General features: G+C 71.8%; 53 protein-coding genes and 1 pseudogene (1 of these 54 cut by a window edge). 27 read left to right on the top strand and 27 right to left on the bottom strand.

Going from position 1 to position 55,741, the window contains the following annotated elements:
* The 6 genes from mftE to ACZ7L7_RS31985 all read left to right on the top strand — a co-directional run.
* On the top strand, nt 1–483 hold the 3' portion of the coding sequence (mftE, locus tag ACZ7L7_RS32010; protein ID WP_285516260.1) for a mycofactocin biosynthesis peptidyl-dipeptidase MftE. 264 nt of this gene lie to the left of the window's left edge; only the last 483 of its 747 coding nucleotides appear in the window; its start codon lies off the left edge, out of view; it ends in the stop codon at nt 481–483.
* Nucleotides 480–1,265 carry a mycofactocin-coupled SDR family oxidoreductase gene (locus ACZ7L7_RS32005; RefSeq protein WP_453600613.1) on the top strand — a complete coding sequence of 262 codons (786 nt, stop codon included), beginning with the start codon at nt 480–482 and terminating at the stop codon, nt 1,263–1,265. The genes mftE and ACZ7L7_RS32005 overlap by 4 nt, the downstream gene beginning before the upstream one ends.
* On the top strand, nt 1,262–2,740 hold the full coding sequence (mftF, locus tag ACZ7L7_RS32000) for a mycofactocin biosynthesis glycosyltransferase MftF (protein WP_472077755.1): 1,479 nt from the start codon (nt 1,262–1,264) through the stop codon (nt 2,738–2,740). The genes ACZ7L7_RS32005 and mftF overlap by 4 nt, the downstream gene beginning before the upstream one ends.
* Before the next feature lie 109 nt (nt 2,741–2,849).
* Entirely contained in the window at nt 2,850–4,754 is a 1,905-nt protein-coding gene (gene acs, locus ACZ7L7_RS31995) for an acetate--CoA ligase (RefSeq protein WP_285516263.1), read from the top strand.
* A gap of 19 nt (nt 4,755–4,773) precedes the next feature.
* The gene (locus ACZ7L7_RS31990; RefSeq protein WP_285516264.1) at nt 4,774–5,427 is read left to right on the top strand and encodes an SDR family NAD(P)-dependent oxidoreductase; all 654 of its coding nucleotides are present in this window, start codon (nt 4,774–4,776) and stop codon (nt 5,425–5,427) included.
* Nucleotides 5,428–5,545: 118 nt separating this feature from the next.
* Nucleotides 5,546–6,121 carry an adenylate kinase gene (locus ACZ7L7_RS31985; RefSeq protein WP_472077754.1) on the top strand — a complete coding sequence of 192 codons (576 nt, stop codon included), beginning with the start codon at nt 5,546–5,548 and terminating at the stop codon, nt 6,119–6,121.
* A gap of 36 nt (nt 6,122–6,157) precedes the next feature.
* Here the strand turns inward: ACZ7L7_RS31985 and ACZ7L7_RS31980 are convergent, their stop codons facing one another.
* The 8 genes from ACZ7L7_RS31980 to ACZ7L7_RS31945 form a co-directional block, all read right to left on the bottom strand.
* Nucleotides 6,158–6,997, bottom strand: coding sequence for an SDR family oxidoreductase (locus tag ACZ7L7_RS31980; RefSeq protein ID WP_285516266.1), 840 nt, complete (start codon nt 6,995–6,997; stop codon nt 6,158–6,160).
* Between the two features lie 70 nt (nt 6,998–7,067).
* Complete coding sequence (locus ACZ7L7_RS31975) at nt 7,068–8,489, bottom strand: aminobutyraldehyde dehydrogenase (RefSeq protein WP_472077753.1); 1,422 nt, start codon at nt 8,487–8,489, stop codon at nt 7,068–7,070.
* Complete coding sequence (locus ACZ7L7_RS31970) at nt 8,482–9,801, bottom strand: flavin monoamine oxidase family protein (protein WP_472077752.1); 1,320 nt, start codon at nt 9,799–9,801, stop codon at nt 8,482–8,484. Before ACZ7L7_RS31970 ends, ACZ7L7_RS31975 begins: the two co-directional genes overlap by 8 nt.
* 101 nt (nt 9,802–9,902) lie before the next feature.
* A complete protein-coding gene (locus tag ACZ7L7_RS31965) occupies nt 9,903–10,973 on the bottom strand; it encodes an ABC transporter ATP-binding protein (RefSeq protein ID WP_472077751.1) in 1,071 nt (356 codons plus the stop codon).
* 5 nt (nt 10,974–10,978) lie between these two features.
* Complete coding sequence (locus ACZ7L7_RS31960; RefSeq protein ID WP_285516270.1) at nt 10,979–11,857, bottom strand: ABC transporter permease; 879 nt, start codon at nt 11,855–11,857, stop codon at nt 10,979–10,981.
* A complete protein-coding gene (locus ACZ7L7_RS31955) occupies nt 11,854–12,747 on the bottom strand; it encodes an ABC transporter permease (protein WP_285516271.1) in 894 nt (297 codons plus the stop codon). The genes ACZ7L7_RS31960 and ACZ7L7_RS31955 overlap by 4 nt, the downstream gene beginning before the upstream one ends.
* Nucleotides 12,748–12,750: 3 nt before the next feature.
* Nucleotides 12,751–13,875: a polyamine ABC transporter substrate-binding protein gene (locus ACZ7L7_RS31950; RefSeq protein ID WP_471431687.1), complete on the bottom strand. Its 1,125-nt coding sequence runs from the start codon at nt 13,873–13,875 to the stop codon at nt 12,751–12,753.
* Nucleotides 13,876–14,052: 177 nt separating this feature from the next.
* Entirely contained in the window at nt 14,053–15,234 is a 1,182-nt protein-coding gene (locus tag ACZ7L7_RS31945) for an aromatic ring-hydroxylating oxygenase subunit alpha (protein WP_472077750.1), read from the bottom strand.
* 384 nt (nt 15,235–15,618) lie between these two features.
* Between ACZ7L7_RS31945 and ACZ7L7_RS31940 the strand changes: the two genes are divergently transcribed.
* The 9 genes from ACZ7L7_RS31940 to ACZ7L7_RS31900 all read left to right on the top strand — a co-directional run bounded on the left by ACZ7L7_RS31940 (nt 15,619) and on the right by ACZ7L7_RS31900 (nt 25,256).
* The gene (locus tag ACZ7L7_RS31940; RefSeq protein WP_285516274.1) at nt 15,619–16,020 is read left to right on the top strand and encodes a hypothetical protein; all 402 of its coding nucleotides are present in this window, start codon (nt 15,619–15,621) and stop codon (nt 16,018–16,020) included.
* Nucleotides 16,017–17,309 (top strand): NADH-ubiquinone oxidoreductase-F iron-sulfur binding region domain-containing protein, encoded by a 1,293-nt coding sequence (locus tag ACZ7L7_RS31935; RefSeq protein WP_472077749.1) that lies wholly within the window; start codon nt 16,017–16,019, stop codon nt 17,307–17,309. Before ACZ7L7_RS31940 ends, ACZ7L7_RS31935 begins: the two co-directional genes overlap by 4 nt.
* A 31-nt stretch (nt 17,310–17,340) precedes the next feature.
* Nucleotides 17,341–17,532 (top strand): ferredoxin, encoded by a 192-nt coding sequence (locus tag ACZ7L7_RS31930; protein ID WP_093720033.1) that lies wholly within the window; start codon nt 17,341–17,343, stop codon nt 17,530–17,532.
* 1 nt (nt 17,533) lies between these two features.
* Nucleotides 17,534–19,597 carry an acetate--CoA ligase family protein gene (locus ACZ7L7_RS31925; protein ID WP_471593390.1) on the top strand — a complete coding sequence of 688 codons (2,064 nt, stop codon included), beginning with the start codon at nt 17,534–17,536 and terminating at the stop codon, nt 19,595–19,597.
* A gap of 25 nt (nt 19,598–19,622) precedes the next feature.
* Nucleotides 19,623–20,795 (top strand): acyl-CoA dehydrogenase family protein, encoded by a 1,173-nt coding sequence (locus tag ACZ7L7_RS31920; protein WP_472077748.1) that lies wholly within the window; start codon nt 19,623–19,625, stop codon nt 20,793–20,795.
* Between the two features lie 53 nt (nt 20,796–20,848).
* On the top strand, nt 20,849–22,021 hold the full coding sequence (locus tag ACZ7L7_RS31915; protein ID WP_471593389.1) for an acyl-CoA dehydrogenase family protein: 1,173 nt from the start codon (nt 20,849–20,851) through the stop codon (nt 22,019–22,021).
* A gap of 15 nt (nt 22,022–22,036) precedes the next feature.
* On the top strand, nt 22,037–22,927 hold the full coding sequence (locus ACZ7L7_RS31910) for a 3-hydroxybutyryl-CoA dehydrogenase (RefSeq protein ID WP_471593388.1): 891 nt from the start codon (nt 22,037–22,039) through the stop codon (nt 22,925–22,927).
* Nucleotides 22,928–22,983: 56 nt separating this feature from the next.
* Nucleotides 22,984–23,592: a TetR/AcrR family transcriptional regulator gene (locus ACZ7L7_RS31905; protein ID WP_471593387.1), complete on the top strand. Its 609-nt coding sequence runs from the start codon at nt 22,984–22,986 to the stop codon at nt 23,590–23,592.
* Between the two features lie 125 nt (nt 23,593–23,717).
* A complete protein-coding gene (locus tag ACZ7L7_RS31900; protein ID WP_285516310.1) occupies nt 23,718–25,256 on the top strand; it encodes an MFS transporter in 1,539 nt (512 codons plus the stop codon).
* A gap of 12 nt (nt 25,257–25,268) precedes the next feature.
* Here the strand turns inward: ACZ7L7_RS31900 and ACZ7L7_RS31895 are convergent, their stop codons facing one another.
* Nucleotides 25,269–27,443 carry an FUSC family protein gene (locus ACZ7L7_RS31895; protein ID WP_471593386.1) on the bottom strand — a complete coding sequence of 725 codons (2,175 nt, stop codon included), beginning with the start codon at nt 27,441–27,443 and terminating at the stop codon, nt 25,269–25,271.
* 176 nt (nt 27,444–27,619) lie between these two features.
* Here ACZ7L7_RS31895 and ACZ7L7_RS31890 point away from each other — a divergent pair, with 176 nt between their 5' ends.
* Entirely contained in the window at nt 27,620–28,492 is an 873-nt protein-coding gene (locus tag ACZ7L7_RS31890) for a hypothetical protein (RefSeq protein ID WP_285516282.1), read from the top strand.
* A 411-nt stretch (nt 28,493–28,903) separates the two neighbouring features.
* On the opposite strand, the gene ACZ7L7_RS31885 is transcribed toward ACZ7L7_RS31890, so the two are convergent.
* The 3 genes from ACZ7L7_RS31885 to ACZ7L7_RS31875 form a co-directional block, all read right to left on the bottom strand.
* Nucleotides 28,904–29,986, bottom strand: coding sequence for a CU044_5270 family protein (locus ACZ7L7_RS31885; protein ID WP_285516283.1), 1,083 nt, complete (start codon nt 29,984–29,986; stop codon nt 28,904–28,906).
* Entirely contained in the window at nt 29,983–30,531 is a 549-nt protein-coding gene (locus ACZ7L7_RS31880; protein ID WP_285516284.1) for an RNA polymerase sigma factor, read from the bottom strand. The genes ACZ7L7_RS31885 and ACZ7L7_RS31880 overlap by 4 nt, the downstream gene beginning before the upstream one ends.
* Nucleotides 30,532–30,646: 115 nt before the next feature.
* Nucleotides 30,647–31,123, bottom strand: coding sequence for a hypothetical protein (locus ACZ7L7_RS31875; protein WP_285516285.1), 477 nt, complete (start codon nt 31,121–31,123; stop codon nt 30,647–30,649).
* Between the two features lie 54 nt (nt 31,124–31,177).
* On the opposite strand from ACZ7L7_RS31875, the gene ACZ7L7_RS31870 reads away from it, so the two are divergent.
* Nucleotides 31,178–31,999 (top strand): phosphotransferase family protein, encoded by an 822-nt coding sequence (locus ACZ7L7_RS31870; RefSeq protein ID WP_285516286.1) that lies wholly within the window; start codon nt 31,178–31,180, stop codon nt 31,997–31,999.
* A gap of 11 nt (nt 32,000–32,010) precedes the next feature.
* Here ACZ7L7_RS31870 and ACZ7L7_RS31865 read toward each other — a convergent pair whose 3' ends face one another.
* The gene (locus ACZ7L7_RS31865) at nt 32,011–32,433 is read right to left on the bottom strand and encodes a hypothetical protein (protein WP_285516287.1); all 423 of its coding nucleotides are present in this window, start codon (nt 32,431–32,433) and stop codon (nt 32,011–32,013) included.
* Between the two features lie 32 nt (nt 32,434–32,465).
* Nucleotides 32,466–33,710 (bottom strand): DUF6745 domain-containing protein, encoded by a 1,245-nt coding sequence (locus tag ACZ7L7_RS31860; protein WP_472077747.1) that lies wholly within the window; start codon nt 33,708–33,710, stop codon nt 32,466–32,468.
* A gap of 390 nt (nt 33,711–34,100) precedes the next feature.
* Here ACZ7L7_RS31860 and ACZ7L7_RS31855 point away from each other — a divergent pair, with 390 nt between their 5' ends.
* The gene (locus tag ACZ7L7_RS31855; RefSeq protein WP_285516289.1) at nt 34,101–34,988 is read left to right on the top strand and encodes a bile acid:sodium symporter family protein; all 888 of its coding nucleotides are present in this window, start codon (nt 34,101–34,103) and stop codon (nt 34,986–34,988) included.
* Between the two features lie 89 nt (nt 34,989–35,077).
* Nucleotides 35,078–36,304: a metallophosphoesterase gene (locus tag ACZ7L7_RS31850; RefSeq protein WP_472077746.1), complete on the top strand. Its 1,227-nt coding sequence runs from the start codon at nt 35,078–35,080 to the stop codon at nt 36,302–36,304.
* Between the two features lie 8 nt (nt 36,305–36,312).
* Here the strand turns inward: ACZ7L7_RS31850 and ACZ7L7_RS31845 are convergent, their stop codons facing one another.
* On the bottom strand, nt 36,313–37,431 hold the full coding sequence (locus tag ACZ7L7_RS31845; protein ID WP_285516291.1) for an AI-2E family transporter: 1,119 nt from the start codon (nt 37,429–37,431) through the stop codon (nt 36,313–36,315).
* Nucleotides 37,432–37,517: 86 nt separating this feature from the next.
* Nucleotides 37,518–39,275 carry an immunity 49 family protein gene (locus ACZ7L7_RS31840; RefSeq protein ID WP_472077745.1) on the bottom strand — a complete coding sequence of 586 codons (1,758 nt, stop codon included), beginning with the start codon at nt 39,273–39,275 and terminating at the stop codon, nt 37,518–37,520.
* 157 nt (nt 39,276–39,432) lie between these two features.
* Between ACZ7L7_RS31840 and ACZ7L7_RS31835 the strand changes: the two genes are divergently transcribed.
* Both ACZ7L7_RS31835 and ACZ7L7_RS31830 read left to right on the top strand, forming a co-directional pair.
* The gene (locus ACZ7L7_RS31835) at nt 39,433–39,927 is read left to right on the top strand and encodes a hypothetical protein (RefSeq protein WP_472077744.1); all 495 of its coding nucleotides are present in this window, start codon (nt 39,433–39,435) and stop codon (nt 39,925–39,927) included.
* 79 nt (nt 39,928–40,006) lie between these two features.
* Nucleotides 40,007–40,656: pseudogene (locus ACZ7L7_RS31830) on the top strand (MFS transporter); the annotation flags it as partial.
* 19 nt (nt 40,657–40,675) lie between these two features.
* On the opposite strand, the gene ACZ7L7_RS31825 reads toward ACZ7L7_RS31830, so the two are convergent.
* The 5 genes from ACZ7L7_RS31825 to ACZ7L7_RS31805 all read right to left on the bottom strand — a co-directional run bounded on the left by ACZ7L7_RS31825 (nt 40,676) and on the right by ACZ7L7_RS31805 (nt 44,226).
* Nucleotides 40,676–41,092 carry a contact-dependent growth inhibition system immunity protein gene (locus ACZ7L7_RS31825; protein WP_471431701.1) on the bottom strand — a complete coding sequence of 139 codons (417 nt, stop codon included), beginning with the start codon at nt 41,090–41,092 and terminating at the stop codon, nt 40,676–40,678.
* Nucleotides 41,093–41,295: 203 nt separating this feature from the next.
* On the bottom strand, nt 41,296–41,778 hold the full coding sequence (locus ACZ7L7_RS31820; RefSeq protein WP_453600550.1) for an NUDIX domain-containing protein: 483 nt from the start codon (nt 41,776–41,778) through the stop codon (nt 41,296–41,298).
* A 44-nt stretch (nt 41,779–41,822) separates the two neighbouring features.
* Nucleotides 41,823–42,125 (bottom strand): hypothetical protein, encoded by a 303-nt coding sequence (locus tag ACZ7L7_RS31815; protein ID WP_453600547.1) that lies wholly within the window; start codon nt 42,123–42,125, stop codon nt 41,823–41,825.
* Complete coding sequence (locus ACZ7L7_RS31810; RefSeq protein ID WP_285516296.1) at nt 42,122–42,691, bottom strand: sigma-70 family RNA polymerase sigma factor; 570 nt, start codon at nt 42,689–42,691, stop codon at nt 42,122–42,124. The genes ACZ7L7_RS31815 and ACZ7L7_RS31810 overlap by 4 nt, the downstream gene beginning before the upstream one ends.
* On the bottom strand, nt 42,688–44,226 hold the full coding sequence (locus ACZ7L7_RS31805; RefSeq protein ID WP_285516297.1) for a sodium:solute symporter family protein: 1,539 nt from the start codon (nt 44,224–44,226) through the stop codon (nt 42,688–42,690). Before ACZ7L7_RS31805 ends, ACZ7L7_RS31810 begins: the two co-directional genes overlap by 4 nt.
* Nucleotides 44,227–44,405: 179 nt before the next feature.
* Between ACZ7L7_RS31805 and ACZ7L7_RS31800 the strand changes: the two genes are divergently transcribed.
* From ACZ7L7_RS31800 to ACZ7L7_RS31785, 4 genes are all read left to right on the top strand, one after another.
* Nucleotides 44,406–44,618: a DUF3311 domain-containing protein gene (locus ACZ7L7_RS31800; RefSeq protein ID WP_285516298.1), complete on the top strand. Its 213-nt coding sequence runs from the start codon at nt 44,406–44,408 to the stop codon at nt 44,616–44,618.
* A gap of 58 nt (nt 44,619–44,676) precedes the next feature.
* Entirely contained in the window at nt 44,677–46,830 is a 2,154-nt protein-coding gene (locus ACZ7L7_RS31795; RefSeq protein WP_453600544.1) for a carbon starvation CstA family protein, read from the top strand.
* Nucleotides 46,827–47,021 carry a CstA-like transporter-associated (seleno)protein gene (locus ACZ7L7_RS31790; protein WP_472077743.1) on the top strand — a complete coding sequence of 65 codons (195 nt, stop codon included), beginning with the start codon at nt 46,827–46,829 and terminating at the stop codon, nt 47,019–47,021. Before ACZ7L7_RS31795 ends, ACZ7L7_RS31790 begins: the two co-directional genes overlap by 4 nt.
* Before the next feature lie 119 nt (nt 47,022–47,140).
* On the top strand, nt 47,141–47,965 hold the full coding sequence (locus ACZ7L7_RS31785; RefSeq protein WP_472077742.1) for an MBL fold metallo-hydrolase: 825 nt from the start codon (nt 47,141–47,143) through the stop codon (nt 47,963–47,965).
* Between the two features lie 120 nt (nt 47,966–48,085).
* Here ACZ7L7_RS31785 and ACZ7L7_RS31780 read toward each other — a convergent pair whose 3' ends face one another.
* The 3 genes from ACZ7L7_RS31780 to ACZ7L7_RS31770 all read right to left on the bottom strand — a co-directional run bounded on the left by ACZ7L7_RS31780 (nt 48,086) and on the right by ACZ7L7_RS31770 (nt 51,080).
* Nucleotides 48,086–49,153: a hypothetical protein gene (locus tag ACZ7L7_RS31780; RefSeq protein ID WP_453600536.1), complete on the bottom strand. Its 1,068-nt coding sequence runs from the start codon at nt 49,151–49,153 to the stop codon at nt 48,086–48,088.
* Between the two features lie 80 nt (nt 49,154–49,233).
* Nucleotides 49,234–49,902, bottom strand: coding sequence for a response regulator transcription factor (locus tag ACZ7L7_RS31775; protein WP_453600533.1), 669 nt, complete (start codon nt 49,900–49,902; stop codon nt 49,234–49,236).
* Nucleotides 49,899–51,080, bottom strand: coding sequence for a sensor histidine kinase (locus tag ACZ7L7_RS31770; RefSeq protein WP_472077741.1), 1,182 nt, complete (start codon nt 51,078–51,080; stop codon nt 49,899–49,901). Before ACZ7L7_RS31770 ends, ACZ7L7_RS31775 begins: the two co-directional genes overlap by 4 nt.
* A 128-nt stretch (nt 51,081–51,208) precedes the next feature.
* Here ACZ7L7_RS31770 and ACZ7L7_RS31765 point away from each other — a divergent pair, with 128 nt between their 5' ends.
* Nucleotides 51,209–51,811 (top strand): DUF308 domain-containing protein, encoded by a 603-nt coding sequence (locus tag ACZ7L7_RS31765; protein ID WP_471431712.1) that lies wholly within the window; start codon nt 51,209–51,211, stop codon nt 51,809–51,811.
* 110 nt (nt 51,812–51,921) lie between these two features.
* Here the strand turns inward: ACZ7L7_RS31765 and ACZ7L7_RS31760 are convergent, their stop codons facing one another.
* A complete protein-coding gene (locus ACZ7L7_RS31760) occupies nt 51,922–52,812 on the bottom strand; it encodes a glycoside hydrolase family 19 protein (protein WP_471431714.1) in 891 nt (296 codons plus the stop codon).
* A 284-nt stretch (nt 52,813–53,096) separates the two neighbouring features.
* Here ACZ7L7_RS31760 and ACZ7L7_RS31755 point away from each other — a divergent pair, with 284 nt between their 5' ends.
* The gene (locus tag ACZ7L7_RS31755) at nt 53,097–54,830 is read left to right on the top strand and encodes a serine/threonine-protein kinase (RefSeq protein ID WP_471431716.1); all 1,734 of its coding nucleotides are present in this window, start codon (nt 53,097–53,099) and stop codon (nt 54,828–54,830) included.
* An 89-nt stretch (nt 54,831–54,919) separates the two neighbouring features.
* Here ACZ7L7_RS31755 and ACZ7L7_RS31750 read toward each other — a convergent pair whose 3' ends face one another.
* Both ACZ7L7_RS31750 and ACZ7L7_RS31745 read right to left on the bottom strand, forming a co-directional pair.
* Nucleotides 54,920–55,051: a hypothetical protein gene (locus tag ACZ7L7_RS31750; RefSeq protein WP_285516308.1), complete on the bottom strand. Its 132-nt coding sequence runs from the start codon at nt 55,049–55,051 to the stop codon at nt 54,920–54,922.
* Between the two features lie 98 nt (nt 55,052–55,149).
* Entirely contained in the window at nt 55,150–55,641 is a 492-nt protein-coding gene (locus tag ACZ7L7_RS31745) for an SRPBCC family protein (protein WP_285516309.1), read from the bottom strand.
* Between the last annotated feature and the right edge of the window lie 100 nt (nt 55,642–55,741).

Here is a 55,741-nt window from a genome sequence, read left to right as displayed (position 1 = left end):
GTCGGCCATGACGCGCTGCGGCTGCTGATCACGGAGATCGGCCGCTCGATGCTGCGCTGGGCGGGCCGCCTGCTCGTGGTCAACGGGCACGGCGGCAATCTGGTGAGCCTGTCCGACGCGGTGCGCGGGCTGCGCGGCGAGAGCCGGGACGTGGCCTGGTGGCCGTGTCTGCCGCCGGGGTCGGACGCGCACGCGGGCCACGCCGAGACATCGATGATGCTGCGGCTGCGGTCGTCGGCGGTGCGCAAGGAGCGGGCGGTGGCCGGACCGACCGAGCCCGTCCATCTGCTGATGGACCGGCTGGTCACCGAGTCGGTGCGCGGGGTGAGCCCGTCCGGCGTCCTCGGCGACCCCGCCGGGGCCCGCGCGAGCGAGGGCGAACGGCTCCTCGACGGCATGGCGGACCGGCTCGCCACCGACATCCGCGCCTGGCGGGTTTCGGGGCGGGGCCGGCTCGGGCAGTCCGTGAGGGCGGAGCGATGACCGGCCCCAGGGTCGCCGTGGTCACCGGCGCCGCGCGTGGCATCGGGGCGGCGACCGTACGGCGGCTCGCCGGGGACGGCTGGGCGGTGGTCGCCGTGGACCGCTGCGCGGACGACCCCGAGGTGCCGTACCCGCTGGCCGGCCCCGGCCAACTCGACGCATTCGTCGAGGAGTTCGAGCTGGTACGCGCAGTGCGGGCGGACGTGCGCGACGAGCAGGCGCTGGGCGTCGCCGTCGACCTCGCCGAGCGCGAGTTCGGCGGCCTCGACGCCGCCGTCGCCGGGGCCGCCGTCATCCTCGGCGGTGCCCCCGTGTGGGAGCAGACCGACGCCCAGTGGCGGACCCTGCTCGACGTGGACGTCATGGGTGTCACCCGGCTCGCCCGTGCCGCCGTACCCGCCCTGCTGCGCCGCCCGGAGCCCCGCAGCGGACGGTTCGTGGCGCTCGCCTCGGCCGCCGCGCACCGCGGGCTGTGGCGGCTCGGCGCGTACTGCGCCGCCAAGCACGCCGTGGTCGGCCTGGTCCGCGCCCTCGCCTGCGACCTGCGCGGCACCGGCGTGAACGCCCTCGCCGTGTCCCCCGGCTCCACCCGCACCGCCATGCTCCGGGCCACCGCCGACCTCTACGGCCTGGCCGATGTCGACGACCTCGCCGACCGACAGCTCACCGAACGCCCCCTGGAACCGGAGGAGGTGGCCGCCGTGGTCGCCTGGGCCTGCTCGGCCGACTCGGTCCCCGTCACCGGATCCGTACTGCACGCGGACGGAGGATTCACGTCATGACCCTGGCACCCGCCCCGCCGGGCATCCTCGCTCCCCCGGCCGGTGACCGGCTTCCCGACGGTTTCACCGTCGAACTCGCCCCCGGCACCCACCGGTCCACGGACGGACGGCTGATGATGGGCGGCTCACCCCTGCGGCTGGTCCGGCTCACCAAGGCTGCGGTACGGCGGCTCGGTGACGGCCGTTTCTCCGTCACCGACGCCCCGAGTGCGACGCTCGCCCGGCGACTGCTGGACGCCGGGATCGTGCACCCGCGCCCCGCACCTGTGCCGGTGCGGGACACGACTGTCGTCATCCCCGTCCGCGACCGCGCCGACCAGCTCGACCGGCTGCTGGGCGCCCTGCGCGGCGATCCGGCCACCGCCGCGCTGCCGGTGCTGGTCGTCGACGACGCCTCCCACGCCCCCGCCGCCGTGGCGGACGTGGCCGAGAGGCACGGCGCCCGGCTCCTGACGCACCCGTACAACCAGGGCCCGGCGGCCGCCCGCAACACCGGGCTGCGGCACTGCCGTACCGAGTTCGTGGCGTTCTGCGACTCCGACGTGGTGCCCGAACCCGGCTGGCTGGCGCCACTGTTGGCGCAGTTCACCGATCCGGCGGTGGCGCTCGTCGCACCGCGCATCACGGCGCTGCCAGTGCCCTCTCCGGGGCTGCTGGACCGGTACGAGAAGCTCCGCTCGCCACTGGACATGGGGGCGGCGGAGGGGCCGGTGGTGCCGGTGTCGGCACTGTCGTACGTGCCGAGCGCGACGATCGTGGTGCGCAGAGCCGCTGTCGGCGCCGGGTTCGACACGGCGCTGCGGGTCGGGGAGGACGTCGACCTGTGCATGCGGCTGCACGAGGCGGGCTGGCGTGTGCGGTACGTGCCCTCGGCGAAGGTCGGCCACCGCCACCGCACCGATCTGCGCGACTGGCTGGCGCAGCGGGCGAGTTACGGCACCGGCGCCGCCGCCCTGGCGTTGCGGCACCCCGGGCACGTGCCACCGCTGTACGCCGCGCCCTGGTCACTGACCACCTGTGCCCTGCTGCTGCGGGGCCGGCCCGCGTCGGTGGCCGCCGCCGCGGTACTGACCGGGGCGACGGCCGTACGCGTGGCACGCCGGATGCCCGACGCCGATCACCCGGCCCGTGCCGGCGCCCTGTTGTCGCTCGCCGCCGTGCGGGGCACCGCGGAACAGTTGCTGCGCTGCGCCACCCGCCACCACTGGCCGGTCGCCCTGGCAGCCGCTGCCGTGGACCGCCGCGCGCGTTGGGTGCTGCTCACCGCCGCCGTCGCCGACGGACTGCTCGACCACCGCCGCTCCGGCAGCCCGCTCCCCCCGCTCACCCACCTGGCACTGCGCCGCCTGGACGACCTGGCCTACGGCTGGGGCGTCTGGCAGGGCGCCGTGCGCCACGGCACCACCGCCCCGCTGCGGCCCCGGCTCGCCCTGCGGATGGTGAGCCGCTGGACCGGCGCACGACCTCAGCCGTGAGGCCCACCAACCTGCTGCCAACCCTGTCCGCCCACTGTGGCCCTCGGAGACGGTCCCGCCGCCCTCAGCGGGGCCGTCCGCCGCACCCGCACCTCACTGGAGGAACCGTATGTCGCCCCGTTCCGACCACCACAGCCGTCACGGCCACACCGCGCCGCCCGTGGACGACCGCCTCGCCTTCTGGGCGCGGCAGGCGGGCGAACTGGACTGGGACACCGAGTGGAGCGAGGTCCTGGACTGGTCGGACGCCCCCTTCGCCCGCTGGTTCACCGGCGGGAAGCTGAACGTGGCGTACAACTGCGTCGACCGGCATGTGGCGGCCGGCCACGGGGACCAGGTGGCCTTCCACTGGGAGGGCGAGCCCGGCGACACCCGCACGATCACGTACGCGGAGCTGCGGCGTGAGGTGTGCCGTACGGCGAACGCGCTGCTGTCGCTGGGGCTGCGGGCCGGGGACCGGGTGGCGATCCAGTTGCCGATGATCCCGGAGGCGGTGTTCGCGATGCTGGCGTGCGCCCGGCTGGGGCTGCCGCACAGCGTGGTCTTCGGCGGGTTCTCCCCGGCCGCGCTGCAGTCCCGGATCGAGGACGCGGGGGCGCGGCTGCTGATCACCTCGGACGGCCAGTACCGCCGGGGCCGGGCCGAGCCGATGAAGGCGAACACCGACGAGGCGACCCGCTGCACGCCGAGCGTGGAGCACGTCCTGGTGGTCCGGCGCACCGGCACCGACGTGCCGTGGACCGAGGGCCGGGACCTGTGGTGGCACGAGCTGGTGGAGGCCCAGTCCGACCGGCACGAGCCGGAGGCGTTCGACGCCGAGCACCCGCTGTTCATCCTGTACACCTCGGGCACGACGGGTAGGCCGAAGGGCATCCTGCACACCTCCGGCGGCTACCTCACCCAGGCCGCCTACACGCACCGCACGGTGTTCGGGCTGGACCCGGACAGCGACGTGTACTGGTGCACCGCCGACATCGGCTGGATCACCGGGCACTCGTACATCGTCTACGGGCCACTCGCCAACCGCACGACGTCGGTGCTGTACGAGGGCACACCCAACACCCCGCACGAGGGGCGGCACTTCGAGATCATCGAGAAGTACGGGGTGTCCGTGTACTACACGGCGCCCACGCTCATCCGGACGTTCATGAAGTGGGGCGAGGACGTACCGGCCCGCCACGACCTGTCCTCGATCCGGGTGCTCGGAAGCGTCGGCGAGCCGATCAATCCGGAGGCGTGGCGGTGGTACCGCGAGCACATCGGGGCCGGTCGTGCGCCGGTCGTGGACACCTGGTGGCAGACGGAGACGGGTGCGGTGATGATCGCGCCGTCGCCCGACTCCCCTTCGCTCAAGCCCGGTTCGGCGCAGACGCCGGTGCCGGGGATCTCCGCGAAGGTGGTCGACGACCAGGGCGTGGAGGTCGCGAAGGGCGAGAGCGGCTGTCTGGTGCTGGACCAGCCGTGGCCGTCGATGCTGCGCGGGGTGTGGGGCGACGACGACCGCTACCGGCAGACGTACTGGGCGAGGTTCGCGGCGCAGCGCTACTACTTCGCCGGGGACGGCGCCCGCTACGACGACGACGGCGACATCTGGCTGCTGGGCCGGGTGGACGACGTGATGAACGTGTCGGGGCACCGGATCTCCACCTCCGAGGTCGAGTCGGCGCTCGTCTCCCACCCGGCGGTGGCCGAGGCGGCCGTGGTGGGTGCCTCGGACCCGACGACGGGGCAGGCGATCGTGGCCTTCGTCATCCTGCGCGCGGACGCCGGGGGCGAGGTGGCGGTGGACGCCCTGCGCGAGCACGTGGCGCGGGAGATCGGTCCCATCGCCAAGCCGCGGCGGATCCTGGTCGTCCCGGAGCTGCCCAAGACCCGCTCCGGGAAGATCATGCGGCGGCTGCTGCGGGACGTCGCGGAGAACCGCGAGGTCGGCGATGTTTCCACGCTCGCGGACGCCGCCGTCATGGACCTCATCCACGCCGGTCTGGCCGACGCGTCCAAGCCGTCCGACTGATCACGAAGGGCACGCGGACATGGGACACATCAGCACGCTGACCGGCCGGGTCGTCCTCGTCACCGGGGAGGGCGAGCTCGCCCCGGCGGTGACGGCGGGCCTCCTGGCGCGCGGGGCCCGGGTGGCGGTCGCCGGCGCCGCGGTCGCGCGGGGTTCCTCCGTGCTCGCGCTGCCCTTCACCGCGGCGGACACCGCCGGGCCCGGCCGGGCCGTCGACACGGTGGTGGAGCGGCTCGGCCGCCTGGACCACGTGGTGAACCTGGTCTCGGGCCGCCCCCGCACGGGTCCGCTGATGGAACTGGATCCGCTGGATCTGCGCGAGGTGTTCCAGCGGGACCTGGTGGTGCCGCTGAGCTTCGTCCAGCGCGCGTACCGGCGGTGGATGGCGGCGCACGGCGGCTCGGTGGTCAACGTGGTCGCGGCGGCGGGGCGCGGCGGCGCCCGGGACGCCACGCTGGCCGGGCTGACCGAACTCACCGAGTCGCTGGCCGCCGAGCTGGCACCCCGGGTGGACGTGCATACCCTGATTCCCAGTCCGTCGCTGGACGCGGGGGCGCACCTTGTCGGCCTGGCCGAAGTATTGTGCGATCTGCTCACCCACCGGATGGATCCGACCCAGGGCCCGGTGCTGGTCCTCAGCGCCGAACCCGACTGCGCCTCCCGGGCCGCCTGATCACCGTGCTGCCAGACGGAACCGACCGAACCGCGAGTCCGACAGCGGATATTGCGATCAAGCAATCGGCCGAACGGGCCACCGACGAACAGCTCTCACGGAAAGGTGCGCATCGCTGATGCGAATCATCCTCATCGGGCCTCCCGGAGCGGGCAAGGGCACCCAGGCCGTCGCCCTGAGCGAGCGGCTCGGCGTCCCACACATCTCCACCGGAGACCTGTTCCGGGACCATGTCGCACGCCGGACCCCGCTCGGCCAGGAAGCCCAGCGCTACCTCGACACCGGGGAACTCGTCCCCGACCACATCACCGCCGGCATGGTGCGCGAACGCCTCGCACAGCCGGACGCCCGCGACGGCTACCTCCTCGACGGCTTCCCCCGTACGGTGCCGCAGGCGCGGGAGCTCGCCGCGGTGCTCGCGGCCACCGGCACGGCGCTGGACGCGGTACTGGAGCTGTCGGTCCCCGAAGAGGTCGTCGTGGCACGGCTGTTGGGGCGCGGCCGGGCGGACGACACCGAGGAGGTCATCCGCAACCGGCAGCGGGTGTACGAGAAGCAGACGGCGCCGCTGCTGGCGCACTATGCGGACATCCTCGTGACGATTTCCGCCGAGGGGCCGGTGTCCGACATCACCGCGCGGGCGCTGGAGGCCCTGTCCGCCTCGCGCGTCCGAGGAGCCGTCGGCACGAGGTGACCGGGCGGGACAGTGGGTCCCGTCCGGTCGTTCCCGTCACGTCGTCACAAAGGCCTCCCTGTGCTCCTGTGCCCACTGCCGGAAGGCCCGCGCGGGGCGGCCCGTGACCTTCTCGACGGTGTCGGTGACCGTGCGGCCGATCTCCGGGGTGTTTCCGTAGGCCTGGAGCAGGAAGCCGATCACCTCGTCGGTGTGGCCGGCGGCCCGCCACTGCTCGACGGCCTGCTCCTCGGTCAGCTCGACAAGGGAGACGGCCCGGCCGCGCGCGGTCGCGAGCGCGGCCACCTTGTCGCCGACGGTCAGCACCTCGGGCCCGGTGACCACGTACTCCTGGCCGCCGTGGCCCTCCTCGGTGAGCGCGACCGCGGCCACGGCGCCGATGTCGCCCTCGTGCACCATGGCGCTGAGGCGGGAGACGAACGGCTCCCGGACCTCGTCCCGGGTGACGATGCCGTCCGCCCAGGCCAACGCGTTGGCCATGAACTCCACCGGCATGACCACGGTCCAGTCGATCCCGTCGTCCGCCCGTACGGCGTCCTCCAGCGGGGTTCCCTCGCCGCCGTGCAGCACGGTGACCCGGCGTACTCCGGCCGCGCGGGCCAGTTCCAGGATGCGCGGGCCCGTCTGCAGGGGTGCGAAGTAGGCGCCGCCGAAGGTGATGAGGTGCAGGCCGGTGACGCCTTCCAGGGCCGGGGTCAAGGTGTCCGGGTCCGTCAGGTCGCCCTCGACGACCTCGACGCCGGCCGGGAAGTCGGCCTTCGCCGTGTCCCGGGTCAGGGCGCGGACCCGGTGGCCGCGGGTGAGGAGTTCGGCGACGACCTGACGGCCGACGGTTCCGGTGGCGCCGGTGACAAGGAGGTTCTGCTGCTGAGTCATGGGACGACCGTAGGAGGAGTTGCGGACAGGTTCGGTCCGCGATTCCCACGGTCGCCGCACTCGATTCGTGTTACAGCATGACGTGCTTGACCTGGGTGTAGTCGAGCAGCCCGGTCAGGGAGAGGTCGCTGCCGTAGCCGGAGTGGCCCACCCCGCCGTGCGGCATCTCCGAGACCGTCGTGCCGTGGGTGTTGACCCAGACGATGCCGGTGCGCAGGGCGCGTGAGGCGCGCATCGCGCGGTCGTGGTCGCGGGTCCACACGCTGGCGGCGAGTCCTTGCGGGACGCCGTTGGCCAGCCGTATCGCCTCGGTCTCGTCGGTGAAGGGCTGGACGGTGACGACCGGACCGAACACCTCGCGCTGCACGATCTCGTCCTGCTGCCGTACTCCGGCGACCACGGTGGCCTGGTGGAAGTAGCCGGGCCGGTCCAGGGCGGCACCGCCCGCCACGACCTCGGTGTGCGACGGCAGACGCTCCAGCAGGCCCCGTACGGAGGCGAGTTGGGCGGCGTTGGCCAGCGGACCGAAGTCCGTGTGCTCGTCGTCCGGGGCCCCGGGGCGCAGGCGTGCCGCCCGCTGCGTGAACCGGGTCAGGAAGGTGTCGTGGACGCGCCGGTCGACCAGGATTCTTGTCGCGGCCGTGCAGTCCTGCCCGGCGTTGTAGAACGACAGCGACGCCAACTGCTCGACCGCGTCGTCCAGATCGGCGTCCGCGTGGATCAACACGGGCGCGTTGCCGCCGAGTTCCAGGTGCAGGCGCTTGAGGTCGGCCGCTGCCGCCGCGGCGATCTCCTGCCCCGCGCGCACACTTCCCGTGACGGCGACGAGGCGCACACCCGGGTGGGCGACCAGGGCCCGCCCGGTGTCACGGTCGCCGCACACCACATTCAGCACGCCCGGCGGCAGGTGTTCTGCGGCGAGTCGGGCCAGGAGCACGGCCGAGGACGGTGTGGTGTCGGAGGGTTTGAGGACGACCGTGTTGCCGGCCGCGAGTGCCGGGGCGATCTTCCAGACGGCCATCATCAGCGGGTAGTTCCACGGGGTGATCTGCGCGCAGACGCCGACGGGTTCGCGCCGCAGCACCGAGGTGCGGCCCGGTGTGTACTCGGCGGCGGCCGCGCCGGGCAGATTGCGGGCGGCTCCGGCGTAGTACCGCAACACGTCGACGATCGCGGGCAGTTCGTCCGCCAGGAACAAGGCCCGCGGTTTGCCCGTGTCGGCCACTTCGGCGTCCGCGAGCCGGTCAGCCGCCCGCTCAAGGCTGTCGGCGATCCTGAGCAGTGCCGTCTGCCGCTCGCCCGGAGTGGCCGACGCCCAGTTCTCGAAGGCCTCCTCCGCGGCCCGGCAGGCCGCGTCCACGTCCTCGGGGCCGGACAGCGGGGCCGTGGCGTGCGGCAGCCCGGTGGCCGGGTCGATCAGCGGCAGGGTGGCGCCGGACGCGGCCGGCACGTCCTTGCCGCCGATGTGGTTCAGCCGGTCGCTGTCAGCCACGGCGCAGCGCCTCCTCGGCGGCGGCGCGGCCGGTGCGGACGGCGCCCTCCATGTATCCGGCGACCCACTGGTCGGAGCCGCAGACGTAGAACGGCGGCTCGTGGGTGCCGTGCAGCGGGCCGACGGCCATGACCTCGCCGGGCGTCCACTGGGTGACGTAGCCCTGGGTCCACGGGTCGGTGCCCCACAGCCGCAGATGGCAGGAGGCCGGGCGCAGCGCCTCGTCGCCGAACATGGCGGCGACCTCGGCGAGGAGTTCGGGGGTGCGCAGGTGGGGTGGCGTGCCGAGCAGGACGCCGTAGCGCTCGGGTGGGACCAGGGCCGACAGGACGCCCTGGTTCTGCGGCCAGGTGCTGCCCAGGACGCCCTCCGTCTCGGACAGGCCGTTCAGTCCCGCGTCCCGCCAGAAGGGGCGGTCGTACACGGCGGCGAACTTCGCTGCTACGGCCTGGCGTTGGCGGTGCAGGGAGGCGAGGCGTTCGTCGCTCACCCCGCTGACGGCGACGTCCCTCAGCGGTCCGACGGGCAGGGCGCTCACCACGGCGCCCGCGGTGAGGACTTCGCCGGTGCGCAGGCGCACGGTGCTGCGGCCGGGGCGGATGTCCACGGCCGCGACGGGTGAGCCGAGGCGGATGCGCGGGCCGAGGACCCGGCCCAGGACCTCGGCGAGTGTCGCCGAGCCCTCCGCGAGGCGCAGGCCCTCCCAGTCCTCGTAGTCGTAGTCGCCGGTGCCCGCGCCGGGGACTGCCGCGCTCTTGCGCAGTGCGGCGAGCAGGGAGATGCGCTCGTAGGAGCCGCCGGCCAGGGCGAGTTGGCCGATGTCCCAGAGCCGGACCACGTTGGAGCCCGCTCCGCCGGCGCGCAGCCAGTCGGCGACGGAGATCCGGTCGAGGGCCATGGCGTCGGGGTGGGCCCAGGGGTCGTCCGGGTCGACGGTGGCGGCGAGGGCGGCGAACTCCTTGCTCAGCCTCTCGTGCGTGGCCGCGTCGCCGGGGCCGAACCAGTGCGGGGGTTCGCCCGTCGAGCGGCCTTCGGGGGTCGCGCGGGTCATACGGCCCGATTCCTCGACGTAGCTGGGGACCAGCTTCAGGCCGAGTTCCGCGGCGAGTCGGAGGTAGGCGGTGTGGGCGTGGCCGACGACCTCGCCGCCGAGCTGGACGGTGCGGCCGTCGGGGGTGCGGGTCTGTTCGACCCGGCCGCCGACGCGGTCCCGGGCCTCCAGGACGAGGACGTCGGTTCCGGCCGCCGCGAGGTCTCGGGCGGCGCTGAGTCCGGCGAGACCGGCGCCGAGCACGATCACGTCGTGGTGCATGGGTGGGGCTCTCTTCTGTCAGGGGGCGCGCAGGGCCAGGGAGCGCGGGCCCGCAGCCGCGGGATCAAGGAGCCCGCCCCCGCGGGGCTCGCGCTCGGGTCTCAGGCCAGGACCAGGCAGTGCTCGGGCCGCCAGGCGAACTCGACCGTCTCGCCGCCGCTCCAGCGGTCCTCCATGCGGGCGCGGGCGGTGTTCTGCTCCAGCACCGACAGGGTGACGCCCGGGGCGAGTTCGATCAGGTAGGTCGTGGTGGGCCCGCTGTAGACGGTCTCGCGGATGACTCCGCTGAGCTTGGCCATGCCGGGTTCGAAGTCGGACAGCCAGATCTTCTCGGGGCGCACGGAGACGCTGACGGCGGTGCCGTCCGCGATGCCGGTGCGGTCGCCGACGGGCAGGTCGGGGCCCTTCTCCAGCGCGACCTTGCCTTCACGGTACGTGCCGGTCATCAGGTTGGAGGTGCCCATGAAGGACGCGACGAAGCCGGTCGAGGGGTGTTCGTAGATGTCCTCGGGGGTGCCGCACTGTTCGACCCGTCCGGCGTTCATCACCGCGATCCGGTCGGACATGGTCAGCGCCTCGTCCTGGTCGTGGGTGACGAAGACGAAGGTGATGCCGACCTCGCGCTGGATCTGCTTCAGCTCCACCTGCATCTGTCGGCGCAGCTTCAGGTCGAGGGCGGCGAGGGGTTCGTCGAGCAGCAGTACGGCCGGGCGGTTGACGAGCGCGCGGGCCAGGGCGACGCGCTGGCGCTGGCCGCCGGAGAGGGTGCGGGGCCTGCGGTCGGCGAACGCGCCGAGCTGGACGAGGTCGAGCATCTCGCCGACCCGTTTGCGTATCTCGGTCTTGGGCACGCCCTTGCGCTTGAGGCCGAAGCCGACGTTGTCGGCGACGCTGAGGTGGTCGAAGAGGGCGTAGCTCTGGAAGACGGTGTTCACATTGCGCTTGTTGGGGGGCAGGTCGGTGACGTCCTCCCCGGCCAGCAGCACGGAGCCGTCGGTGGGGTCGCTGAAGCCGCCGATCATGCGCAGGGTTGTGGTCTTGCCGCAGCCGGAGGGGCCGAGCAGGGAGAAGAAGTGGCCGGACTCGATGTCGAGGTCCAGGTGGTGGACGGCGTAGGAGTCCGCGTACTGCTTGGAGACACCGTCGAGCCGGACGGCGGGGGTCGCGTCCATGGGGATCACTCTCCGGAGAGGATGTCGAGGCCGCCGCGGCGGCCGAAGAGGCGCGGGATGAACAGGGCCAGGGCGATCAGGGCGATGGATCCCGCGAGCATGAGCGTGCCGACCGCGTTGATGGTGGGCTGGACGCCGAAGCGGATCGCCGAGTAGATGCGCACCGACAGGGGCTGGGGGTCGACGCCGGTGGTGAAGTAGGCGAGCACGAAGTCGTCGAAGACCAGGGCGAAGATCAGTACCGCGCTGGCCAGGACGGCGGGGAGCAGGGCCGGGAGGGTGACCAGGCGGACGGCCTGCCAGCGGGTGGCGCCGAGGTCCATGGCGGCCTCCTCCACCTCGGGGTTGAGGGCGGCGACCCGGGAGCGCAGCACGACGGTGACGTAGGAGATGGAGAAGGTGATCTCGGCGAGCATCACCGTGAGCGTGGACAGGGGGATGCCGAGGCCCTTGAACAGCAGCATCGAGGCGACGCCGGTGACGATCTCGGGGGTGATCAGCGGGACCAGCATGATCAGTCCGGCCAGTGAGCCGAGCCGGGTGCGGCAGCGGACCAGGCCGAGGGCGAGGGCGACGCCGAGGAGTACCGAGCCGGCCATCGCCACCAGGGAGATGCGCAGGCTGGTTCCCAGGGAGGCGATCAGGACCTCGTCGTGGGCGAAGGCGCGGTACCAGCGCAGGCTGAACCCGTCGAAGACGGTCAGGGACTTCTGCGAGTTGAAGGAGAACAGGGCCACGACCGCGATGGGCAGGTACAGCAGCGCGAAGAACAGCGTGGTGATCGCGATGAGGACGCGGGGCCTGCGGCGGCCTCGGCGGCGCTTGGCCGTGCGCGCGGAGGCGCGGGCCGGGGCGGTGGCGGTGGGGGTGCTGACGAGGGTCATCGCAGGGCCTCCGCCTCGTCCTTGCGGGTGCGCCGCAGATAGCCGAGCATCCCGATCAGCAGGACCAGCATCAGCAGCATGGTGAGGGCCGAGCCGAGCGGCCAGTTCTGGCCCTGGAAGAACTTGTCCTGGATGAGGTTGCCGATCATGATCTGGTCCGGTCCTCCCATGAGCTGTGCGCTGACGAAGTCGCCCATAGCGGGCAGGAAGACCAGGACGAGTCCGGCCGCCGCGCCCTGCCGGGTGGCGGGCAGGGTGACGAAGAAGAAGGTGCGGACGGGACCGCCGTACAGGTCGCGGCCGGCCTCGATGAGCGAGACGTCGAGGCGTTCCAGGGCCGCGTACAGCGGGATGATCATGAAGACGACGAAGCCGTAGACCAGTCCCGCGATGACACCGAAGGAACTGTTGAGGATCTTCGTGCCCCCGTCGGCCAGGCCGACCGCGCGCAGGGCGCGCAGCAGCGGTCCGTCGTCGGAGAGGACCACCGACCAGCCGTACATCCGCACCAGGTAGTTGGCGAAGAAGGGGACGACGATCGCGGCGATCAGCGCGTGCTTGTAGCGGCCTCCGTACAGGGCGATCGTGTACGCCACCGGGTAGGCGATCACCAGGCAGATCAGGCAGGTGAGCAGGGCGTAGCCCAGGGAGCGGGCGAGGACCTCGGTGTAGGCGGGGTCGGCGAGGGCGCGTACGGCGGACAGGTCGAAGCCGAAGCGGGGGTTGCCGAGTTCGTCGGTGGTACCGACGGCGAGGACGGCGACCAGGATCAGCGAGGCGACCAGGAATCCGGCCATCCACAGGGTGCCGGGGAGCATGAACCAGACCCAGATCCGGTTCCCGGAGCTGTCCCGGCGCCGGACGCGGGAGGAGTTGCGCAGCAGTGCCATGGCTCAGCCCGCCTTCACATGGGTCCAGGCGGTGTCACGCGCCTCTTCGGCGGCGCGGTCGCCGTTGCGGAAGAACGCGTCGGCCGTCAGGTCCTGCTGGGTGACCAGGCACTCGGGGAACGGCTCGACGAGGTCGGCGTAGATCTTCTCGGAGCCCGCGACCGGCATCGGGTAGCCGATGTACTCGATGTTCTTCTTCACGTTCTCCGGCCGCAGCATGTAGTCGATGAACAGCATCGCCGTGCCGGGGTGGGGCGCGTTCCAGGGGATGGCGTAGCAGTCGGAGTTGATCGGGGTGCCCTCCTTGGGCGCCTGGAACCCGAACACCGAGGGGTCCTCGGCCTGGTTGAGCATGGCGGCCATGTCGCCGCTCCACGCCTGCTGGATGAAGGCGTTGCCGTTGAGGAGGTTGTTGTAGCTGTCGCTGGAGAAGCCGCGCAGCCGGGGCCGCAGATCGCCCAGCAGGTCGGTGATGCGGTCGAGGTCGCCCGGGTCGCCGGTGCTGACGTCGAGGCCGAGCGTGAGGGCGGCCATGCCGAGCACCTCGTCACGGTCGTCGAGCAGGAAGACCTTGCCACGTGCGCGGTCGTTCCACAGGTCCCGCCAGGAGTCGGTGAGCTCACCGATCTTGTCGCGCCGCCAGCCGATGCCGGTCTTGTACGCGGTGAAGGGGACGGTGTGCGCGGAGCCGGGGTCGTACCAGGGATCGGCGAAGTAGGTGTACGTGCCGAACACGGACCGGGCGTTGCCGAGCCGGGAGTGGTCGATACGGCGCAGTCGGCCCCCGCGGGCCAGGCGCTGGGCCCACTTGGCGGTGGGGAAGATGATGTCGTAGCGGTTGCCGGCGTTGAGCTTGGCGACCATGCCTTCCATCGAGTCGAAGTTCGACTGGATGACCTTGACGCCGTACTCCTTCTCGAAGCCTTCGAACACGGCCGGGTCGACGAAGTCGGCCCAGTTGAAGTAGACGAGATCGCCGTCGACGCGCGGCTCGGGCGGAGCGAGCTGGTCGGCGGTGGGTCGGTCGGCGGGCATGAACCCGCAGCCGCCGACCGCTGCGCCCAGCAGGCCGCAGGCGCCCGCCCGCAGCACGGCGCGTCGGGACGGCGGTGGTACCTCGGGGGACATGAATCGTCCTCTCCGTCGAGGAACGGCACAAGTCCAGGGCTGGACCGGCTGGTCGTTTCGCTTCGGGCCCTGAATTCCGAAGGCGTAACCGGTCTGGGGAGGGTGTGGGTGCGGCTCAGCGGGCGTGGGATAAGGCGATGGCCGACGTCAGGGGCGCGGGTGCGGCGGGCTGGGGCGTCACTGGTCGCCCCCTTCCAGGTCCTGGCGGACGCGGCGGGCGAACCAGCCGACGGCGATCTCGCGCTGCGAGAGCGGTCCGGGCTCGAACCCCGGGGTGGCCATGCCGGCCTGGACGCGCTCCACCAGCTCGGCGTCCTCGTCGTTGGTGATCCAGCCGATGTGGATGTTCAGGCGCCGGGCCAGCCGGGTGCGGACGTCCTCGCCGTGCTTGGTGTAGAAGGCGCCGGGGATCGCCGCCCGGTCCTGGGCGGTGGGCAGGGCGGTCCACGCGAGCACGTGGTCAGGGTAGAAGTCGATGAGCGTGTTCGGGTAGATCACGGCGTACCGCCAGACCCGCCGGTCGGCCTCGGTGAGGCCGGGCATCGGGGTGGCGAGACGCTGGTAGAGCCGCTCGGTCCAGTTCGAGGAGGGCTTGTCCCGCAGCGGTGACTCGAACAGGACGTAGTTCTCCTGTACGTCCGCCTTGTACGCGGCGTAGTCGAGCAGGCGCATCAGGGCGGGGTGGGCGACCGGGACGTGGTAGCCCTCCAGATAGTTGTCGACGATCACCTTCCAGTTGGCGTTCTGGTGCTCGCCGCCCGCCTGGTCGTGGATGCGGTGCTTGCCGACCGGTACGAGGTCGGGGCCGGCGTAGCGGCCGACGGCCTCGGCGAGTCCGGCGCAGCTCTCGGCGAGCGGGGTCGCCTCCATGTCGAGGTTGACGAAGACGAAGCCGAGGAAGGACTCGACGTTGACCGGGTGCAGTCCCAGCTTGGGCTTGTCCAGGCAGGGGATGCGGCGGGCCTCTGGGGCGCCGACCAGGCGTCCGTCGAGCTTGTAGGTCCAGCCGTGGTAGGGGCAGCGAATGGCCTTGCCGGACGGCTCCGGGTCGGTGACCAGGCGGGTTCCGCGGTGCCGGCACACATTGAGGTGGGCGGCGAGGCCGCCGTCCTCGGTACGGACGACCAGTACTTCCCGGCCGGCCACGGGGGCGGTCAGACGGGCGCCGGTTTCGACGAGGTCGGACTCGTGGCAGACGAGCTGCCAGGACCTGGCGAAGATGCGGTCGGTCTCGGCCTTCGCGATGGCCGGATCGGTGTAGTAGCGGGCCGCCAGGGCCTGTCCCGGGTGCTCGGGGGGCGGGACCGGCGGAGTGGGAGCGGCGTCGACATCGGCTGGGCGAGTCGCCGAGGGGTGCATGGGGTCCTCCTCCGCGCCGCGTGGGCGGCGATGGGCGGTGAGGGGCGGCCGGGAGGCAGATGCAGGTCGTTTCCGGTGCCCTGCCGTGCGAAGGCAGGCTTCGGAGCTGCCTCGACCGGGCTGACTGATTGATTAGTCAGAGTGAGGTCGACGGCGGGGCAAGTCAAGACTTGTGGCCTGACTAATTAGTTAGTTAGTGTCGTGGCAGGCGGACGGCCCCGGGAATCGGACGTACTTCCCCGAAGCCCTCCGCAGAGCAGCCCGCGGACCCGGTCCGCGCCACGGCTCCCACCTGCTTCTCAGTGGCAGCGGAGCCCCCTCCCCCGTCATCGCCGCGCCGCCCCCGCTCCCGCGCCCCGGGAGCGGAGCATCCCGGAGGCACGCATGAGCGCTCGCCGAAGTCTCGTCTGGCTCGGTCTCACGCCCGAGCCCGAACAGGAGCTGCCCGCAGCGGTGGCCGCCCTGCGCTCCCCGCCGGACGGCCGCCCGCCCTCGGTCCTGGTCGCCGCCGAGCGCCGCCGCGTCCAGCGGCTGGTGCTGCGCGGCACCCAGCGGGCCTGGCTGCGCTATCTGCACGAGGTCACCGAACTGGTCGTCGAGGCGGCCCGGTCCCGGACCGCCGACGGCGGCGCCGCCCTGCTGGCCGGCGAGGTCGTCCTCGACCACCACCGCATGCTGATCGGCCTGCCCGGACGCGGCTACGACCGCACCGCCGCCCAGCGGCGGGACCTGGAGGGGGCGCTGGCCCGCCTGCGCACCCGCACCGAGTCCAGGAGCGCCGTATGACCAGGGTGTACTCCCTTCTCCCCGAAAGCGAAGCCGGCCTCCTCGGCGTACCGCACGGCACCGGGTACCTCGCCGCGGGCGGCTACGCGCCACTGGCCGGTGACCTGCTCGACCGGATCGACGCGGCAGGGCTGCGCGGCCGGGGCGGCGCCGGGTTCCCGGCCGCCGTCAAGCTCCGGGCCGTCCGGGATGCCGCGGCCCCCAAGGTCGTCGTCGCCAATGGCGAGGAGGGCGAACCGGGGTCCGTCAAGGACCGCTGGCTGCTGCGCCACCGCCCGCACACCGTGCTGGACGGACTGCGGCTGGCGGCGGCGCTGACCGGCGCCGGGCGTGGATACGTGTACGTCTCCGACCCCGCCGCCGAGCAGGCCGTACGCCGCGCCCTCGGCGAGTACGACCCCGGACTGCCCGTCGACGTCGTCCGCACCGAGCACACCTATGTCGCCGGCGAGGAGAGTGCCGTCGTACGCCGCATCGACGGCGGCCCGGCGCTGCCCACGGCCAAACCGCCGCGGCCCTTCGAGAGCGGGGTGGGCGGCGCGCCGACCCTCGTCGCCAATGTGGAGACGCTGGCCAGGATCGCGCTCCTGCACTCCCGTCCCGACGCGGCGGACGCCTACCTGGTCACCCTTGCCGGTGGAGGCGGTGGCACCGCGCTGGTGGAGGCCCCGGCCAAAACCCATCTGAAGGTCCTCGCCGACCTGTGCGGGTACGGCCGGTCCGAGGCGGTCCTGCAGGGCGGGATGTTCGGCGGGCTGTACGGCGAGGGCTGGCGGGACCTGCCCCTCGACCACGACGGCCTGCGCGACGCCGGTGCGGCCCTCGGCTGCGGGGCGCTGTACTTCCTCGGCCCCGAGGACTGCCCGGTCGCCGTCGCCGTCGAGGCCGCCTCCTACCTGGGCGCGCAGAGCGCCCGGCAGTGCGGTGTCTGTGTCTCCGGCACCGGAGCGATGGCCAACGCCCTCGCAGCCGTGGCCCGCGGCGAGGGGACCCCCGACACCCTTGCCCAACTCCGCCGCTGGTCAACTCAGTTGCCCGGTCGGGGCGCCTGCGCCCTGCTCGACGCCGCCGCCCGAGTCGTCGCCGCCCTCCTCGACCGCTTCCCCGACGTCCTGGACGCCCACCGAAGTCCTGGCTGCGCCGCCTGCGCGCGGCCGGCGCCCGACGACGGACGCCGCTTCACCGTCCCCCTGCCCGACGCCGTCGACGCCCACCCAAGTCCGGCCCGCGCCGCCTGCACACGCCCCGCCCGCGGCGACGGACGCCGCTTCACCGTCCCCCTGCCCTGAGCCCGCGCCCTGCTCTCCGAAAGGTCCCCTCATGAAACTCCTGCTGGACTCCACTCGCTGCCAGGGCTACGGCCTGTGCCAGGAACCCGCGCCCGACCAGATCGACCTCGACGAGTGGGGCTATGCCTCCGTCCGCGTCACCGAGGTGCCGCCCGGCGGCGAGGCCGACGCCGAGGCCGCCGTCGCCGCGTGCCCCAACTCCGCGCTGCGGCTGGTGAAGTGAGATGGGACGCGACCTCACCGCCCTCTTCGACCCGGTCTCCGTCGCCGTCGTCGGCGCCAGCGACGACCCCGCCAAGTACGGGCACGCCATCGCCGCCCAGGCCGTCCGCGCGGGCGGCCGCCGCCCCGTCCACCTCGTCAACCGCCGTGGCGGCACCGTCCTCGGCCGCAGCGCCGCGCCCAGCCTGAGCGCGATCGGGGAGCCCGTCGACCTCGCCGTGATCTCCGTGCCCGCCGCCGGGTTCGAGGAGGCCGTCGACGAGGCGCTGCGCTGCGGTGCCCGCGCGCTCGTCGCGATCACCGCCGGTTTCGCCGAGACCGGTGACGCCGGGCGCGCCCGGCAGGAGGCCGTCGCCGAGCGCGTACGGGCCGCCGGTGCGGTAATGGTCGGCCCCAACTGCCTCGGGCTCGCCGACAACACCACCGAACTCTTCATCGCCTCCGACACCTTCACACCGGGCGGAGTGGCCCTGCTCAGCCAGAGCGGCAACCTGGCGCTCGAACTCCAGCTCCGCTTCCGCCCGCACGGGCTCGGCTTCTCTCGGTTCGTCTCGCTCGGCAACCAGGCCGATGTCACCCTCGTCGACCTGCTGGCCGACTGCGCCCGGCACGAGGGCACGCAGGCGATCGCCGTGTACGCGGAGGACTTCGGCGACGGACGCGCCTTCGCCGAGGCCGCCGCCGAGGCCGGGAAACCGGTCGTGCTGCTGACCGCCGGGCGCGGGGACGCCTCCGCGCGCAGCGCCCAGTCGCACACCGGGGCGCTGACCACCTCCGCCGATGTGGTGGCCGCCGCGTGCCGGGACGCCGGGGTGGAACTGGTCGCCACGCCAAGGGAGTTGACCGTGGTCCTCGCCGCCCGGCAGGGCGGACGCCGGGCCTCGGGGCGCCGGGTCGCGGTGCTCACCGACGGCGGCGGGCACGGCGTCATCGCCGCCGACGCCGTGGAGGCCGCGGGGCTGGCCGTGCCCGAACTGGGCGGGCCGACGCGGGAGCGACTGCGGGACACGCTGTGGGAGCAGTCGGCCGTCGCCAACCCGGTGGACCTCGCCGGCATGGGCGAGCAGGACCCGGCGTCCTACGCGCGCACCGTCGAGGAGCTGCTGGCGGCCGAGGAGGTCGACGCGGTCCTGATGACCGGCTATTTCGGCGGCTACGCGGCCTCCGAGGGCGGGCTCGGCGGAGGCGGTACGGCGCTGGCGGACGGGGAGCAGGAGGCGGCGCGGCTGATCGCCGCCCGGCACCGGGCGACCGTCAAGCCGCTGGTGGTGCAGTCGATGTACCCCGAGTCGCCGAGCTGCCGCACCCTCGCCGCGGCGGGCATACCGGTCTTCTCCGCCACCGAGGACGCCGCACGCGCCCTCGCCGCCACCGCGTCGGGCGCGCCCCACACCGGTGTCGCTCCCCTGCCGAGCCCGGCGGAGCCACTGCACGCAACCGGCTACCTGGAGACCCGCAGAGCCCTTGAGGCCGCCGGGCTCGTCTTCCCCGCCGCCCGCGAGATCCACGACGAGGCCGAACTGCTCGCCGCCACCGAGGAGTTCGGCGGGCCGTACGTCCTCAAGGCGCTGCATCTGCTGCACAAGTCCGACGCGGGAGGCGTGGCCCTCGGCCTCGCCGGACCGGCCGAACTGCTCACCGCCTTCCGGGAGATGCACGCCAGACTCGGCGCGCCCTCCTACTCGGTGGAGGCCATGGCCGACCTCAGCGACGGCATCGAGCTGATCGTCGGCGTCAACCGCGACCCGCGCTTCGGCCCGGTCGCCATGGTGGGCCTGGGCGGAGTGCTCGCCGAGGCGCTGCACGATGTCGCCTTCACCCTCGCCCCGGTGCCCGCCGACCGCGCCGCGCACCTGCTGCGCGGGCTGCGTACCGCGGTCCTGCTCGACGGCGTGCGCGGCCGCCCGGCCGTCGACATCGACGCCGCCGCGGCCGCCGTCGAGGCGATCACCGACTTCGCCGCCGCACACCCCGAGATCGCCGAGATCGAGGTCAACCCCCTTCTCGTACGGCCCGACGGAGCCCTCGCGCTGGACTCCCGTGCCGTGCCGGCCCGCCCGAGCTGACCGACCACCCCAGGAAGAGGTCCCCATGGACATGCGCTACACCCCCGAGCAGGCCGACCTGAAGCGTCGCGCCGCCGAGTACGCCCAGCTCCTCATGCGGTACGAGAACCAGTCCGAGGAGGCCGGCGGTCCCCTGCCGCAGGAGCTGGTCGGGGAGTTGACCCGGGCCGCGATGGACGCCGGGGTCTACGCCATCAACATGCCCGCCGAGTGGGGCGGGGCCGGTCTGAGCCTGCTCGACCAGGTCATCGTGGAGGAGGAGTTCGGCAAGGTCACCAACTGTCTGTGGGACATCCCCTGGCGGCCCGCCAACGTCCTCGCCTACGGAGACGAGCGGCAGCGCGAGAAGTACCTGCTGCCGGTGATCCGCGCGGAGAAGTTCGACGCGTTCGCGGTCACCGAGCCCGGCGCGGGCTCCGACCCGTCCGCGGGCACCTCCACGGCCACCCGGGCGGAGGGCGGTTGGCTGCTCAACGGCGAGAAGTGGTTTGTCACTTGCGGTGACATCGCCGACTTCCTGCTGGTGCAGGCGGACGCCGGTCCGGAGAAGCTGCCCACGCTGTTCTTCGTCGGCAAGAACGCGCCCGGCGTTCGGATGACCCGCGTCCCGCGCTTCATGCACTCCGCCGTCAACGGGCACCCCGAGTTCACCTTCACCGATGTCTTCGTCGCCGACGAGGACGTGCTCGGCGGGGTCGGCAACGGCTACGAGCTGACCAAGGAGTGGTTCACCGACGAGCGCCTGATGATCGCCGCCCGTACGGTCGGGGCCGCCGAGCGGTGCCTGCAGCTCGCCCGGGACTGGGCCGTGGAGCGCGAGCAGTTCGGGGCGCCCATCGCCTCGTACCAGCTGATCCAGGGCATGCTCGCGGACTGCGCCGTCGACATCGCCGTCAACCGCGCCTACACCCACCAGGTCGCCTGGGAGGCCGACCAGCCCGGCACCGACCGCAAGACCCTGCACGCCAAGGCGTCCACCGCCAAACTCGCCGCCAGCGAGGCCGCGGGCCGGGTCGCCGACCGCTGCCTGCAGATCTTCGGCGGACGCGGCTACGACCGCACCTACCCCGTCGAGCGCATGTACCGCGAGCTGCGCGTGGACCGGATCTGGGAGGGCACCTCCGAGATCCAGCGGCTCATCATCGCCAACGAGCTCATCAAGCGCGGCACCCGGGCCCTCGCCCTGCCCACGCACTGACACCCCTCCCCTCCCCTCCCCTCCCTTTCCGATCCGAACCCCGAGGACTCTTCATGGACTTCCGCCTCACCCCGCGCCAGGTCGAGCTCAAGAGCGCCGCGCGTTCCCTGACCGACTTCATCGCCGGCTACGAGACGCAGTGCGAGGAGGAGAACGGCCTGCCCGCCGACGCGCACGCCAAGATCCGCGACGCGGTGCTGGACGCCGGGCTCCAGGCCGTCAACATGCCCGCCGAATGGGGCGGCGCCGGTCTTACCATCGCCGAACAGGTCACCGTGCAGGAGGAGTTGGGACGGCTGACCGGCGCCCTGTGGGACATGGTGTGGCGGCCGGCGAACGCGCTGCGCTTCTGCACCCCGGAGCAGCGCGAGCGGTTCCTGATCCCGGTGATCAAGGGTGAGCGGCGCGACTGCTACGCCGTCACCGAGCCCGGCGCGGGCTCCGACCCGCAGAACCTGGCCACCACCGCCACCAGGAACGACCGGGGATGGGTGCTCAACGGCGAGAAGTGGTTCGTGACCGTCGGCGACCACGCCGACTTCATGATCGTGCTCGCGGCGGCGGGAGAGGATCGCGCGCCCACGCTGTTCCTGGTCGACAAGGACACCCCGGGCATCGAGATGACCCGCGTCCCGCGCTTCATGCACACCTTCGTCTACGAGCACCCGGAGTTCACCTTCGCCGATGTCCAGGTCGGCGAGGACGCGGTCCTCGGCGGCATCGGCGAGGGCTACGACATCACCCGGTCCTGGTTCACCGAGGAGCGCCTGATGATCGCCGCCCGGACCACCGGCGCCGCCGAGCGGGCGCTGGAGCTGTCACGGGACTGGGCGGTGGAGCGCGAGCAGTTCGGGGCGCCGATCTCCTCGTACCAGCTGATCCAGGGCATGCTCGCGGACTGCGCCGTCGACATCGCCGTCAACCGCGCCTACACCCACCAGGTGGCCTGGGAGGTCGACAACTCCCCGGCGGAGGACCGCAAGACGCTGCACGCCAAGGCGGCCATCGCCAAGCTCGCCGCGAGCGAGGCGTCCGGCCGGGTGATCGACCGCTGCCTGCAGATCCACGGCGGCCGGGGCTACGACCGGGCGTACGCGGTCGAGCGGCTCTACCGCGAGTTGCGTGTGGACCGGATCTGGGAGGGCACCTCCGAGATCCAGCGGCTGATCATCGCCAACGAGCTGATCAAGCGCGGCTCGGGTGTCCTGGACCTGCCCACCGCCTGACGGAGAGGAACTTCGATGACGGACATCAAGCGCGTCGGGGTCGTCGGCTGCGGGCTGATGGGCGCCGGGATCGCCGAGGTCTGCGCCCGGGCCGATCTGCCGGTCACGGTCGTGGAACGCGACGCTCAGGCGGCCCGCGCCGGCCGGCTGCGCATCGAGCGCTCGCTGGACCGGGCCGCGGCGGGCGGCAGGATCGGCGCGGAGCGGCGGGACGCCGTCGCGTCCCTGATCACCGTCGTCGACGACCTCGACGCGCTGCGCGAGCACGACCTGGTGATCGAGGCGGTGGCCGAGGACGAGGCCCTCAAGGTCGGCGTCTTCACCCGCCTCGACACCGTGGTCACCGGCGAGCGCGGCATCCTGGCGACGAACACCTCGTCCATCCCGGTCATCCGGCTGGCCGCCGCGACGAGCCGCCCCGACCGCGTGATCGGTGTGCACTTCTTCAACCCGGTACCGGTGCTGCGGCTCGTGGAACTGGTTCCGTCGCTGCTCACCTCGCCCGAAACCGCCGCCCGCGCGGAGGAGTTCGCGACCGGTGTGCTCGGCAAGGAGGTCGTGCGGACCCGGGACAAGGCGGGCTTCGTCGTCAACGCGCTGCTCGTGCCCTACCTCCTGGCCGCGATCCGCATGGTGGAGTCGGGCAGCGCGAGCGTCGAGGACGTCGACCGCGGCATGGTCCTGGGCTGCGCGCACCCGCTGGGCCCGCTCGCCCTGACCGACCTGATCGGCCTGGACACCACCCGGGCCATCGCGGAGTCGCTGTACGCGGAGTTCCGCGAGCCGCAGTACTCGCCGCCCCCGCTGCTGTCGCGGATGGTCGAGGCCGGACTGCTGGGCCGTAAGTCGGGCCGGGGCTTCCACGTGTACGACGAGGCTTCCCGACCCGCGCCGGCCCCGGCGTGACCTTCGTGGGGGAAGATGGTCATGACTCACGGGCACCGGACGAGGGGAGTCGCAACGTGCCGACCAAGGTGCGCACAGCAGACACGCGCGAGCGCATCCTGACCGCGGCGTGCGAGGTCATCGCCGACATCGGGTTCGAGAAGATCCGGATGCGGATGGTCGCGGAGCGGGCCGGGGTGTCCACGGCCCTGCTCCACTACCACTTCGACACGCGCGAGAAGCTGTTCACCGAGGCGATGACCCACTCCTTCGCCAACACGGCCGTCGACGTGGAACGTGACGCGGAGACGGCCCCGGCGGCGGTCGTGCTGGCCCGTATCGTGCGCAGCCTGCTGCCCACCGACCCCCAGCTCCACCAGGACTGGCGGCTGTGGCAGGAGCTGTGGGTGCGGGCGCTGCGCGACGAGACCACCCGGGTCTACGCCGTGGACCTGTACGCCCAGTTGCACGGCTGGGTGTCGGGCGCGATCCGGCGCGGCATCGACTCCGGCGAGTTCACGCCGACCGACGTGGACGAGCTGAGCACGCTGGTGCTGTCGCTCAGCGACGGCTACGGCATCCGCCTGATGCTGCGCGACCCGACGGTCACCCTGGACTCGGCGATCGCCGCGATCTGGCGGCATGTCGCGGCGGCGCTCGGGGCACCCGCCGAGCCGCCCGCCTGACGGTCCCCGCTGCGAGGTTCCCCGGTCCGTCGCAGACTGGGAAGGTGAGTGACACGCACCTGGGGCGTGGTGACACCACGCCCGCGCCTCGCTCGGCGCATCAGCAGACGCTGGCACTCGCGGCGATGATGTTCGCGGTCGCGATGACCTTCATCGACCAGACCATCGTCTCCATCGCCGCCCCGGACATCGTCCGGGAGCTGGAGTTGTCAGCGTCCGGTATGCAGTGGGTGATCAACGCCTACCTGCTGGCCCTCGCCGCCTGTTTCGCCGTCGGCGGCCGTCTGGCCGACCTGTACGGCCCGCGGCGGATCGTGGTCATCGGCACCATCGTGTTCGTCGTCGCCTCCGTGATGTGCGGCTGTGTACCCAAGGGGGACGTGGCGCAGAGCTGGCTCATCGCGTTCCGGGCCGTTCAGGGCTTCGGCGCGGCGCTGCTCTTCCCCGCCGCGCTCGCGGTGGTCGTCGCGGTGTTCCCGCCCGAGCGCCGGGGCCGCGCCCTGGCCCTGTTCTTCGGGCTCTCCGGGGCGCTGACGGCCGTGGGGCCACTGCTAGGCGGCTGGCTCACCGCGGCGTGGACCTGGCGGGCGGTGTTCTGGGTCAACGTGCCCATGGCCGTGATCGCGCTGGTCCTGACCGCGATGGCGCACATCGACGACCGTCGCCGGCCCGGCACTCTCGACCTGGTCGGCGCGGGCCTGATGGCGGCCGGTATGGGCCTGAGCGTGCTCGGCTTCCAGCAGTCCTTCATCTGGGGCTGGGACAACCCCGCCACCTGGCTGTGCATCGCGGGCGGCCTGGTGATCATCGGCTACTTCGTGCACTACGAACGCGGTGTCGAGCACCCGCTGATCGACTTGCGGGTCTTCAAGGACCGGGGCTTCGCCATCGACTCGGCGGTGCTGTTCTTCGCCATGCTCGCCTTCGTCCCGCTGTTCTTCTTCGCGTCCGTGTACGCCCAGGTCTCGCTCAGCGCCTCGCCGAACCAGGCGGCGCTGTTCCTGCTGTACGTCTTCGCCGGGTTCGCCATCGCCTCGCAGTGGGGCGGGCGGATCCTCGACAAGCAGGGCGCGCGACCGGCGCTGAAGATCGGCGGCATCCTGGGCTGTGTCGGCTTCGCGCTGTGGGCGGGCGAGCTGACCAACCTGAACATGCACGACCAGTGGCCGTACGCGGCGATGGCGGGCGCGGGCATCGGCTTCATCCTGGCCCCCGCCTCCACGGACGCCGTCAACCGCGCCATCGGCCCGTCCTACGGCGAGGTCACGGGCATCACCCAGACCGTGCGCAACTACGCGGCGAGCGTCGGCATGGCCGTCTTCGGCACCATGCTGACCCACGTCACCCGCTCGAACATCACCGGCACCCTGGAATCGCGGGGCCTGTCGAGCGAGGAGGCCCGCGACGCGGCGCACAGCGTCAGCAGCGCCATCACCGGCAGCGGCGACGCCGACCCGCCCTCGGGCACGGGCCCTGGCTCCGACCAGTTGCGGGAGATCGTGGGCGCGGTGCAGACGGACTTCGCCGAGGCGAACCAGTGGGTGTTCTACGGCATGGCCATCGCCCTCGGGATCGCGTTCCTGTTCGCGCTGCGGCACCCGGGCGGCACGGTGGCCTCCGCGGAGGAGGAGCACAAGGAGCCCGCGCCCGCGCAGATGGGCTGACCGGGCCGCATGTCAGCCGGTCCTGCTGCCCGGGCCGTCCGGGCCGTCCGTTCGGCCAGGGCTGTCCGGGCCGCGGGACATCCGCGCCAGGTCGGCTGCCAGGGACTCCAGCCAGCCGAGGACGGCGTAGTACTGCCGGGTCGCGTCCACGGGCTCGGGCGTGAACTCGGCGAACAGCGGATCCACCCGGGGGACGGACAGGGACGGTGTGTCCGCGCCGGGGTCCAGGGCTGCGGAGACCAGCAGCATGCGCCCGGCCGTCCGCTCGCCGAGCGCGCCCACGGCACGGGCCGTCGCAGGGGCCGGTGTGGCGACGGGCGGGGTCAGCAGCCGCTCGGACCCCCACAGGGTGTGGTGCCCGGCGATGAGCGTGGTCTGCCAGTCCACCGTCGGCCCCGTGCCGGTGAGAGTGGTGGGCTCGCTCTGGAACTGCGCGTAGGCCGACTCGGCGAGGACGACGGCGTGGTGCAGCGACCGGTGTCCGGGCGGCACCGCGGACACGATCGCGGCGGCCCCGCCCGCCACGGACGAGGTGGTCGCCACCACGACCTCGGCGGCCGAGCGCAGCAGTTCCGCGGCCGCGCGGCGCATCTCCTCCTGGGCCCCACGGGGCCACGCCAGCAGCCCGACCACCGCGCCGATGGTGCTGCCGACCAGCACGTCGAGCAGGCGCACCTCCGCGAGCTGCCAGGTGGACGGCTCCAGCTGCGCGAACACCAGGGCCACCAGCACGGTGAACAGGCCCTGGGCCCAGCCGACGCCCTTGACCGGCCCGACGGTGAAGGCGAGGAGCATCCACAGCGGCAGCAGGACGGCGTACACGTCCGTGTGGGTGCCCACGAAGGTCAGGATCGCTGCGGTCAGCAGCGCCCCGGCCAGGGTGCCGGTGAGCGCGAGCCGTACGGTGCGCCGGGTCGCCTCCAGGGTGGTCCGGGTGAGGCTGAGCGTGGCCAGCGTGGCCCAGAAGCCGTGCGGCAGCGTGTCGATCCCGGCGACGAGCCGCGCCGCCGTGAGGGCCAGCGCGATCCGCACCGCGTTCTGGAAGAGCACCGAGCGTCGCCCGGCGTGGCCGCGCAGCCGGTGCCACCACAGCACCGGAAGCGGGACGGCGGCGTACCAGAACCGCTCCACCGGCGCCTGCACCTCGGCGTGCCGCCCGTGTGCGGCACGGTCGGCCGCCGCCGCCGTCGCGAGCGCCGCGTCGGCGATCTCCAGCACGGCGGCGTGCCCGCGCAGGACGGCGGGCGGGAACCCGGAGGTGCTGGCGGGCATGGCGGCCAGCGCGGCACGGGCCGTGGAGAGCTCGTCGTACCGCCGCACCGGCGAGGGCTCGCCGCGCAGGCATCCGGCCGTCGCCGTGGCGAGGCCGGCCACGGCGCGCAGTACGGCGGTGACCTCGGGCTCCGGCGTCCGAGGCGGGACGGGGAGCCACGACAGGCGGTTCAGGAGGGTGCGCACGGCGAGGCCGGTGTGGGCGAGGGCCCGCGCCCGCACGTCGGGCCCTGCCGGACGCTCCGCCTCGGGCACCATCAGCGACCGCAGGCCATGCCCCGTCTGCTCGGCCGCGTCCCGGTCGGCGTCCGCGAGGGCGTACGGCGGTACGGCAAGGGCGCTCGCGCAGTGGGCGGCGGTCCGGGCACCCCGCGCCGCTCGCTCCTCGTAGGGCGCCGGGGCGGGCTCGGGGCGGATCAGTGCCTCGGCCACGATCAGCAGCGCCAGCCCGGTCGTCGTACCGACCAGCCGGTCGCCGAGCGAGTCGGGGTCGTAGGGCGGGAACGACGGCAGCATGTAGAGCAGTTGCAGACCGGGGGCCGCGCCCGCCGGGCGGGGGCCGCCCACGGCGGAGAAGGCCAGCAGGAAGCCGACCGCCAGCATCCCGAGGACGGCGCTCCAGGTACGCACCGAGAGATAGGTGCCGATGACCACCAGCGCCCAGCACACCGGCAGCACCCGCAGCATGGTCGCGGCCCGCTGCCGCCCGGTTCCCGGGATCCTGGACAGCCCGCCGAGGGACACCGCGGCGAAGAGGGCGTAGGTGGCAGCGACGGGATTGTCGAGTCCGTAGCGGAACAGGTAGAAGCCGATCGCGGCGGCCAGGGCCACACGCACGGCCCGGCGGCCGGATGCGGCGTAGGCAGCCGGGTTGGCGTGGCCAGCCGGAAACGCGTGGGCCGGGGCACCCTTCACTTCCTCAGGATCACCCGGTCCGGGCGGGCGTGCCGCTCGGCCGTGCCGACCGCCTGAGCCCGCGCCCGCGCCTTGGGATGTCAGCTGCGCCCGGCATGTGCGAAACGGCTGAAAACCGCAGCTTCGGTCCAGGCGCGGACGGAAAGGATGTCCCGGTCATCGCGAAGGGAGGGCGCGTGGCACGACGGGACATGGAACAGATGATCGGCGAGATCAGGGGGATGCTGGCGGACCCCACCACCGGTCTCACCGCGCAGCACCAAGTGCAGGAGAGCCGGCACGGCAAGGTCCTTGAGCACGTCACCTACAGCACGACCGGGGTGCGGGAGGAGAACCGCGAACTGCGGCGTCGCCAGGAGCGGATGCTCACCGAGCTGGGCAAGGTCCGCTCCGCGGTCGACGAGCTGCGCCGCGAGATCGCCCAGGCGTGGGCGCACATCGTGACGGTGCGTCGTGATCCCCGTCCGGGGGAGGTTCCGGACCCGACACCGGCCCTGGAGGCCGCCGACAGTTTCGACGACGAGCGGAAGGACGAGATTCCCGTGGCCGACCAGCCCACGCCGAACGCGGCCGAGGGCCCGTCAGACCGGGTCCCAGGCCCCTTGGCCGTCACTGATGGCGCCCCGCCCGCCACGCGGAACGCCGCAGAGGACTCCGCGTCCACACCCGACCAGCAGGAGGAGTACCGGCGGGGACTGCTGGCGGCGGCCGCCGTCTCCTCCGCGCGGCTGATCTGCCACAAGGACACCTGGGCGTTCCTCGTGGAGAAGTCCGTCGCCCACAGCCACTTCCGGCTCCCGGACCGCATCACGGACACCGACGACGGGCAGATCGACACTCATCTCTCCGGCCGCTCCCTGCTGGCGGTGCTGGTCACGACCCGGCAGATCCTCGACAGCCCGGCCGGCGACGACCTGGCCGCCTGGGCCCTGGCCCACGTCATCCACACCCGCACGCACGAGGCGGTGACCGCGGCGGCGGGCTCGGGGCGATCCGGGCAGGGCGAAGTCACGACCATCGTCCTGGACGACCGCCCGGCGGGTGGCTAGGCCGCCCTCGTCAACTGCCGGCGCAGGGTGCGCACATCCTGGGTGAAGGAGGTGACCGCCGGTTCCTTGTTCCAGTGGGGAGCACTGCCGCGTCAACGCGCCTGTCCGGTGTGCTGGTCGCACCAGCGTGCAGGGAAGGGAGCGAGTCACGGTCACTGTCGACCGGCATCGCGGTCGTCGTCTGGTACGCATGTCAGTGCAGCGAGTTATGGTCCCGCTCGCACCTGTCGTGGCCGAGTTGAGCCTGCCCTCCCCCAAGACCCGATACGTTTGCCGGGACATCGATGACACCGTAGAAACTGACGTCTGCGGCTCCCTCAGCCACTTGGTCCTCCTGACCGAGGCCCCCGGCACCCGCCCCACCGCCCGACGTGGACCGCCCTACGGGCGTCGCGCTCCACTGCTGCCGCCTCACGGCCTTTCACGGGTGGTGGACACGCGGCCCCGTTCGAGGGTCTCGGTCACGGTGAGGGTGGCGGGGACGGAGACATTGAGGCGCCGGGCGTGCCCGAACAGGGCCGACTCCGCACCGACCGGACAGCCCGTCTCCGGGTCGAACAGCACGGTCTCCCGTTGCCTGCTGCCCTCGGACGTCTCGCTCTGCGACACCGCGATCGCGGGGCGGCCGTTCCAGGTCGTGGTGGTCGCCACGGTCACGTCGGTGCTGTCGGCCAGTACGCGCAGGGCGGCCGCGCGCAGACGCGGATCGACGGGGCCGGTCCTCCCCGCGTACGTAAGCATGTCGTGCACCCCGTAGACGATCATGCCGCCCTCCCAATTGACTTCGGTCAACTGTCGTGCGAGGACGCGCGAGTCGGTCGAGAAGGGTGCCACTCCGCCCCAGTCGTCGCCTTCCGGGGCGGGGAACCCCCCGGGCCCGAAGTTCCGGTCCTCAACCCCTGTGCCTGCCACGAGTCCGGCGTCCTGGGCGTCCTTGCGCTGCTCCGGGTTGGGGTAGAGGGGTTCGCCGTAGGCGCTGCGCTGCCGACCGGAGCGGTCCTCGGCGACCCACGATTCGGTCACTGTCGGAACGGCGGCGTTCGCCACGCCCCCGGGGACGTCTCCTGCGGTGTGCAGCCACCATCCCCAAGTCTTCGCGTACTGGTAAGTGCCCTGCGTGGGCTCGGGTTCGAGCCGTTCGACGCGCCGCGCGAACGCCTGGAGATACGCCTGCGCCGACTTCCCTTCGACCGGGTGCAGGGACAGCACCGGCGGGGTGTAGGCGACCGGGGCCGGTGCCCCGGCATCGCCCTGGACGAGGTCGCCGCCTACGCCCGCCACAGCGGCGCCGACAGTCACCAGGCCCGCCCCCAGGAGCACTTGGCGCCGCCCTGGGCTCGGGCGCACCCGCCGCGGACGCCGGGAATCGCGCAACGCCTGGAGCGTACGCTCCGCATGCGGCGTCAGCAGGGAGCCCGTGCCCTCTCGGGGATCGCCGGCCGGATCGTTGGCCGCGGTGAGCAGCGCTCGCACCTGTTCCAGGTCTCGCTTCACGTCGCCGTCCTCTCCGTCACAGAGCCTTGGTCGACAACTGCCGGTGCTTCATTCACGAGTTCACGCTCCAGCCTTCGGCGGGCGCGGTGCAGCCGCACGGCGAAGGTGGCTTTGCTGCACCCGAGCGCCTGGGCGGCCTCATGCGGATCCAGGCCGTCCCACGACACCAGCATCAGCACCTCGCGGTCCCGTTCCGGCAGCCGTTCGAGTACCCGGGCAGCGCCCAGACGTTCCAGGACTTCGGCGTCCGCGCCGGGTTCGCCGCCCAGGGTGTCCTCCTCGTCGCGCAACCGGCCTGCCAGCCGGTCCGCCCGCCCCTGCGCCCGCCGCGCGTTCGCGGCAACCCGCCGAGCGATGCCGTACAGCCACGGCAGGGCGGCGCCTTTCCGTGTCGACCAGCGTTCCCAGGCGATCGTGAAGACGTCAGAGACGGCGTCGTCGACCAGGTCCGGCGGCAGTCTGCGTCTCACGTACCTGCTCACGGCGTGGTACGAGTCGCGGTACTCCCCCTCGAACCGAGACCAGTCATCTGCGCTCTCCCCCACACGGCCTCCCCTTCCGATGATGCTCGCGGACTGTCTGTGTCCGGCGCGGCACGGCGATTACAGGGGCTTCCGCATTTTCGGGCGTTGCGCGATGGGGGACAGTGCCGTACCTGCCCTACGACGGCCAGACGACCACACCGTCCCGCACCACCAACGGCTCGGGCCGCACCTCCTCGTAAAACCGGGTCCATCCGACGTTCACGCCCCCGTCCGGCCGGCGATGGACATCATGGGCCCTGTCCGCCAACCAGGTCAGGAGGGTGCCCGTGCGGTCGAAGTCGTCCGGGTGGATCTCCTGGCGACTGGTCAGGGCCCAGCCGCTTCGCCACGCGTCCTCCTTGCGCAGCAGGACCGAGAAGAGCGCACCTCCCACCTTGTACGCCTCGCCCTGGCAACTCAGCAGAGGCTCGGGAACCTCCTCGACCTCGACTTCCTCGCCCTCCACCTCCATCACCAACGAAGACCCGGTCACGATGTTCAGCCCCTCCGGCCGGGGTCCCAGCCCCACATGCCAGCGCAGCTCCGCGACTTCCGCCTCCGACACATCGTCACGGAGGTCGAGAGCAAGCATGAGTTCATAGATGTCAGCCACGGCGGACACCCTAGATCCCGCCTCTGACAGCGGGTTGGGGCAGGATTTCTTCTCATGAGTTCTCGCCGCTGGGGCACCCATGGGATCGAGGTGATCTCGGATCGCGTGATCAAACGGTTCGCAACCGGCAACGACGGCCGTGCTGCACGCGAGTGGCGGGGATTGACGCTCCTCACCACTCACAGTCCAGGGCTCGCTCCGGAACCGTGCGAAGCCGATCTGGCAGCCGAGAGGCCCATCGTCGTGATGTCGCGGCTCACCGGCCGGCCTCTGCGTGGCACCGCCCTGGGGAACCGGCACCTCGACGCGCTCGCCGAGGCCGTGACCGCACTCCACAGCGCGGTGCCAGCCCCGGTTCTGCGCACCGTCCCGCCACGGCCGACCCTCCCACCCGACTTGGTCCGCCTGATCCACAGGTGGGCGGCCGAGGCCCCGTCGCCCCGCACCGGCGGACCCGTCGGGCAGGCCATGGACGCAGGGCTGCGCTGGCTGGCCGGTACCCGGTTCCACGCGGACCACCGGCAGGGCGTCCCGGAGGTCTTCGGCCCCGGCGACGGGAACCTCGCCAACTACCTGTGGGACGGCTCCCGGGTCCAGGTCGTCGACTTCGAGGACTCGGGCCGCAGCGACCGCGCCTACGAGCTGGCCGAGATCAGCGAGCACGTCGGCAGTTGGGTCGAGCAGCCCTTCGACGTGGCCGGGTTCCTGGCTCGCTTCGACCTTTCCCCCGCGGAGACGGCACGACTGCGGGAGTGTCGGCGCCTGCTGGCACTGGTGTGGCTGTTCCTGCTGGCGAGAGACGATCCCGGCAATCCGCGAAACCCTGTCGGCACCGCGGACAAGCAGGCACTCCGGCTCTTGGAACTGCTCGGCTGACCGCGAGCCGTTCAGTCCACGACGATCCGGTGGTCGAGCTCGACCTGGCGACGTACCAGGTACGTTCCCGGCGCATGGCCCATCGCGCCGTGCTCGGGGTGCAGGACGTACGCCGTGGCGCCCTCGTGGACGGTGAAGCAGCCCACGTCGGGGCCGTTCTCGCTGTTCGGTGCCCACGTCACCGGGCCGTCAGCCACGAGCAGGTGGGTGTTGCCGCCGTCCTCGGAGGAGACCAGGGGTATTCCGGCGGCGGGGACGGGCTCGAATGGGCCGGTGGGCTCGTAGCCGATCAGGTCCACTGGGATGAGCCCGACATCGCCCTGGCGCTGCAGTCCGGCGGAGACGGGGATGGTGGCCTCCAGGTCGAGGTGGTCCAGGACGTCGACTCCGGCGAGGGCGGTGACGTCCGCGAGTGTCGGGTGCTGTGCGGTCATGGGTGCTCCAGGTCGATTGCGGATGGTGGGCGTCAGGTCGCCCGCGCCATGCTCAGGTACTGCTCGCGGGTCAGGCCGAGCAGGCGCGCGGCCGCGGTCGTGGGGTCCGGGGTGTCGGCCGGGACCAGCAGGCCGTACTGACGACGCGTGCCGTCCCGCTCGACGGAGGCGTTCGTGCACAGCAGGACGCGCGCCCTGCCGCGGCGGCCGGGCAGTTCGTAGAGGGTGAGCCACTGTCCCGGGTTGCCGGGGTCCGGTTCCGGCGGGCCGACGCGTCTCAGCTCGGCTGCCTCGACGAACTCGGGCCATCCCATCCATTCGATCGCGCAGCGGCGGAGTTCGACGTTGGTCGTCTCCCACAGAATGCGGTCGGGGTCCCAGCGGCCGGCGATCAGGGAGTCCGGCACCCTCGTGCCGTGCCAGCAGTGGAGGGACCAGCCGTCCGGCCACACCACGGCCGGGCCGTCGGCGCAGTGCAGACGGCCTTGCGTGTCCCACCGCTGCACGTCGGGGCGGGGTGTGAGGACGGCGTAGTCCCGGCAGGCCCACCAGTACCCGGCGTGGCGGGCGACCTGCTGTTCGCCGTGGAAGACTTCCATGCCGCCGACGCCGATCCGCTCCAGGGCCTCGTACCAGGCGTAGCCCATCACCCCCCATGAGGAGACCGGCTGTCCCCGCCACCAGCGCCTGGGAAGGCGTGGGGCGACATTCTCCGGGACGGGGACTCCGGCCTGGGCGGACACCTGGGCGAGCAGTTCCGCGTGCACGGCCGGTACCACATCGATGTCGTACCGGGCGGAGCCGAAGTACCCGTCGCGGTCGGCCCAGCTGCTCAGCACATAGCGCTGGGCTTCCACCTGATCCCTGAGTTGGCCGTGGACCGTGAACCGCCATCCCGAGATCGCCGGGCTCGGTCGCAGCCGCAGCAACGCGCTCACGCGTGCGTCCACCGGCTTGGAGATCTGCTCCGTGCCCCGGTCGGCGGCCTCCGGGTGCAGGGTCATGTACGGGGTGCGCAGCAGTGCCTGCCGCGACCGGCGGCGGAGCCGGGCACGCACCCGACCCGCCCGGCCGCGCAGCACGGTGGCGATCACGTCGGGCAGCATCGCCTGTCCGATCAGGCCCGCCCACGGGGAGCCCAGCCAGACGACAAACGCGGGCGGCGGCAGGCCGCACGCCTCGTAGGCCAGGCGGACCCCCTCCTCGGCAGCCGCACGGTCCTCCGGACCGACCGCCCTCTCCACGGCCGCCCAGGACTCCGCCACGTCGCGAATCATGGCTTCCTGCGCAGGAGTCAGCCTGCTGATACGCCCGCAGGTCCGCATGACCCTCCCCTCACGCCTCGACAGCCCTCGACCCGGGCGCCGCCGGCCAACGGCGGAACCGTGGCGGGTGAGCACCGGAAACAGCAGGGGCATGATCCAGGACGCCGGGGGTCGGCGGCGCGGTTCCCGAGAGGCGTCAACGCCCGGGTGTCCCGGTCCTGTTGCCACCCAGGACCTGGCAAATCGGCGTCGACCATGCCATGTTGACCGTGCTCACACCCGCATCTCCTGTGCGCGATGCGGACAACACCTGTGCATGCGCACGCAACACAGACAACGGGTGTCCTCCGGCCGCGACTCTGCACCGCCGGGCCACCCCTGCCGCTGAAGACGGAGCCGCGTATGGACACTCCTCTCGCCACCGTGTTCCTCCCGCTCGCCCTCGCCGTCATCATGTTCGGGCTGGGGCTCTCCCTGACGGTGGACGACTTCCGGCGGGTGCGGCGCCATCCCCGGGCCGTGGTCGTGGCGATGAGCTGTCAGCTGCTCCTGCTGCCCGGTGTGTGCCTGGGGCTCGTCCTCGCCTTCGGTCTCTCCCCCGTGCTCGCGGTCGGCATGATGCTGCTGGCCGCATCGCCCGGCGGGACGACGGCGAACCTGTACAGCCATCTCTTCGGCGGCGACGTGGCGTTGAACGTCACGCTCACGGCGGTGAACGCGCTCCTGGCCGTGGTGACGCTGCCGATCATCACGAACCTCGCCCTCACTTACTTCGAGCCGGACATCGGGGAGAAGAGCATGGGGCTGCAGTTCGGCAAGGTTCTGCAGGTGTTCGCCCTGGTCCTGGTGCCGGTGGCGATCGGGCTCACCGTCCGCCGCCGCTCGCCCGATTTCGCGCTCCGCATGGACCGCCCGGTGCGGATCCTGTCGGTCGCCGTGCTCGTCATGATCATCACCGGGGCGGTGGTGGCCGAGCGGGACAACATCGGCGGCTACGTCACGGACGTGGGGCCGACGGCGGTGGTGTTCTGCGCGCTGAGCCTCGCCATCGGGTACGCGGTACCGCGCATGGCCCGGCTGGACAAGCGCCAGTCCGTCGCCTGCTCCATGGAGATCGGCGTGCACAACAGCGCCATCGCCATGACGCTGGCCATCAGTGTGCTCGGCAGCGTCAGCCTGGCCGTTCCGGCCGCCGTCTACGGCGTACTCATGAACCCCGTCGCCGCGCTCGGGGGACTGCTGATGACGCGGGGTAGCCGCCGTGCCGAGGAGGCTGCCACGCCACTCTGACCGGCGCTGAGGGCAGTCGCCCCAGGGGCCCCTTCCGTCCACGAACGGTTACAGTGCCAGGGACGGCAGCCTGGCTTGTGAGGGGTAGCGTGACCGACACCAGCGACACCCGACCCGCCGACAACGAGGCGGCCCAGGCGCCACGCCCACGCAGCCGCGTACTCCGCCTGATGCGCTACCTCCCGCTGATCACCCCTGTCCTGCTGTGGGCGGTGCCGTGCGGGGTGCTCCTGTACACCGGCCAGGACTGGCCGCTGCCGGTCACGCTCATCGGCACGCTCCTGTTCGCCATGGGCCTCGTCGGTATGCCGTACGCCATGATGCGCGGGCACGGCCGCCGGCAGGAGGACCGCTCGGCGATCGTCGGTGACACGCTGCTGGGCGGGAGCTGGGTCCTGTTCACCTGGACGGTGCTGCTCGGCGTTCCGCTGCGGATCGCCCTGACCGTGGCCGGTGCCGGGGAAGGACAGGACCGTGCCCGCATCGTCACTTGGGCCGTCCTCGCCGTAACGGCCCTGCTGCTCGGCTGGGGGTACGCAGAAGCCCGCCGCGTGCCCAGGGTGCGCCACGTCGACGTGCAACTTTCGCGTCTGGGCCCCGGGTTGGACGGACTGCGCGTCGCCCTCATCACCGACACCCACTACGGCCCGCTGGACCGGGCGCGCTGGTCGGCCCGGGTGTGCGAGAAGGTGAACGCCCTCGACGCCGACCTGGTCTGCCACACCGGCGACATCGCGGACGGTACGGCCGAACGCCGCCGCGCCCAGGCGGCCCCGCTCGGCACCGTGCGGGCCACCCACGCGCGTGTGTACGTCACCGGCAACCACGAGTACTACAGCGAGGCCCAGGGCTGGGTCGACCTGATGGACGAGCTGGGCTGGGAGCCCCTGCGCAACCGGCACCTGCTGCTCGAACGCGGCGGGGACACGCTCGTGGTCGCCGGTGTGGACGACGTGACCGCCGAGTCCTCCGGAGTGGCCGGACACGGCGCGCACCTCGCCGGTGCCTTGCGGGGCGCCGACGCCGACCACCCCGTGCTCCTCCTGGCGCACCAGCCCAAGTTCATCGACGAGGCGGCGGCCGGCGGCGTGGACCTCCAGCTCTCCGGCCACACGCACGGCGGCCAGATCTGGCCCTTCCACTACCTGGTACGGCTGGACCAGCCCGCCCTCGCGGGCCTGACCCGCCACGGTGACCGCACCCTCCTCTACACGAGCCGCGGCACCGGCTTCTGGGGCCCGCCCTTCCGCGTCTTCGCCCCCAGCGAGATCACTCTGCTCGTGCTCCGGTCACCGCAACCAGCGGCCTCGGCGTAGCGGCTGCGCTACGACGGTACGGCGGCACCGGGCATCGGCTCGCCGTCGTCCTCCGGCTCCGCCGGTGGCTCGGCGAGTTGCTCGCGTACGTAGTTCCAGACCACCGCGATCAGGGCCGTGACCGGGACGGCGAGGAGGCTGCCGACGATGCCGGCCATGTTGCCGCCGAGCGTCACCGCCAGGAGGATCACGGCGGCGTGCAGGCCGAGACCTCGGCTCTGGATCATGGGCTGGAAGACATTGCCCTCCAGTTGCTGCACGACCACGATGATGGCGAGCACGATCAACGCGTCGGTCAGGCCGTTGGAGACCAGGGCGATGAGGACCGCGACGAGGCCGGCGAACAGTGCGCCCACGATCGGCACGAACGCCGTGACGAACGTCAGCACCGCGAGCGGGAGCACCAGCGGCACATCGAGGATCCACAGGCCGATCCCGATCAGCACGGCGTCGATGAGACCGACGGCGGCCTGCGAGCGGACGAACGAGCCCAGGGTGTTCCAACCACGCGCGGCGACGGTGGGGATGTCGGTGGCGAGGCGGCCGGGTAGCTGACGGGAGAGCCAGGGCAGGAACCGCGGCCCGTCCTTGAGGAAGAAGAACATCAGGAACAGGGCCAGCACGGCGGTGATCACGCCGTTGACCACACTGCTCACCCCCGTGACCAGGGCGCCGACGGCACTTCCGAGACCGTCCTGGGCCCGCTCGACCGCGCTGTCGAAGGCCCGGTCGATCTCGGCGTCCCCGATGTTCAACGGCGGCCCGGCGGCCCACTCCCGCAGCCTCTGCACCCCCTCGATCACGCCGTCGGTCAGTTCCCCGGACTGCGACGCCACGGGAACCGCGATCAGCGCCACGACGCCCGCGGCGACGAGGAGGAACATGACGGTCACCAGCGCCGCGGCCAGGGCCGGCGGCCACCCGCGCGCACGGAGGAATCGCGTGGGCGGCCAGGTCAGTGTGGTCAGCAGCAGGCCGACGACGATCGGCCAGACCACCGACCACATCCGGTCGAGCAGCCAGAGGGCGACCGCGAGCATCACAAGGACCAACAGCAACTCGGCACACACACGCGCCGATATGTGCAACGCGGCACGCGACTTCGCGGCACTCACTTTGGCAGGCATGGGGCACACCTTATGGGCAACCTGGCTGCTTCCCACCGCCCGGCCGACCTCCGCCTTCCCGTGGGACCCGGGTCGTCACCGCCCGCCTAGATACGCTCTGCGGCCGCCAGCAGACTCGGCGGAAGGTACGGGGACTCGACTCGTATGTCCCAGCCCCGTCGGCGGGCGTGACAGGTCAGGGCGAGGACGTCGAGATCGAGGGAGCCGTCCACGTCGTCGATGCGGTCGGCGACGCTGTAGTAGTCGCGGTGAGCCTCCAGGGCGTCCAGCAGGGCCAGGTTGAAGCTCTCCTCGTCGCCCTCCACCAGCTGCGACAGCAGCATGGCGGGCGGCATGTCGAAGCCCCAGTCCTTGGCCCGCTCCGCCTGCTGCAGCGCACGCTCCGCGGCACCCTCGGGGTCGTCGCCCTTCAGGTAGGCGTGCAGGGCTTGGCGGTACTGGGTGAACGCGGAACCGTCCGGGGCGGTGAAGTTGGGGCCGGTGAGCACCAGCGGCGCCAGGTCCTCGCGTACGCCGGTGATCAGGGCGAGGTTCGTACCGAGGTGCCAGGCGTAGGCGCCTGCCGCGTCGTTCCGCTCGGCCTTGTAGCGCAGCTCGCGGCCGTCGATCGTCACCTCGACCTCGGTGCCGGGCTCCGCCATGGCGATCCGGAACAGGGCGCCCGCGGCCTGGGAGCCCAGGCGAAGGTGCCCGAGCTGGGCGTCAGTCACGTCCGGGGAGTTCGCAGCCCGCCAGGTGAAGAGATTGGCTTGGCGGGTCAGGACATGGCTCAGCTCTGCCACGCTGAGCGGCTCGCCGTCGGCGGAGGTGAACGCCTCCATGACGCGCTTCTGGTCCCGCGCGTGGAGATCCTCGCTCTCAGGCCACTCGCGGGCCGGGCGCTCCACGACAACGGGGCCTGCCGCAAGCGCGGCGACCGCGTCGCGGCGCCGTTTCCGGCCGAACGCGCCTACGCGCGGCCCGCGGGACTCGAATCCGGTGACCAGCGCGTGCGGCAGGTACTCGGTGCGCACGGCCGGCTCCCAGCCCAGCGTCCGGTACGCGAGCGCGGCCAGGGCGAGGGGGACCAACGGCAGGAGATAGCGCGGGTCGGCCGAGGAACCGTGCAGCGTCCTGTGCCGGTTGAGGAGGTCGGCCAGTCCGTCGTCGAAGCTCTTGCGGTCCTCGGCGGCCAAGGCCCGCACTGTCTGCAGGGCCACGCTGTCCGGGTGGTCCAGGAGGGGCTTGCCCGTCTCCTGGGCGCGGGCTTGGATGCGGCCCAGGGCCGCGTCGACGGCGGCGACCTTGGCCTGGGGACTCGGCGGATACTCCTCGTCGTCGCCGGTGTCGTCCAAAACGACGGCCGTCAAGGCCGTGGCGAGTTCCCCGACCGGCGTCCCCTGCGCCTTCTCGGCGAACTTCTCCCGCGCGAAGTGGAATGCCTCGCCGTGCCACTTCGCCTTGTCCCGCAGGACGGTCAGGCACAGCGCGTCGACCCACTCCCCCGGTGCGACGCGCTCCGGCGGGGCGTCCGAGCCCGGGTCGTAGCCCATGCCGAAGTTCACGTAGTCCAAGGTGACGTGGAAACTGCAGTGCGGGTGGTAAGCGGCGTACGCGACCGCACCGGCCGCCGCTTCGGAGGCATCCTTGAGAACGGCCTTGGTCTCCGCGGTGTCGAGGTCGGGTGTCTCAACCGACAGGGCACCCAAGTAGCCGAGGAATTCGTCCGCGATGGACTGCCACTCGTACACAGCCATCCGGCCCGCTCTCGACAGGGACCCCACCAGACGTCCGATGCGATTGGCGAAGTCCTCACGTGCCGCCGACACGGCCGCCTCGCCCACCTGGTGACGCTCAATCCGCACGATTCCCACTCCTTGATCGAATCTGTGCGCCAGCCTAGGCGAGGGGTCTGACATTGGCCTCCTCCTGAGGGAGGTGAAGCCATGGACGATGGGCCGTCGACACGGAATTGCCTTTCGCGGCCGGCGAGCTCAGCCGCTGTCCCGTCAAGATGTGCACGTGACGGAGCGTGAAGCGGATCTGGTGGCCTTGTTGCGCGAGCTCGATGATCCCGAGTGGCTGGAGTGGCCCCGGGACTACGACCGCGGCGCGATCGGCGCGCTGTTTGAAGACCTGGTGTCCCGGCTTGAGGATGACTTTGCCACGCGATGCGCGACCGAGCGGGACGCACAGGACTCCAGTGAGTACGGGCGCGTCACCATACCCGCAGATGCGACCGCGTGCGGGACCCGGATCGTCGTCTGCGTGAGCAAGTTCGGGTTGCTGGCCCTGGTCTGCGCGGACAACCCCGGTGCCTTCATCGGCACCGGAGAAGCACAGGCCGAAGGTGAGTTGAACGCCACGGACCTGGGCAAAGTCAATCGCGCTCTGGCCGACCTCGGGTACGCGATCGTTCCCGAGGAGCTATTGGAGTGCGACTACCACGGGCCGAGCGAGCTGCCTGCGCTTGTCCCGCGGCCCACCTGGTGGCATCGCTTCTTCGGCAGCTTCTGATGACTGTGCCACGAGGGCCAGGCCGGTGCCGGCGAGACACCCGTCGATCACGTCCGGCCGGTACTGGAGCTGCTTGGGCTCCAGCGCGGTGTGCTTCGCGCTGTCCTTCCTCTCGATCCGGCGGATGCGTCGCGCCGAGGTGGTCCCGGCACCGACGCCACGCTGCGTGCGGTGTGCCTCGCCTCCGCCGCGTTCCAGTTCGCCTTCGCGGCCATGATGACGGTCTATCTGCTCTTCCTGCCACGGGAATTGCGTCTGTCGGGTACGGCAGTCGGCCTGGCACTCGCGGCGACCGGACCGGGTGCGGTTGTGGGTTCGCTGCTGGCCGCCCGGCTGCCGAGCAGGTTCGGATCCAGCCGAGTGCTCATCCTCGCGGCAGCACTCGGGGGCGGGGTGTTCCTGTGCGTGCCCGTGCTGCACGGCTCCTCCGCCGTGACGGTTTCCGCGCTCGTGGCGGTCTCGTTCCTGTTCTGAATCGGGGGCCAGTTGGTGAACGTCACGGTCATGGGCGTGCGGCAGTCGGTCACTCCGGACGGGATGCAGGGGCGCGTGGCCGCGACGATCTCGTTCGTGGGCATGGGGATGGCTCCGCTGGGCTCCCTGCTCGGGGGGCTTGTCGCGGCGGAGTGGGGACTACGCGTCAGCCTCCTGGTGACGGCCGCGGGCATGCTGCTGTCACCGGTGACGATGGCTTCCTCCCCGCTCGCACGCCTGGGGCGGACGCTGTGACCCGACAGCCCGAAGTGGCTCAACTCCAGTTGGCAAAACGAGCGAGTTCCTCGGCGGCGCCGGGTGGAAGCGTTTCCGCCGCATGCTCCGGCAGATGCTTGATGACGTCCCGCAATTGGTCTGCGAGGTCCGGCAAGAGGGCCCAGTCCGATGCCGGAGCGTTCACCACGGCGAACAGCAAGTCGCCCTCGTAGAAGTAGGCGTCGAGCATGGGCTCTTCGAGCAGCACACGCACGGCGAGAGGGAGCACGAAGGGCAGCCCGACCTGTTGGGACACGAGGGTGCGCAGATCCGCCGGTGTGAGCTCCCCGAGCCGAGCCCGCCGCAGCGCGTGCACCCTGCGTACCAAGGGGGTTGCGTTCGAGGCGTCCGGCTCCTCCCAGCGGGGCGGGTCGAGGTCGTCGAGCGTGCGGTCGAGGTGCAGCAGGCGGTTCATGGGGGCGGGTTCGATCCGTCAGGGGGTCAGCGGGCCGGGCGGGACAGTGCCTCGGAGAGTGGCACGCCCTGTCCGGCGGCGACAATCCGGCGTGCCCGGACCTCGGCTCCTTGCCGCACACGTAGGGGGGTGCCCGTCGTGGCCCAGGGCCGCGCCCAACACCGCCGTCACGGCAGTTCACTTGCCCGCACTGTATCGAACGGTCACTGGAGATACCGATCGAATATCTCCTGACTGTCCGGAGTGAAGGTCCACCGCCGCAGAGCCCGGCGCAACTCCAGCTCGGTCAGCCAGCCGTGCCAGGCCACCTCACCGGGGTCGGGGGTGCCGGCCCCCAAAAGCTCGGCATCGCACACGCCCAGCCAATGGGGGCTCAGCCCGCGCCGGTTGAGGAACTTGAACCGGAAGCGCACCCGCGCCGACGTCCCCAACTCCTCGGCCAGTTCTCGCTCGGCTGCCCGCTCGTAGGATTCGCCGACGGCCGCCGCTCCCCCGATCCCGAGTTCGTAATGGCCCGGGAAACGGGACAGTTGTCCGGCACGTCGGTGGACGAGGTAGCGGCCGTGCCCGTCGCGGCACACCGCAACGCCGATCCGGTGCAGCCAGCCCTCCCTGACGGCCTCCCGTCGGCTCACGACCCCCAGCACACGGTCTGCCGCGTCCACGCGTTCCACGAGTTCGTCCACGACGCACACCCTCGCAGAACCCACTGACAACGCCGCGGCGCCGGTCAGCCTTCCCCGGCCGCCCGCACCCCCACGGACATCCCCACAACCGTCCCGTTCCCCGAGAAGATCACTCCCGGCTTCTCGGGGGCCTGGTTCAGGACCCACAGGCCCAGCAGCGTGGCCAGGGTGAAGACGACCGCGATCAGGACCGCGAGGACGAGTCGGCGGCGGCGTTCGCGGCGGCGCCACTCGCCGCGTGCCGTGCGGTAGACGTCGGGGTCGGGAGCGGCCTGGACGCCGTCGGCGAGGGCGGCGAGCGCCTCGCGGAGTTCCTGTTCCGTGCGGTCCGCACCGGTGTTGTTCATCGCCGGGCCTCCATCGCCTGGGTCAGGGCGGCGAGGCCGCGTGAGGTGTGGGTCTTGACGGAGCCGCAGGAGATGCCCATCGCGGCGGCGATCTCGCTCTCCTTCAGGCCGAGCCAGTGGCGCAGGACGAGCGCCTCGCGCTGGCGGGCGGGCAACTGCTGGAGCGCGTCCATCAGTACGCGCTGGTCGTCGCGGAGGATCGCCGTGCTCTCGGCGGACGCGACGAGTTCGTCGCCGGGCTTCTCCACGTGCTTGCGGACCACCTGGAGGTGGCGTATCCGCATGCGGGTCAGGTTGCAGACGGTGGAGCGCAGGTAGGCCTCCGCCGCCTCGGTGTCCTTCAGGCGCCGCCACTTCCGGTAGATCTGGTAGTACGCCTCCGCGACCACGTTCTCCGGGTCGTCGGCGCCGAGCAGGACGGCCAGGCGCAGCATGGACGAGTAGTGCACCTCGAACAGGCGGGCCACGCCGGCCTCGCGGTCGGCGTCCGCCGGGTCGCTCGCCGCGGGCGGGAGCGGTACGGCGGCGGTCGCGGTGCCGCGCTCGGGTCTCAGGTGCTGTCTCATGAGTTGCTGGCTCCCGTCTCGGGGTGCCGCCTGGCGAGCAGGCGTGACGGCAGGTCGGTCAGGTCGGCGCCGCGCGGGACGCCGAGGCGGCTCAGCACGAAGGTGCCGGCCACAGCCACGGTCATGTTGAGGAGCAGGGCGGCGAGTCCGGCGTAGATCTCGGGGCCGGAGCCGAGCGGCACGATCGAGGAGAACCCGCCCCGTACGACCATGGCGGTGCCCGCGAGCATGCCCACACCCCATCCGGCCAGCAGCGCCCGCGGGTGCAGCCAGCCGGTGTACAGGCCCACGGCGACGGCCGGGAAGATCTGCAGGATCCAGACCCCGCCGAGGAGCTGGAGGTTGATCGCGTCCTGGTCGCGCAGTCCGAACACGAACGCCACCGCGCCGACCTTCGCGGTGAGGGAGACCAGCTTGGCGACCCGTACCTGGCGCTTGGGCGTGGCCGTGGGATGGACGTACTCGACGTACACATTGCGTACGAAGCTGGTGGCGGCCGCGATCGACATCACCGCCGCGGGGACCAGTGCTCCTACGGTGATCGCGCCGAAGACGAGGCCCGCCAGCGGGGACGGCATCAGGCGGTCCACCAGCATGGGTACGGCGGCCTCGGCGCCGCCCTCCGGGGCCTGGACGCCGGTCGCGAGGGCGGCGATGCCGAGGAAGCCGAAGAGGGCGAGCAGTCCGGTCCAGGCGGGCAGGGCCACCGAGACCTTGCGCAGGGTCTCCGGGCCGTCGGCGGCGAAGCCCGCGGTCAGGACGTGCGGGTACATCAGCAGGGCGAGGGCGGAGCCGAGGGCGAGGGTGGCGTAGGCGGGCTGCTGTTCGGGGGTGAGGAGGAGGGCCGGGCCGCCGAGGCGTTCGGCGGCGCCGTCGAACACGGGGCCGGGGCCGCCGAGGCGGTCGAGGACCAGCCAGGTCACCGCGGTCAGCGAGACGAACACGGCGACGGCCTTGAGGGCGGAGATGACGGTCGGGGCGCGCAGTCCGTGCCGGTAGGTGGCGATGGCCAGGCCCGCGAAGAGGGCCACCATCAGCGCGTCGCCGGTCGCGCCGCCCGGGTACAGGCCGCCCGCCGCCAGTACGGCCCGTATGCCGAGCAGTTGCAGCGCGAGGTACGGCATGGTCGCGAGGATGCCGGTGAGTGCGACCACCAGGGCGAGCGGCGGGGAGCCGTACCGGCCGCGTACGAAGTCGGCGGCCGTGACGTAGCCGTGCCGGTTCGCCACGGTCCACAGGCGGGCGAGCAGGACGAAGGCCAGCGGGCAGACGATCACCGTGTACGGCACGGCGAAGAAGGCCGGCGCGCCGTTGCCGTAGGCGAGGCCGGGGACGGCGGCGAAGGTGTACGCGGTGAAGATCGTGCCGCCGAGCAGCAGCCAGGTCCAGACGGGGCCGAGGCTGCGGTCGGCGAGCGCCCAGCCCTCCAGTGAGGGCAGGCGGTCGCTCGGGCGCAGGCGGCGGGCGGTGACGGCGAGCAGCGACGCTCCGCCGATCACGGCGAGGAACGTCGTCGTCATGGCGCCGTCCGCCATGGTTCACCGTCCTTGGTGTGCAAGTGCCCTCACTCACGCAGTTGCGCGAGTCCCTCGTTCGGAGGACAGGAGACGGCGGGAAATTTTCTCGACATTTTCTCGACATACGCTGTCAACCGTCTCCGGTCGGTCGGCAACTCTTGCACAAACCCACAGCTGACGGGAGGGGAGGGCAGGTCATGGCACGCAGGGGTGACACCCGGCTACGGCGCGTCGCCGTGCCCGCTCTGCTGCTGGCACCCGCTGCCGGTCTGCTGGGGGTTCCGCTGTACGCCGGTGCCGATCCGCGGCTGGCGGGCACGCCCTTCTTCTACTGGTACCAGCTCGCCTGGGTACCGGGGTGCTGCCTGTGTCTGCTGGCCGCGTACGTACTGACGCACCGACATCGCTGAGCCGCACTTCCCCGTACTGATTCACCTCGTTGCTCACCTTTTGAGATCGGGAGTCGTCATGCCCACATCAGCCCCGCCCGCTTCCGGCGGCAAGGCTCCAGGCACCTCACGGATGTCACCCAGGTCCGTCGCCATCTGGGTCGCCGTCGCACTCGTCGGAGCGATCGCCTGGGCCGTACTCGCCCTGTCCCGGGGAGAGGAGATCTCGGCCGTCTGGCTGGTCGTGGCCGCGCTCGGGTCGTACGCCATCGCCTACCGCTTCTACTCGCGGTTCATCGCGCGCCGCGTCCTGGAGGTGGACGACACCCGCGCCACGCCCGCCGAGCGGCTGGAGGACGGCGTCGACTTCCACCCCACCGACAAGCGGGTGCTCTTCGGTCACCACTTCGCGGCGATCGCCGGCGCCGGTCCGCTGGTCGGTCCGGTCCTGGCCGCGCAGATGGGCTATCTGCCGGGCACGATCTGGATCATCGCGGGCGTGATCTTCGCCGGTGCGGTCCAGGACATGATCGTCCTGTTCCTCTCCATGCGCCGCGACGGCAAGAGCCTCGGCCAGATGGCCCGCGACGAGATCGGCAAGGTGGGCGGAGCCGCCGCGCTGCTCGGTGTCTTCGCGATCATGATCATCCTGCTCGCGGTGCTCGCGATGGTCGTCGTCAACGCGCTCGCCGAGTCCGCGTGGGGCACCTTCTCGGTCACCATGACCATCCCCATCGCCCTCTTCATGGGCTTCTACCTGCGCTACCTGCGCCCCGGCCAGGTCGTGGAGACCAGCCTCATCGGCGTGGCCCTGCTGCTGCTCGCCATCGTCGGCGGCGGCTGGGTCCAGGACTCCTCCCTCGCCGAGCACTTCATCTGGAGCCCGGAGACCCTGGTCTTCTGTCTGATCGGCTACGGCTTCGTCGCCTCCGTCCTGCCGGTGTGGATGCTGCTGGCACCCCGTGACTACCTCTCCACCTTCATGAAGGTCGGCACCATCGCGCTCATGGCGATCGGTGTGATCGTCGCCGCCCCGAACCTCAAGGCCGAGTCGGTCACCGACTTCGCCTCCAACGGCGAAGGCCCCGTCTTCTCCGGCTCCCTGTTCCCCTTCCTGTTCATCACCATCGCCTGCGGCGCCCTGTCCGGCTTCCACGCCCTGGTCTCCTCCGGCACGACCCCGAAGCTGATCCAGAAGGAGTCCCAGGTCCGGCTGATCGGCTACGGCTCCATGCTCACGGAGTCCTTCGTCGCCGTCATGGCGCTGATCGCGGCCTGCGTGCTCGAACCCGGCCTCTTCTACGCCATGAACGCCCCCGCCGCCCTGCTCGGCCCGACCGTGGACACCGCCGCGGAAGCGGTCAAGAACATCGGCTTCACCATCACCCCCGAGCAGCTCACCGCCGCCGCCAAGGCGGTGGAGGAGGAGACTCTGGTGGGCCGCTCCGGCGGTGCGCCGACCCTGGCCGTGGGTATGTCGGAGATCTTCGCCGGAGTGTTCGGCGGCGCCGGGATGAAGGCGTTCTGGTACCACTTCGCGATCATGTTCGAGGCGCTGTTCATCCTCACCACGGTCGACGCCGGTACCCGCGTGGGCCGCTTCATGCTCCAGGACATGCTCGGCAACGTCTGGAAGCCCATCGGCCGCGTCACCTGGAAGCCCGGCATCTGGATCACCAGTGGCCTGGTCGTCGGCGCGTGGGGCTACTTCCTCTACGCCGGGGTCACCGACCCGCTCGGCGGGATCAAGCAGCTCTTCCCGCTGTTCGGCATCGCCAACCAGCTGCTGGCCGCGGTCGCCCTGGCCATCACCACCACGGTCCTGATCAAGCACGGCAAGCTGCGCTGGGCCTGGGTGACGGGCGTTCCGCTCGCCTGGGACGTGGCCGTCACCTTCACCGCGGGCTGGCAGAAGATCTTCTCCGACGACCCGAAGATCGGCTTCTTCGCCCTCCGCGACAAGTACGCCCAGGCCATCGACGAGGGCGAACTGCTGCCCGGCGCCACGAACATGGACGACATGCACACCATCGTCACCAACAACACCGTCGACGGTGTGCTCATGGCGATCTTCCTCCTGCTGGTCCTCATCGTCCTGGTCAACTGCGCGGTGGTGTGCGTCCGCGCGGTCCGTACGCCGGAACCGCTGCCGACCTCGGAGGTGCCGTACGTCGAGTCCCGCATCGACGCGCCGGAGACCTCCGACGAGGCGCTGGTGGGGACACGGTCATGAGGAAGCGGGCCGTACGGATGCTGCGCACCGTGCGCTGGTATCTGCGGGAGCTCACCGGTGAGGCGCAGTACGAGCGTTACTGCGCCCGCCACCGGGAACGGCACCCCCATCTCCCGGCGCCCACCCGGCGGGAGTTCGACGAGCAGCAGGCAAGGCAGCGGGAGGGACAGCCCATGAGCCGCTGCTGCTGACCCCCCGGGACACGGGGCCGACGGCGTGTCGCCGCTGTCGGCCCCGTGGGCCTGTCAGGTCGGCAACGCACCTTCATGAACAGGCCCTTGGTCCCGCCGCCCGTGGAAGGATCACGGCCATGTCACCCAACCTCCCCCGCCTCCGGATCGGCCCTACCGAGATCATCGCCCTCCCCGACGGCGAGGGCCCGTTCTTCTCCCCGCGCGCCGAGGCGTTTCCCGGGGCCACCGCCGCCCAGTGGGCGGAGGCCGATGCCTACGACCCCGGCGCCGTGGACGCCGAGGGACGCTGGTTGCTGCGGTTCCGGGCGTTCGCGATCCGCGACGACAACGGCGTCACCCTCGTGGACGCCGGGATCGGTCCCGCGGACAGTCCTGCCGCGGCGTGGGCGCCTGTGCCGGGCGTCCTGCCCGAGTCGCTGGCCGCGGCGGGGATCGAACCGGGCGACGTCAACACGGTGGTGCTCACGCATCTGCACACCGATCACGTCGGATGGGCGGTGGTGACGGAGGCAGGCGGGACCAGTGGTGGCCGTCGCCCGTACTTCCCCCGTGCCGAATACCTGCTGCAGCGGGCCGAGCTCGACGCGCTCAACGCCCTCAACCCGGAGCTTCGAGAGACACTGACCGACGTGCTCTCAGCCACCGGGCAACTCCGGCTGCTGGACGGCGACACGCCCCTGCGCACGGGCCGGGTGGTCGCCACGCCGGGCCACACACCGGGCCACCAGAGCGTGCTGGTCGGCGACGGCCGGGAACTGGCCCTGATCACCGGCGACCTCCTCGTCCACGCCCTCCAGCTCCTCCATCCCCAACTCGCCTACGCGCACGAGGTCGATGCCGAGACGGCCAGGCTCTCAAGGCAGCGCCTGCTCGACCCGGTCACCGCCACCACGCTGCACCTGGCGACACCGCACCTGTCGGAGCCGTTCGTGTCCGCGTGATGTCCGCTCACACGTCAGGGAACGGCGGAGTCTCGTCCGTCACGCGCAGCAACTCCCGGGAGGTGCTCGCCTCCTCCGGTCGTACGGAGGAGGCAGGCCCCTCGTCGGTTCAGCGATGGCTCACTGGATCAGGTCGGTATGCGGATGCTCCGGCGATGCCGGGCAGACGTAGAGCTGCATGTTGTCCGTGCTGCCGACCTCGACTCCGGTCGGCTGGGCCGGGTCCAGACCAGCCGGGTGGCCGGGCGCGTAAGCGGCGGCTCGGTCCTCGTACGGCGCCCAGCCCCGTGTCCCGCCGTCCCATTCGAAGGACGCGATGGTCAGCAGCGGAACCATGCGTGCCTCGCACACGGCGCAGTAGCACGGGTGCGGGTCGGTGCGGCCCCACGGAGGCCAGCCGCCGACCTTCCAGCCCGGAGCATCGGCCAGTTCGTCGTCGTAGAACTCCGCCGGGTATTCCGCGTACGAGTCGTGCACGGCCGTGCCGGCCGCCTGCCATCTGCTCCAGTCCCCCACCGCCTGGCTCAACTCCGGGCTGAGATCGAGGCTGTTGGGGTATTCGGTGATGGCTTCCGGGGCCGGCACGCACGGCTGGGGAACGTAGCCGTCGTACTCCGCCTCGTACGGTTGCGGCGGTGTTTCGAGGATGTCGACGACCTCGGCGGTGGAGCGCCAGAACAGGGCTGTCGCGGGCTTGTAGTTCGGTTCGTGGTCGTAGGCGCACCAGAGGATCTGGAGCAGGTCCGCCTGGCCGGGCGGACGCAGCAGCGGTATGTCGCGTACGTACAGTTGGGCGACGGGCAGCAGGGGGACCGGGCTGTCCGCGGGCTGTGGAAGTCCGGCGTCGAGTCGCTCTTGGAGCCTCGCGGTGGCCTGTTCCTTGATCGCCGCTTCCTCTGGCGTGTACGCGGGGCCTTCGGGATCACGGTGCAGCCGTGCCCGTCTGCGCCTCTCCATCCGCACTTCGGTCGGCGGCCTGCGGAACCCGGCGTCCACGTGGGGGCCTTCGCAGTGCGGCCACGGCTCGTCCGACGGCCACAGCAGGGGTCCCCCTACGGAACTGTCCTTGACCGTGGGTTCCCCGGGGCGGGGGTGCAGGCGGATCGCGGGGCGCGCGAGCGGTGCGAGTTCTGGAAAGACCGCGGGCACGTCGACCGGCCGCGGTGGAGTGGTCCGTACGAAAGCCATGCGGTAATCCTGCCACCGGCCACTGACAATGCCCGGCTGCCCCGACCGGCGCGCTCATGACCGCCTCGCGGTGCGGGAGTTCAGGGGTAGAGCCCGGCGCGGAAGGCGAACGAGACCAGTTGGGCGCGGTCGCGTGCGCCGACCTTGGTCATGGCGCGTACCGCGTGGGTCTTCACGGTGAACGGCGACACCGACATCCGGGCCGCGATCTCGTCGTTGCCGAGTCCGCTCGCGACGAGGACGACCACGTCCCGCTCCCTGGGGGTCAGGGCGTCGAAGCGGCGCAGGAGTTCGCGGTCGACGACCGGGGTCCGGCTGTCCGCCACGTGGCCGATGAGCGCGGCCGTCGCGGCGGCCGAGAGGGTGCCGCCTCCGTCCATGACCTCGGCGATTCCGGCGACGAGTTCGGCGGGGCTCACGGTCTTGCTCAGGAAGCCGTTGGCGCCCGCGCGCAGGGCGCCGAGAACGATCTCGTCCTGGTCGAAGGTGGTCAGCACGATCACCCGCAGCTTCTCCGGCGGGTGCTCCTCGCGGATCCGGCGGGTGGCCTCGACGCCGTCGATGCCGGGCATGCGGATGTCCATGAGGACCAGGTCGGCGGGGTGTTCGCGGAGGAAAGGGGCGACCTGGAGGCCGTCGGAGAGGTCGCCCACGACCGCCAGGCCGGGGTCGAGGCGGAGCATCGTCCGGATACCGGCCCGAATCTCGGGCTCGTCGTCGACGATCAGGATCCTGGTCCGTGGCGTCATACGGCCGCTCCCAGGCGGCTGAACTCCGCACGGACCCGGAAGTGCCCGTCGTGCGTGTCGATCGTCAGCCGCCCGTGCGAGGACTCGACGCGCTCGCGCATCCCCAGCAGTCCGAGGCCGGAGCCCGGGCCGGAGTCCGGGGACGCGCCGGCGACACGGTTCTCCACGGTGACGCGGATCCTTCCCCCGTACTCGCGCACCTCCACCGTCGCCGGTCCCTCGCCGTGCCGGTGGGCGTTCGTGAGCGCTTCCTGGACGATCCGGTAGACCGTCACGCCGACGCTCGGCTCCACGAACCCGGCGGGGAGGTCGATCGTGGGCCGTACGTCGAGGCCGATGCTCTCGAAGGAGGCGACCAGGGCTTCCAGGCCGCTGAGAGCGGGGGTGGGCCGTAGGGCCTCGTCGTCGGTGACGGTGTCCCTGAGTCGCAGGAGCTCCAGGATCCGCTGTGTCTCGACCACGACGGTGCGGGCGCTGGAGCGCGCCGAGACGAGGGCCTGCCGGGAGTCGTCGGCGTCCTCGGGCAGACCGATCTCCGCGGCGCCGAGGTGCATGCTCAGCAGGGCGACCTGGTGGCCGATGACGTCGTGCAGGTCCCGGGCGATGCGGAGCCGCTCCTCGGTCACCCGGCGGGTGGCTTCGATCTCGCGGGTGGCGAGGGCGGTCTCGGCGCGTTCCTCCAGGATGAGCCAGTGCTCGCGGTGGATGCGCAGGGCGGCCCCGGTCGCGCCTCCCGCGACGGCCGAGAACAGCGCGGCGGCGCCCGTGACCGCGCCACCGCGGAATCCGCCCAGGGTCATGAACGCTCCGAGGAAGAACGCGGCGACCAGGGCGGTCGCGACCACCGGCTGCTTGCCCCTGAGCGTGGCCGAGAACAGGACGAGCACCGCCATCATCCACACCGACAGCGGGTCGTGGCCCACCGCCGTGACGGCGAAGGACGCCGCGCTCGCCACGAGCAGTCCCGCCCACGGCCGCCACCACGACAGGGCGACACCGCCGCCGGCGAGGAGCACGGAGAGCGCGGTGGGCCAGTCGGAGCCGCGCAGGACCACGGCCACGATCTGGCCGGTGAACACCAGCACCGCCACCGCGTAGGCGGCGAGGTTCAGCGCCTCGGGGCGGCGGACCCACAGCGGGGACGCGGGCCCGTCGGGACTGTTCTGTGCCTTGACCATGGCCCGATTCTCGTCCAGACCTGCGGCGACGACGTACTTCGAACGTAGTACGCGGCCCCGTCCCCGGCCGATGAGACTCCTGACCGAGGCGACCGTCTCACACCGAAACGATCACCATGGGACATGCGATGACTCAGACCGCTGCCGCACATCCGACAGCCGCGCCCACTGCCGGTACGACGTCCTCCGGGCTCCGCTCACTCCACCTCGTCCGAGTGGCGTTCTCCCTCGTCTGGGTGGCACTCGTGCTCACCACGTCCGCCTCGCTGGAGTCGGCGGACGGGGTCACGGCGATCGCGGGCGTGCTGCTCGTCGTCTACCCGTTGTGGGACGCCGTGGCCACGCTCCTGGAGCCACGGCTGGCCGGGACCGGCTCCCTGGACCGTGTCGGCGCCGTGAATGTGGGGCTCGGGCTCGCCACCGCGGCCGGGATGGCCGTGGCCGCCTTCTCCACCGTCGGGGCGGCCCTGCTCGTGTTCGGCGTCTGGGCCCTGCTCGCCGGGGCCGTGCAGCTCGCCGTGGCGCTCCGGCGCCGCCGGACCGTCGGCGCCCAGTGGCCCATGATCGTCAGCGGCGGGCAGTCCGTGCTCGCCGGGGCCGTCATCGCGGGCACGTCCGGCTCGGCGACGAGCGGGCTGTCCACCGTCGCCGGGTACTCGGCCTTCGGTGCCTTCTGGTTCCTGGTCTCCGTTGCCGCGCTGAGCGTCCGGGCACGGCGCGCGGGCCGCTGACCCCCGCCGTGCAACGGGGGCGGCGCGCACCGTGGGTGGCGGCACGCGGGATGCCTACCTGCCGGTCAGGGGCATGACACTCCACGTGCCGCCGTGCTCGGGGTCCGCCGTCAGCAGTACAGGTTGCCGCCGGGGGACACACCGAGGATCTGCGTGAACCGCTGGTAGGTGTTCACGCGGCTCTGCACCTGCGCCGGGTTCTTCCCGTCGCACTCCAGGGAGCCGTTGATGGAGCGGATGGTCTGGCCGAATCCGGCGCCGTTGACCATGGCGTTGTGGGGGGTCATGGAGCCGGGGCCGGTCTGGGTGTTCCAGTACCACAGGGCCGTCTTCCAGGCGACGGCCGCGTCGTTCTGCACCAGCCAGGGGTTGTTGAGCAGGTCGATGCCGAGCGCGTCGCCCGCGGCCTTGTAGTTGAAGTTCCAGGACAGCTGGATCGGGCCGCGGCCGTAGTAGGCGGCCTGTCCGGCGGGACAGCCGTAGGGCTGGCTCCAGTCGCAGTAGTGCGGGTAGTTGGCCTGGTTCTGCTCCACCACGTGGACCAGTCCGCCGGTCTCGTGGCTGACGTTGGCCAGGAAGGCGGCGGCCTCCTGCTTCTTCACCGTGTCGCTGCCGGTGTTGGCGAAACCGGGGTAGGCGCTCAGCGCCGCGGTGAGGCCGCTGTAGGTGTAGAAGGGGTTCCGGTTCGGGAACATCTGGTTGAACTGCGCCTCCGACACGACGAAGCGCGCGTCGGGGTTGCCCGGCCCGCTGTCGCAGGCGTACGGCTCCCAGTACCAGGTGCTGATGGTCGGGTCGTAACCCGGGTTGGCGTGCTCGGCTATGTACGCCTTGCCGTCGGTGTAGCGAACGATGTCACCGGCGTTGTACCACTGGCCGGCCCTCCAGCCGGGGTAGCTGGAGCACGCCGCGGCGGCGGCGTTCGTGGCGGGGAGCAGCACCGGGGCGGCGCCGGCGAGGGCGAGGACGGCCACGACGGCGGAGACACGACGTCTCGACACTGAATCAACTCCTTTGCGGGGCACGGCCGCTCCCTGGGGGCAGGACGCAGCGAGCCCGCACCGCACGCACCGGTGGACCGGACACGGCGTGGGGGCGGCCGTGGTGGGGGGTTGTGCCAGCCCACTCAACCGCTTTGGTCTGTACCAGTCAAGGGTTTAGACCAGTCAGGTCTGGACCAATTGGCGGGCGGGGGTGCCGGGTACCCCTCCCTGTGGCCCTCCAGGGAGACGTGGGAGCCACCTCACCCGAGCGTCTGTCACCGGCGTCTCGTAGGCTCCTCGCCATGAACGACGGGGTATCCGGCAGACGGGTCATCGACGGGCGCTTCGAGCTGGAGGCGCGGCTCGGTGGCGGCGGTATGGGCATGGTGTGGCGGGCGCGCGACCTGGTCCTGGACCGGGCGGTGGCGCTCAAGGAGGTCCGGCCTTCGGATCCGGGGCTGGCCGAATACGATCCGCAGGCGGCGGCCGCGCTCCGGGCCCGCGTGCTGCGCGAGGCCAGGGCGCTGGCCCGGGTCGACCATCCCAATGTGGTGACCATCCACCACGTCATCGACGGCGGGGACCATGCCTACCCCTGGATCGTCATGGAACTGGTCACCGGGGGATCCCTCCAGGACCGCCTCGAACAGGGCCCTTTGACGCCCGTCGAGGCGGCCCGCATCGGCCGCGAGGTGCTGGCCGCGCTGCGCGCCGCGCACGACGTCGGTATCCAGCACCGCGATGTGAAGCCCGCCAACGTGCTCCTGCGCCCCGACGGGCGGCCCGTCCTGACCGACTTCGGCATCGCGGCGATCAGGGAGTCCACGGTCCTGACCGCGACCGGCTCCCTCATCGGCACGCCCGACTACATGGCGCCCGAACGCATCTCCGGCGGGGAGGGCGGCCCGGGTTCAGACCTGTGGTCGCTGGCGATGATGCTGTACGTCGCCGTCGAGGGGCACCACCCGCTGCGCAGGGGGACCACTCTGGCGACGCTGGCGGCGCTGCTCAGCGAGGAGCTGCCGCCGCCTCAGCGGTCGGGGCCGCTTACGCCCTTCCTCAACGCCATGCTCGTCAAGGACCCGGCGCGGCGGCCGGACGCCGAGACGGTGGACCGGATGCTCACGGCTGCCGCCGAGGCCACCGGCCCGCAGGTGGCGCACTCGGCGACCTCGTACCCCGTGGCCCCGCCGACCGGCCCCTCCGCACCGGTGACGCCTGCCGGTTTCGGGCCGCCGCCGACCGGTTTCGGGCCGCCCCCGCAGACCGTCACCCCGGGCGGCTGGACGCCGAGTCCGGGGACAACGACCGTTCGACCCACGGCACCGCGACCCGGCGGGCGGGGGAAGCGCGGACTCGCGGTCGCCTCATCCGTCGCGGGCGTGCTGCTGGTCGGAACGCTGGTGTGGAACTTCCTCCCCGACGACAACGGCAAGGCCGACGACTCGTCGGCAGGCTCACCCGGGACGTCCACGCCCGACGCGCGCAAGTCCTCCTCCCCCACGGCGTCGGGATCGTCCCCGACGTCCCCGGCCAAGCCCGACGCGAGCCGCTCCGCTTCGGCCGACAAGGTCGACACGAAGAACGGACTGCTCACGCCGGACGGCATCCGCACGGCACTGGCGGCGATCGAGGAGGAGACCGGCCGTAACCGTGCGGGAGACCTCACGGTCTATCCCGACTACGTGAACGTGCAACTCATGGTCGAGGGCAGTGACACCAAGTACGACAGCTACACGTACCGGCTCGGTCGTGGCGTCGAGAAGGGCATCATCAGCAGCACGATCTTCCCCGGCAACCGGCCGTTCAACTTCGACGACTTCGACTGGGACGTCGTCCCCGCCCTCCTGAAGAGAGCGGAGAAGGACCTCAATGTCGACAACCCGACTTCGCGATACGTCCTGGTCCGCGCGGCCTCGGAAACGTTCGACACCCCTCTGGGACTGGCCGTGTACCTGGGCGACGAATACACCACCGGCTACTTGGACGCCGACCTGAAGGGCAATGTGACTCGCGTCGTACCCGCGGAGGACTGAGACGCTGTATGGAACGGGTTTCGGCTGCGCGCGACCTCGTGCTCGGTTACGTCCGCGCTCTGACCGCGGCCCCGTTCCGGGACCCCGGCTCAGCCCGACGCCGAAGGGTCGAGCCGGTTGATCAACGTACCGCTGACCCGCTGGAGTTCCTCGTCGTGCTCGATGTTCTGGAACCTGCCGCCGCGCGGGGGCCGGGCCAGGGCTTCGCGGAGCAAGGGCAAGGCGGGCGCCGCGTGCGAGCCCGTGCGGGCCAGACAGTTCACGATGTGGTTCGCCGTCGCGGCACTGACAGTCCGGTCGGACCGGGACTTGGCCGGGCTCAGGCCAGGGATTCGAAGTACTCCTTCTGCGCGGGGTAGTAGTCCTCGAAGTCGGGCCGGGGGCCGCCGGTGCGCGCGGCGGTGAGCATGTCCAGGTAGTACTCCCAGCCGGGGCCGATCTCCCCGACCTGCTCCGTGGAGGTGAGGTGCTGCACCAGGCGGAGTTCGGTGGTGCCGTCGGTCTCGGTCAGCAGCAGCTCCATGGACCACTGGCCGCCGTCGTCCTCCATGGCGAGGGCGAGTCGGCTCGGTGGTTCGCACGCCTCGATCCGCATCGGACACCAGGGCTCCGACTCCTCGAACAGCATCTGTACCTCGATGGTGTTACCCGGTGCCCCCTGGCCGCGCCAGGGGCCGAACCAACGGGCGGTGCGCTCCGGCTCGGTGACACTCGCCCAGACGTCGTCGGCGGAGGCCTTGTAGGTGCGGGCGATGATCAGGTCGTGGCCGGTAGTGGTGGGGACGAGGCGTCCGGTGGGCTGGGGAGTCATGCGGTCCTACCTTCTTGAGTGCATCCCGTGAGTTCGCGACTCTGGGACTGCGCGGGTGGGGCAGGGATGGTTTTCATGCTGGCTGCCTCCGATGGCTCAG

The sequence above is a fragment of the Streptomyces sp. NPDC110618 genome (genome assembly GCF_055657065.1).
The sequence above is the reverse complement of the archived record's forward strand: the minus strand, read 5'-3'. Positions and strand labels throughout refer to the sequence as shown.

Bases quoted from the DNA above. Each gene is read 5' to 3' on its own strand.
- ACZ7L7_RS31930 (WP_093720033.1), top strand. From the start codon at position 17,341: ATGAAACTCCTGCTGGACTCCACTCGCTGCCAGGGCTACGGCCTGTGC.
- ACZ7L7_RS31980 (WP_285516266.1), bottom strand. From the start codon at position 6,997: ATGACTCAGCAGCAGAACCTCCTTGTCACCGGCGCCACCGGAACCGTC.
- ACZ7L7_RS31990 (WP_285516264.1), top strand. From the start codon at position 4,774: ATGGGACACATCAGCACGCTGACCGGCCGGGTCGTCCTCGTCACCGGG.
- ACZ7L7_RS31945 (WP_472077750.1), bottom strand. From the start codon at position 15,234: ATGCACCCCTCGGCGACTCGCCCAGCCGATGTCGACGCCGCTCCCACT.
- ACZ7L7_RS31970 (WP_472077752.1), bottom strand. From the start codon at position 9,801: ATGCACCACGACGTGATCGTGCTCGGCGCCGGTCTCGCCGGACTCAGC.
- ACZ7L7_RS31800 (WP_285516298.1), top strand. From the start codon at position 44,406: ATGGCACGCAGGGGTGACACCCGGCTACGGCGCGTCGCCGTGCCCGCT.
- mftF (WP_472077755.1), top strand. From the start codon at position 1,262: ATGACCCTGGCACCCGCCCCGCCGGGCATCCTCGCTCCCCCGGCCGGT.
- ACZ7L7_RS31865 (WP_285516287.1), bottom strand. From the start codon at position 32,433: ATGACCGCACAGCACCCGACACTCGCGGACGTCACCGCCCTCGCCGGA.
- ACZ7L7_RS32005 (WP_453600613.1), top strand. From the start codon at position 480: ATGACCGGCCCCAGGGTCGCCGTGGTCACCGGCGCCGCGCGTGGCATC.
- ACZ7L7_RS31825 (WP_471431701.1), bottom strand. From the start codon at position 41,092: ATGAACCGCCTGCTGCACCTCGACCGCACGCTCGACGACCTCGACCCG.
- ACZ7L7_RS31940 (WP_285516274.1), top strand. From the start codon at position 15,619: ATGAGCGCTCGCCGAAGTCTCGTCTGGCTCGGTCTCACGCCCGAGCCC.
- ACZ7L7_RS31935 (WP_472077749.1), top strand. From the start codon at position 16,017: ATGACCAGGGTGTACTCCCTTCTCCCCGAAAGCGAAGCCGGCCTCCTC.
- ACZ7L7_RS31810 (WP_285516296.1), bottom strand. From the start codon at position 42,691: ATGAGACAGCACCTGAGACCCGAGCGCGGCACCGCGACCGCCGCCGTA.
- ACZ7L7_RS31755 (WP_471431716.1), top strand. From the start codon at position 53,097: ATGAACGACGGGGTATCCGGCAGACGGGTCATCGACGGGCGCTTCGAG.
- ACZ7L7_RS31775 (WP_453600533.1), bottom strand. From the start codon at position 49,902: ATGACGCCACGGACCAGGATCCTGATCGTCGACGACGAGCCCGAGATT.
- ACZ7L7_RS31855 (WP_285516289.1), top strand. From the start codon at position 34,101: ATGGACACTCCTCTCGCCACCGTGTTCCTCCCGCTCGCCCTCGCCGTC.
- ACZ7L7_RS31815 (WP_453600547.1), bottom strand. From the start codon at position 42,125: ATGAACAACACCGGTGCGGACCGCACGGAACAGGAACTCCGCGAGGCG.
- ACZ7L7_RS31845 (WP_285516291.1), bottom strand. From the start codon at position 37,431: ATGCCTGCCAAAGTGAGTGCCGCGAAGTCGCGTGCCGCGTTGCACATA.
- ACZ7L7_RS31915 (WP_471593389.1), top strand. From the start codon at position 20,849: ATGGACTTCCGCCTCACCCCGCGCCAGGTCGAGCTCAAGAGCGCCGCG.
- ACZ7L7_RS31965 (WP_472077751.1), bottom strand. From the start codon at position 10,973: ATGGACGCGACCCCCGCCGTCCGGCTCGACGGTGTCTCCAAGCAGTAC.
- ACZ7L7_RS31790 (WP_472077743.1), top strand. From the start codon at position 46,827: ATGAGGAAGCGGGCCGTACGGATGCTGCGCACCGTGCGCTGGTATCTG.
- ACZ7L7_RS31770 (WP_472077741.1), bottom strand. From the start codon at position 51,080: ATGGTCAAGGCACAGAACAGTCCCGACGGGCCCGCGTCCCCGCTGTGG.
- ACZ7L7_RS31985 (WP_472077754.1), top strand. From the start codon at position 5,546: ATGCGAATCATCCTCATCGGGCCTCCCGGAGCGGGCAAGGGCACCCAG.
- ACZ7L7_RS31900 (WP_285516310.1), top strand. From the start codon at position 23,718: ATGATGTTCGCGGTCGCGATGACCTTCATCGACCAGACCATCGTCTCC.
- ACZ7L7_RS31765 (WP_471431712.1), top strand. From the start codon at position 51,209: ATGACTCAGACCGCTGCCGCACATCCGACAGCCGCGCCCACTGCCGGT.
- acs (WP_285516263.1), top strand. From the start codon at position 2,850: ATGTCGCCCCGTTCCGACCACCACAGCCGTCACGGCCACACCGCGCCG.
- ACZ7L7_RS31920 (WP_472077748.1), top strand. From the start codon at position 19,623: ATGGACATGCGCTACACCCCCGAGCAGGCCGACCTGAAGCGTCGCGCC.
- ACZ7L7_RS31925 (WP_471593390.1), top strand. From the start codon at position 17,534: ATGGGACGCGACCTCACCGCCCTCTTCGACCCGGTCTCCGTCGCCGTC.
- ACZ7L7_RS31785 (WP_472077742.1), top strand. From the start codon at position 47,141: ATGTCACCCAACCTCCCCCGCCTCCGGATCGGCCCTACCGAGATCATC.
- ACZ7L7_RS31860 (WP_472077747.1), bottom strand. From the start codon at position 33,710: ATGATTCGCGACGTGGCGGAGTCCTGGGCGGCCGTGGAGAGGGCGGTC.
- ACZ7L7_RS31780 (WP_453600536.1), bottom strand. From the start codon at position 49,153: ATGGCTTTCGTACGGACCACTCCACCGCGGCCGGTCGACGTGCCCGCG.
- ACZ7L7_RS31870 (WP_285516286.1), top strand. From the start codon at position 31,178: ATGAGTTCTCGCCGCTGGGGCACCCATGGGATCGAGGTGATCTCGGAT.
- ACZ7L7_RS31745 (WP_285516309.1), bottom strand. From the start codon at position 55,641: ATGACTCCCCAGCCCACCGGACGCCTCGTCCCCACCACTACCGGCCAC.
- ACZ7L7_RS31795 (WP_453600544.1), top strand. From the start codon at position 44,677: ATGCCCACATCAGCCCCGCCCGCTTCCGGCGGCAAGGCTCCAGGCACC.
- ACZ7L7_RS31910 (WP_471593388.1), top strand. From the start codon at position 22,037: ATGACGGACATCAAGCGCGTCGGGGTCGTCGGCTGCGGGCTGATGGGC.
- ACZ7L7_RS31960 (WP_285516270.1), bottom strand. From the start codon at position 11,857: ATGACCCTCGTCAGCACCCCCACCGCCACCGCCCCGGCCCGCGCCTCC.
- ACZ7L7_RS31950 (WP_471431687.1), bottom strand. From the start codon at position 13,875: ATGTCCCCCGAGGTACCACCGCCGTCCCGACGCGCCGTGCTGCGGGCG.
- ACZ7L7_RS31955 (WP_285516271.1), bottom strand. From the start codon at position 12,747: ATGGCACTGCTGCGCAACTCCTCCCGCGTCCGGCGCCGGGACAGCTCC.
- ACZ7L7_RS31805 (WP_285516297.1), bottom strand. From the start codon at position 44,226: ATGGCGGACGGCGCCATGACGACGACGTTCCTCGCCGTGATCGGCGGA.